This window comes from Bradyrhizobium sp. Y36 (genome assembly GCF_002531575.1).
In the GTDB taxonomy this organism is placed as follows: Bacteria; Pseudomonadota; Alphaproteobacteria; order Rhizobiales; family Xanthobacteraceae; genus Bradyrhizobium.
The window spans coordinates 55,689-111,494 of record NZ_NWTI01000006.1 but is presented as its reverse complement, the minus strand read 5'-3'; the positions used below and the strand labels follow the sequence as shown (position 1 = coordinate 111,494).

The 55,806-nt window shown below is 65.0% G+C and carries 58 protein-coding genes and 1 tRNA gene (2 of these 59 running past the window's edge); 21 read left to right on the top strand and 38 right to left on the bottom strand.

Annotation, left to right across the window (positions count from 1 at the left end):
* On the top strand, positions 1–1,207 hold the 3' portion of the coding sequence (locus CO669_RS12995; protein ID WP_097660199.1) for a helicase HerA domain-containing protein. It extends 305 nt beyond the left edge of the window; 1,207 of the gene's 1,512 nt are visible here — the last part of the coding sequence; its start codon lies beyond the left edge, outside the window; it ends in the stop codon at positions 1,205–1,207.
* A gap of 3 nt (positions 1,208–1,210) precedes the next feature.
* On the opposite strand, the gene CO669_RS12990 is transcribed toward CO669_RS12995, so the two are convergent.
* From CO669_RS12990 to CO669_RS12955, 8 genes are all read right to left on the bottom strand, one after another.
* The gene (locus tag CO669_RS12990; protein ID WP_097660198.1) at positions 1,211–1,951 is read right to left on the bottom strand and encodes an ABC transporter ATP-binding protein; all 741 of its coding nucleotides are present in this window, start codon (positions 1,949–1,951) and stop codon (positions 1,211–1,213) included.
* The gene (locus tag CO669_RS12985; RefSeq protein WP_198963986.1) at positions 1,948–2,793 is read right to left on the bottom strand and encodes an ABC transporter ATP-binding protein; all 846 of its coding nucleotides are present in this window, start codon (positions 2,791–2,793) and stop codon (positions 1,948–1,950) included. The genes CO669_RS12990 and CO669_RS12985 overlap by 4 nt, the downstream gene beginning before the upstream one ends.
* The gene (locus tag CO669_RS12980; RefSeq protein ID WP_097660196.1) at positions 2,793–4,616 is read right to left on the bottom strand and encodes an ABC transporter permease; all 1,824 of its coding nucleotides are present in this window, start codon (positions 4,614–4,616) and stop codon (positions 2,793–2,795) included. The genes CO669_RS12985 and CO669_RS12980 overlap by 1 nt, the downstream gene beginning before the upstream one ends.
* Positions 4,617–4,671: 55 nt before the next feature.
* Positions 4,672–5,829: an ABC transporter substrate-binding protein gene (locus CO669_RS12975; RefSeq protein WP_097660195.1), complete on the bottom strand. Its 1,158-nt coding sequence runs from the start codon at positions 5,827–5,829 to the stop codon at positions 4,672–4,674.
* 56 nt (positions 5,830–5,885) lie between these two features.
* Entirely contained in the window at positions 5,886–6,464 is a 579-nt protein-coding gene (locus tag CO669_RS12970; protein WP_097660194.1) for an alkylhydroperoxidase domain protein, read from the bottom strand.
* A 14-nt stretch (positions 6,465–6,478) separates the two neighbouring features.
* The gene (locus tag CO669_RS12965; protein ID WP_097660193.1) at positions 6,479–7,078 is read right to left on the bottom strand and encodes a CMD domain protein; all 600 of its coding nucleotides are present in this window, start codon (positions 7,076–7,078) and stop codon (positions 6,479–6,481) included.
* 28 nt (positions 7,079–7,106) lie between these two features.
* Positions 7,107–8,141 carry a putative FMN-dependent luciferase-like monooxygenase gene (locus CO669_RS12960; RefSeq protein WP_097660192.1) on the bottom strand — a complete coding sequence of 345 codons (1,035 nt, stop codon included), beginning with the start codon at positions 8,139–8,141 and terminating at the stop codon, positions 7,107–7,109.
* Between the two features lie 150 nt (positions 8,142–8,291).
* The gene (locus tag CO669_RS12955; RefSeq protein WP_097660420.1) at positions 8,292–9,086 is read right to left on the bottom strand and encodes a MetQ/NlpA family ABC transporter substrate-binding protein; all 795 of its coding nucleotides are present in this window, start codon (positions 9,084–9,086) and stop codon (positions 8,292–8,294) included.
* A 233-nt stretch (positions 9,087–9,319) separates the two neighbouring features.
* Between CO669_RS12955 and CO669_RS12950 the strand changes: the two genes are divergently transcribed.
* Both CO669_RS12950 and CO669_RS12945 read left to right on the top strand, forming a co-directional pair.
* Positions 9,320–9,706: a hypothetical protein gene (locus tag CO669_RS12950; RefSeq protein ID WP_097660419.1), complete on the top strand. Its 387-nt coding sequence runs from the start codon at positions 9,320–9,322 to the stop codon at positions 9,704–9,706.
* 336 nt (positions 9,707–10,042) lie between these two features.
* Positions 10,043–11,833: a peptide ABC transporter substrate-binding protein gene (locus tag CO669_RS12945; RefSeq protein ID WP_097660418.1), complete on the top strand. Its 1,791-nt coding sequence runs from the start codon at positions 10,043–10,045 to the stop codon at positions 11,831–11,833.
* Positions 11,834–11,893: 60 nt separating this feature from the next.
* On the opposite strand, the gene CO669_RS12940 is transcribed toward CO669_RS12945, so the two are convergent.
* The 14 genes from CO669_RS12940 to mnmA all read right to left on the bottom strand — a co-directional run bounded on the left by CO669_RS12940 (position 11,894) and on the right by mnmA (position 25,860).
* Positions 11,894–12,457 (bottom strand): hypothetical protein, encoded by a 564-nt coding sequence (locus tag CO669_RS12940; RefSeq protein ID WP_097660191.1) that lies wholly within the window; start codon positions 12,455–12,457, stop codon positions 11,894–11,896.
* Between the two features lie 1,146 nt (positions 12,458–13,603).
* Positions 13,604–15,661 carry a patatin-like phospholipase family protein gene (locus CO669_RS12935; protein ID WP_097660190.1) on the bottom strand — a complete coding sequence of 686 codons (2,058 nt, stop codon included), beginning with the start codon at positions 15,659–15,661 and terminating at the stop codon, positions 13,604–13,606.
* Positions 15,662–16,481: 820 nt separating this feature from the next.
* A complete protein-coding gene (locus CO669_RS12930) occupies positions 16,482–18,509 on the bottom strand; it encodes a S8 family serine peptidase (RefSeq protein WP_158228767.1) in 2,028 nt (675 codons plus the stop codon).
* A gap of 46 nt (positions 18,510–18,555) precedes the next feature.
* Positions 18,556–18,786, bottom strand: a complete 231-nt coding sequence (locus CO669_RS12925; RefSeq protein WP_097660188.1) for a hypothetical protein — start codon at positions 18,784–18,786, stop codon at positions 18,556–18,558.
* A gap of 60 nt (positions 18,787–18,846) precedes the next feature.
* Positions 18,847–19,803 (bottom strand): hypothetical protein, encoded by a 957-nt coding sequence (locus CO669_RS12920; RefSeq protein WP_097660187.1) that lies wholly within the window; start codon positions 19,801–19,803, stop codon positions 18,847–18,849.
* A 39-nt stretch (positions 19,804–19,842) separates the two neighbouring features.
* Complete coding sequence (locus CO669_RS12915) at positions 19,843–20,157, bottom strand: hypothetical protein (RefSeq protein WP_143278664.1); 315 nt, start codon at positions 20,155–20,157, stop codon at positions 19,843–19,845.
* A gap of 86 nt (positions 20,158–20,243) precedes the next feature.
* Positions 20,244–21,068 carry an AfsR/SARP family transcriptional regulator gene (locus tag CO669_RS12910; protein WP_097660185.1) on the bottom strand — a complete coding sequence of 275 codons (825 nt, stop codon included), beginning with the start codon at positions 21,066–21,068 and terminating at the stop codon, positions 20,244–20,246.
* A gap of 826 nt (positions 21,069–21,894) precedes the next feature.
* A complete protein-coding gene (locus CO669_RS12905) occupies positions 21,895–22,182 on the bottom strand; it encodes a DUF2934 domain-containing protein (RefSeq protein ID WP_097660184.1) in 288 nt (95 codons plus the stop codon).
* A 314-nt stretch (positions 22,183–22,496) separates the two neighbouring features.
* Positions 22,497–22,682, bottom strand: a complete 186-nt coding sequence (locus tag CO669_RS12900; protein WP_097660183.1) for a hypothetical protein — start codon at positions 22,680–22,682, stop codon at positions 22,497–22,499.
* Entirely contained in the window at positions 22,679–22,840 is a 162-nt protein-coding gene (locus CO669_RS12895) for a DUF2934 domain-containing protein (RefSeq protein WP_097660182.1), read from the bottom strand. Before CO669_RS12895 ends, CO669_RS12900 begins: the two co-directional genes overlap by 4 nt.
* 473 nt (positions 22,841–23,313) lie before the next feature.
* A tRNA-Met gene (locus tag CO669_RS12890) sits at positions 23,314–23,390 on the bottom strand.
* A gap of 226 nt (positions 23,391–23,616) precedes the next feature.
* Complete coding sequence (locus CO669_RS12885; protein WP_097660181.1) at positions 23,617–23,970, bottom strand: hypothetical protein; 354 nt, start codon at positions 23,968–23,970, stop codon at positions 23,617–23,619.
* 46 nt (positions 23,971–24,016) lie between these two features.
* Positions 24,017–24,655 carry a class I SAM-dependent methyltransferase gene (locus tag CO669_RS12880; RefSeq protein ID WP_097660180.1) on the bottom strand — a complete coding sequence of 213 codons (639 nt, stop codon included), beginning with the start codon at positions 24,653–24,655 and terminating at the stop codon, positions 24,017–24,019.
* A gap of 23 nt (positions 24,656–24,678) precedes the next feature.
* Complete coding sequence (mnmA, locus tag CO669_RS12875) at positions 24,679–25,860, bottom strand: tRNA 2-thiouridine(34) synthase MnmA (protein WP_097660179.1); 1,182 nt, start codon at positions 25,858–25,860, stop codon at positions 24,679–24,681.
* A gap of 348 nt (positions 25,861–26,208) precedes the next feature.
* Here mnmA and CO669_RS12870 point away from each other — a divergent pair, with 348 nt between their 5' ends.
* From CO669_RS12870 to CO669_RS12830, 9 genes are all read left to right on the top strand, one after another.
* A complete protein-coding gene (locus tag CO669_RS12870) occupies positions 26,209–27,828 on the top strand; it encodes a flagellar hook-length control protein FliK (protein ID WP_097660178.1) in 1,620 nt (539 codons plus the stop codon).
* Between the two features lie 13 nt (positions 27,829–27,841).
* Positions 27,842–28,546, top strand: coding sequence for a flagellar hook assembly protein FlgD (locus CO669_RS12865; RefSeq protein WP_097660177.1), 705 nt, complete (start codon positions 27,842–27,844; stop codon positions 28,544–28,546).
* 380 nt (positions 28,547–28,926) lie between these two features.
* A complete protein-coding gene (sciP, locus tag CO669_RS12860; protein ID WP_002714638.1) occupies positions 28,927–29,202 on the top strand; it encodes a CtrA inhibitor SciP in 276 nt (91 codons plus the stop codon).
* A 183-nt stretch (positions 29,203–29,385) separates the two neighbouring features.
* Entirely contained in the window at positions 29,386–30,999 is a 1,614-nt protein-coding gene (gene fliF / locus CO669_RS12855; RefSeq protein ID WP_097660176.1) for a flagellar basal-body MS-ring/collar protein FliF, read from the top strand.
* An 18-nt stretch (positions 31,000–31,017) separates the two neighbouring features.
* The gene (gene fliG, locus CO669_RS12850) at positions 31,018–32,115 is read left to right on the top strand and encodes a flagellar motor switch protein FliG (RefSeq protein WP_097660175.1); all 1,098 of its coding nucleotides are present in this window, start codon (positions 31,018–31,020) and stop codon (positions 32,113–32,115) included.
* On the top strand, positions 32,115–32,738 hold the full coding sequence (locus tag CO669_RS12845; RefSeq protein WP_097660174.1) for a FliH/SctL family protein: 624 nt from the start codon (positions 32,115–32,117) through the stop codon (positions 32,736–32,738). Before fliG ends, CO669_RS12845 begins: the two co-directional genes overlap by 1 nt.
* Positions 32,739–32,741: 3 nt before the next feature.
* Positions 32,742–33,092 (top strand): flagellar motor switch protein FliN, encoded by a 351-nt coding sequence (gene fliN, locus CO669_RS12840; RefSeq protein WP_097660173.1) that lies wholly within the window; start codon positions 32,742–32,744, stop codon positions 33,090–33,092.
* A 53-nt stretch (positions 33,093–33,145) separates the two neighbouring features.
* On the top strand, positions 33,146–34,531 hold the full coding sequence (gene flbD / locus CO669_RS12835; protein WP_097660172.1) for a sigma-54-dependent transcriptional regulator FlbD: 1,386 nt from the start codon (positions 33,146–33,148) through the stop codon (positions 34,529–34,531).
* 308 nt (positions 34,532–34,839) lie between these two features.
* Positions 34,840–35,988, top strand: a complete 1,149-nt coding sequence (locus CO669_RS12830) for a M20 family metallopeptidase (protein ID WP_097660171.1) — start codon at positions 34,840–34,842, stop codon at positions 35,986–35,988.
* A 123-nt stretch (positions 35,989–36,111) separates the two neighbouring features.
* Here the strand turns inward: CO669_RS12830 and CO669_RS35955 are convergent, their stop codons facing one another.
* The 8 genes from CO669_RS35955 to CO669_RS12795 all read right to left on the bottom strand — a co-directional run bounded on the left by CO669_RS35955 (position 36,112) and on the right by CO669_RS12795 (position 43,464).
* Complete coding sequence (locus tag CO669_RS35955; protein WP_198963985.1) at positions 36,112–36,267, bottom strand: hypothetical protein; 156 nt, start codon at positions 36,265–36,267, stop codon at positions 36,112–36,114.
* Positions 36,268–36,364: 97 nt separating this feature from the next.
* On the bottom strand, positions 36,365–36,946 hold the full coding sequence (locus tag CO669_RS12825) for a flavin reductase family protein (protein WP_097660170.1): 582 nt from the start codon (positions 36,944–36,946) through the stop codon (positions 36,365–36,367).
* Between the two features lie 33 nt (positions 36,947–36,979).
* Positions 36,980–37,813, bottom strand: a complete 834-nt coding sequence (locus CO669_RS12820) for an ATP-binding cassette domain-containing protein (RefSeq protein WP_097660169.1) — start codon at positions 37,811–37,813, stop codon at positions 36,980–36,982.
* A gap of 21 nt (positions 37,814–37,834) precedes the next feature.
* Complete coding sequence (ssuC, locus tag CO669_RS12815) at positions 37,835–38,641, bottom strand: aliphatic sulfonate ABC transporter permease SsuC (protein WP_097660168.1); 807 nt, start codon at positions 38,639–38,641, stop codon at positions 37,835–37,837.
* A complete protein-coding gene (gene ssuD, locus CO669_RS12810) occupies positions 38,638–39,804 on the bottom strand; it encodes an FMNH2-dependent alkanesulfonate monooxygenase (protein WP_097660167.1) in 1,167 nt (388 codons plus the stop codon). The genes ssuC and ssuD overlap by 4 nt, the downstream gene beginning before the upstream one ends.
* Before the next feature lie 20 nt (positions 39,805–39,824).
* Positions 39,825–40,778, bottom strand: a complete 954-nt coding sequence (locus tag CO669_RS12805; RefSeq protein WP_097660166.1) for a sulfonate ABC transporter substrate-binding protein — start codon at positions 40,776–40,778, stop codon at positions 39,825–39,827.
* Positions 40,779–40,816: 38 nt separating this feature from the next.
* Entirely contained in the window at positions 40,817–41,767 is a 951-nt protein-coding gene (locus CO669_RS12800) for a sulfonate ABC transporter substrate-binding protein (protein ID WP_097660165.1), read from the bottom strand.
* 533 nt (positions 41,768–42,300) lie between these two features.
* Positions 42,301–43,464, bottom strand: a complete 1,164-nt coding sequence (locus tag CO669_RS12795; RefSeq protein WP_097660164.1) for a cytochrome P450 — start codon at positions 43,462–43,464, stop codon at positions 42,301–42,303.
* A gap of 261 nt (positions 43,465–43,725) precedes the next feature.
* Here CO669_RS12795 and CO669_RS12790 point away from each other — a divergent pair, with 261 nt between their 5' ends.
* Positions 43,726–44,319: a Rossmann-fold NAD(P)-binding domain-containing protein gene (locus CO669_RS12790; protein WP_198963984.1), complete on the top strand. Its 594-nt coding sequence runs from the start codon at positions 43,726–43,728 to the stop codon at positions 44,317–44,319.
* Between the two features lie 92 nt (positions 44,320–44,411).
* Here CO669_RS12790 and CO669_RS12785 read toward each other — a convergent pair whose 3' ends face one another.
* The gene (locus CO669_RS12785; protein WP_097660163.1) at positions 44,412–45,293 is read right to left on the bottom strand and encodes a L,D-transpeptidase; all 882 of its coding nucleotides are present in this window, start codon (positions 45,291–45,293) and stop codon (positions 44,412–44,414) included.
* Between the two features lie 181 nt (positions 45,294–45,474).
* Here CO669_RS12785 and CO669_RS12780 point away from each other — a divergent pair, with 181 nt between their 5' ends.
* From CO669_RS12780 to CO669_RS12770, 3 genes are all read left to right on the top strand, one after another.
* On the top strand, positions 45,475–45,822 hold the full coding sequence (locus tag CO669_RS12780) for a response regulator (protein WP_158228766.1): 348 nt from the start codon (positions 45,475–45,477) through the stop codon (positions 45,820–45,822).
* A gap of 101 nt (positions 45,823–45,923) precedes the next feature.
* Entirely contained in the window at positions 45,924–46,139 is a 216-nt protein-coding gene (locus CO669_RS12775) for a hypothetical protein (protein WP_245444298.1), read from the top strand.
* A 17-nt stretch (positions 46,140–46,156) separates the two neighbouring features.
* On the top strand, positions 46,157–46,405 hold the full coding sequence (locus CO669_RS12770) for a hypothetical protein (RefSeq protein ID WP_143278663.1): 249 nt from the start codon (positions 46,157–46,159) through the stop codon (positions 46,403–46,405).
* A 189-nt stretch (positions 46,406–46,594) separates the two neighbouring features.
* Here the strand turns inward: CO669_RS12770 and CO669_RS12765 are convergent, their stop codons facing one another.
* The 3 genes from CO669_RS12765 to CO669_RS12755 all read right to left on the bottom strand — a co-directional run bounded on the left by CO669_RS12765 (position 46,595) and on the right by CO669_RS12755 (position 49,058).
* Positions 46,595–47,371, bottom strand: a complete 777-nt coding sequence (locus tag CO669_RS12765) for a helix-turn-helix transcriptional regulator (RefSeq protein WP_097660417.1) — start codon at positions 47,369–47,371, stop codon at positions 46,595–46,597.
* A gap of 121 nt (positions 47,372–47,492) precedes the next feature.
* Positions 47,493–47,846, bottom strand: coding sequence for a DUF2200 domain-containing protein (locus CO669_RS12760; protein ID WP_097660159.1), 354 nt, complete (start codon positions 47,844–47,846; stop codon positions 47,493–47,495).
* A gap of 9 nt (positions 47,847–47,855) precedes the next feature.
* Entirely contained in the window at positions 47,856–49,058 is a 1,203-nt protein-coding gene (locus CO669_RS12755) for an LLM class flavin-dependent oxidoreductase (RefSeq protein WP_097660158.1), read from the bottom strand.
* 263 nt (positions 49,059–49,321) lie between these two features.
* On the opposite strand from CO669_RS12755, the gene napE reads away from it, so the two are divergent.
* The 5 genes from napE to CO669_RS12730 are packed head-to-tail and all read left to right on the top strand — an operon-like array spanning position 49,322 to position 53,472.
* Positions 49,322–49,510, top strand: a complete 189-nt coding sequence (gene napE / locus CO669_RS12750) for a periplasmic nitrate reductase, NapE protein (protein ID WP_097660157.1) — start codon at positions 49,322–49,324, stop codon at positions 49,508–49,510.
* Between the two features lie 19 nt (positions 49,511–49,529).
* Positions 49,530–49,841 carry a chaperone NapD gene (locus tag CO669_RS12745; protein ID WP_097660156.1) on the top strand — a complete coding sequence of 104 codons (312 nt, stop codon included), beginning with the start codon at positions 49,530–49,532 and terminating at the stop codon, positions 49,839–49,841.
* Positions 49,842–49,855: 14 nt separating this feature from the next.
* On the top strand, positions 49,856–52,360 hold the full coding sequence (gene napA, locus CO669_RS12740; protein ID WP_097660155.1) for a nitrate reductase catalytic subunit NapA: 2,505 nt from the start codon (positions 49,856–49,858) through the stop codon (positions 52,358–52,360).
* Positions 52,361–52,363: 3 nt separating this feature from the next.
* Positions 52,364–52,834: a nitrate reductase cytochrome c-type subunit gene (locus tag CO669_RS12735; RefSeq protein ID WP_097660154.1), complete on the top strand. Its 471-nt coding sequence runs from the start codon at positions 52,364–52,366 to the stop codon at positions 52,832–52,834.
* On the top strand, positions 52,831–53,472 hold the full coding sequence (locus CO669_RS12730; protein WP_097660153.1) for a NapC/NirT family cytochrome c: 642 nt from the start codon (positions 52,831–52,833) through the stop codon (positions 53,470–53,472). The genes CO669_RS12735 and CO669_RS12730 overlap by 4 nt, the downstream gene beginning before the upstream one ends.
* Positions 53,473–53,519: 47 nt before the next feature.
* Here CO669_RS12730 and CO669_RS12725 read toward each other — a convergent pair whose 3' ends face one another.
* The 4 genes in view from CO669_RS12725 to napH are tightly spaced (at most 7 nt apart) and all read right to left on the bottom strand, a layout consistent with a single transcriptional unit that may run on beyond the window.
* Entirely contained in the window at positions 53,520–54,116 is a 597-nt protein-coding gene (locus CO669_RS12725; RefSeq protein ID WP_158228765.1) for a DUF2478 domain-containing protein, read from the bottom strand.
* Between the two features lie 5 nt (positions 54,117–54,121).
* A complete protein-coding gene (locus CO669_RS12720; protein WP_097660151.1) occupies positions 54,122–54,838 on the bottom strand; it encodes a NapC/NirT family cytochrome c in 717 nt (238 codons plus the stop codon).
* A 7-nt stretch (positions 54,839–54,845) separates the two neighbouring features.
* Positions 54,846–55,313: a nitrate reductase cytochrome c-type subunit gene (locus CO669_RS12715; RefSeq protein ID WP_097660150.1), complete on the bottom strand. Its 468-nt coding sequence runs from the start codon at positions 55,311–55,313 to the stop codon at positions 54,846–54,848.
* Positions 55,310–55,806: the 3' portion of a quinol dehydrogenase ferredoxin subunit NapH gene (gene napH, locus CO669_RS12710; protein ID WP_097660149.1), read on the bottom strand. 448 nt of this gene lie beyond the right edge of the window; 497 of the gene's 945 nt are visible here — the last part of the coding sequence; its start codon lies beyond the right edge, outside the window; the stop codon is at positions 55,310–55,312. Before napH ends, CO669_RS12715 begins: the two co-directional genes overlap by 4 nt.

Genomic DNA, 55,806 nt, shown 5'->3' with positions numbered 1-55,806 from the left:
CAATCTCGAGGGTCTCGACGCCGAGAATCAGATGCGCCGCGCGGCCGCGTTTCTCGGCGGAATGTTCGATGTCGACCGCGACCATTGGTATCCGATGCTCGTAGTCGTCGACGAGGCGCAGCTGTTCGCGCCGGCGGTGGCCGGCGAGGTCTCGGACGAAGCGCGCAAGCTGTCGCTCGGCGCCATGACCAATCTGATGTGCCGCGGCCGCAAGCGCGGCCTCGCCGGCATCATCGCGACCCAGCGCCTCGCCAAGCTCGCCAAGAACGTCGCGGCGGAAGCTTCCAACTTCCTGATGGGCCGCACCTTCCTCGACATCGACATGGCGCGCGCCGCCGATTTGCTCGGCATGGAACGGCGTCAGGCCGAAGCCTTTCGCGACCTCGAGCGCGGCCAGTTCATGGCACTGGGGCCCGCGCTGTCGCGCCGTCCGCTGCGCCTCAACATCGGCCCGACCGATACCTCGCCGCGCAACTCGACACCGCGGCTGATGCCGCTGCCGGAGGCGGCCACGGAAGACATGCGCGCCATGATCCTGGCCGCGCCGCCGCCCGACGCCAGCCGGCCGCAGCGGCGGCCTGCGCCGGATTTGCTCGAGCAGCTCCGCGCTGCGAAGGCAGCCGCGCCGGTGATCCAGCCTGAAGTGGTCGAGGTGCCGGTCAGCGCCGAGGAGCTGGCGGAGCGGCGCGAGCGCGTTAATCGCACGCTGCGGGCCGTGCTCGCCGAGCCCGACGCCGGCTTCCGCGCCATCGGCGTGCTCTATCAGGAGTTCGTGGTCCGCTGCCGAATCGAGGGGCTCGGCGCGGCCGTGCCCGATCTCAATGAATTCCGCCGCATGCTGACGCGCGCGCGCGCGGGGCTCGGCGCCGAACATGCCGAAGACGACACCTGGCAGGACGTGTCGCTGCGCGCCTCGATCTTGCCTGACGACATGCAGGGCGTGTTCATGATGATCGCGCGGGCGGCGAAGGAAGGCTGGCCCTGTCCGGGCGATGCCGCGATCGCGCGCGCCTATGGCTCGCATTCGCTGCGCCGGGCACAGCGGCTGCTCGGCTACATGGAGGAGCAGGGCCTGATCGTCGTCCAGCTCGACGGCGGCGGCCGCCGGATCGTGACGCTGGTGGAGCTGGCCTGGGCCACGGCCCCCGGCGATCCCAACGGCGACGACCTGCCGGCGGAGCAGGTCGCGAGTGCGGCCTCGGCCTGAACGTCAGGCCGCCTCGGAGCCGCCGAGATAGGCGTCGCGGATGCGCGGATCGTCCTTGAGCGCGCGCGCCGGGCCCGACAGCACGATCTTGCCGGTCTGCAGCACATAGGCTTCGTGCGCGATCTCGAGCGCGAGGCTGGCGTTCTGCTCGACCATGAACACCGAGACGCCCTCCCGGTTGATGGTGCGGATCAGCTCCAGCACGCGGTCGACATAGAGCGGCGACAGGCCCATGGTCGGCTCGTCCATCACGATCATCCTGGGACGGCTCATCAGCGCACGCGCCATCGCCACCATCTGCTGCTCGCCGCCGGAGAGCGAGCCGGCGCGCTGGGCCAGCCGCTGTCCGAGCTTTGGAAACAGGGTCAGCATCTTGTCGAGATCCTGCGCGATCGCCTCGCGGTCGTTGCGCACGAAGGCACCCATCAGGATGTTTTCGCGCACGCTCATGTCCGCGAACAGCCGCCGCGCCTCGGGCACCGAGGCAATGCCGCGGCGGACGATCTGCGGCGTGGTCAATCCGATCAGCGAGGCGCCATCGAAGCTCACCTCGCCCGAGCGCGGCTTCACGAGTCCCAAAATGATCTTCATCGTGGTCGATTTGCCGCTGGCATTGCCGCCGAGCAGGCAGACGATGTGGCCGCGCGCGACCGTGATCGACAGATCGAAATGCACCTGCGCCTGGCCGTAGAACGTATTGACGTTCGACAGCGCCAGCAGCGGTTCGGGAGCAGGGTTCGTCATGCCGCGCTGTCCTGCTCCGACGTTCCTGACAGGCCGTGGCCGAGATAGGCCTCGATCACCTTGGAATCAACTCGCACCTGTTCGCCCGGTCCTTCGGCGATCTTCCTGCCCTCATCCATGACGATGACGCGATCAGAGAGGCGCATCACCATCTCCAGCTTGTGCTCGATCAGGAGAATGGTGAGGCCCTCCGCCTTCAGCTCGGCGACCAGCGCCTGCATTTCCGCGGTCTCGGTCGGGTTCATGCCCGCGGTCGGCTCGTCGAGCAGCAGCAGGCGCGGCTTCAGCGCCAGCGCGCGCGCGATCTCGACGCGGCGACGGTTGGCATAGGAGAGGCTGTAGGCGGGCTGGTCGATCCGCGGCAGCAGCCGCTCGCCGAACCGGGCGAGGATCGCCCTCACCTCCTCCCGCAATCGCTCCTCTTCCGCCTTGACGCTGGCTGGGCGCAGCAGGGCGAGGCCGAGTTCCAGCAGCGGACCGATCACCGGCACGGCCGGCTTCACCGCACGCAGCCGGGTGTGGGCGCCGATCAGGACGTTGTCCATGACGCTGAGATTGCCGAAGACACGGCCGAGCTGGAACGTGCGCGCGATGCCGCCGGCTGCAAGCCGCTCCGGCGACAGGCCGGTGATGTCCTGACCCTCGAAGTGAATCGTGCCGGCGTCGGGCCGGTCGAGGCCGGTCACCAGATTGAACAGCGTGGTCTTGCCGGCGCCATTGGGCCCGATGATGCTGACGAGCTCACCCTTGGCGAGATCGAGATCGATGGCATCGACGGCGGTGAGCCCGCCGAAGCGGCGTGTCAGCCCGCGCAGGGACAGCATGGGAGACTGCTCCGCCATCACATCGTCCCCAACAGGCCTTGCGGCCTGAACCGCACCAGCAGCAAGAGCACGATGCCGTAGATCAGGATGCGGTACTCCGCCGCGACCCGGAACACTTCCGGCAGCCCGACCAGCGCCACCGCTCCGAGCATTGCGCCGACGACGTTGCCGAGGCCGCCGAGGATGACGACGGTCAGCGCAAGGATCGATTGCTGTGTGTTGAAGGTCTCGTGGTTGATGTAGGAATAGAGGTGCGCCGCGATACCGCCGCTGACGCCCGCGGCGAAGCCGCCGAAGATGAAGGCGAGCGACTTGTAGCGGTTCAGGCTGAGCCCATAGGCGCGCGCGGCGATGTCGTCGTCGCGAATGGCGCGGAAGCTGCGGCCGAGATGTGAGCCGAGCAGCCGTCCCTGCAGCAGCGCCAGCACCACCATCACGGCAAAGCTGAACCAGTAGATCGAGGTCGGGCTGATCAAATCGTAACCGAACAGCGACAGCGGCGGGATGCCGGAAATGCCGATCGGCCCGCGCGTCACGCTCTCCCAGTTCAGGATCACCAGCGACACGATTTCGCCGATGGCGAGGGTGGCGATCGACACGTAATGCCCGCGCAAACGGAACGACGGCGAGATCAACAGCGTGCCGAGCGCGGCGCTCATCAGGCCGCCGCCGATCACGGCAAGGCCGACCGGGACATTGAGTGTCAGCGACAACAGCGCGGAGGTGTAGGCGCCGATCGCAAGCAGCGCGGCGTGACCGAGCGAGACCTGCCCCATCGTGCCCGCAACCAGCGTCAGGCTCAGCGCAAGCATGCCAAGCAGCCAGGCATTGATCAGGGTTTGAAGCACGTAGAACGACACCGGGAACAACGGCAGGAGCGCAAAGCCGGCGGCGGCGACAGCCAGAGCCCAGTGCGGAATACGCACCGGGCGGCTCGGCGCGATGAACGTGCCGGTGAGCGGCTCGGGCGGCGCCTGCCGCGCGCTGGCGAACAGACCGTTCGGCCGCAGCACCAGCACGACGACAAGGAGCAGGAACGCGAACAGATTGCGGTAGCTGGTGCCGAACACCGCGACGCCGTAGCTCTCCACCAGCCCCAGCAAGAGGCTGCCGATCACCGCGCCCGGCACATTGCCGGCGCCGCCGACGACCTCGGCAACCACGCCCTTCAGCGTCGCCTGCAGGCTCATCGCGGTGTCGATCTGGTTGTAGTACATGCCGACCAGCATGCCGGAGACGCCGCCGAGCGCGGCGGCGATGCCGAACACCGCCTGATTGACGCGGTTGACGTCGACGCCCATCTGCATCGCGGCGTCGCGGTCCTGTGACGCTGCGCGCACCGCCCAGCCGAGCTTGCTGTAGCGCAGGAACACGAACAGCAGGAACGCGCTGGTAAGGCCGACTCCGGCGATGAGCAGGTCAAGGGGGCCGATCGTGCCGCCGCCGACCTGGAAGCGGACATCCGGCAGTTGGCTCGGCAGCGCCCGCGGATTGGGCGAGAAGGTCAGCATCACCAGCTGATCGAGCACGAAGCTGATGCCGATGGTCGCGAGCAGCGGTGCAATTCGCACAGAGTTCTGCAGCGGGCGCAGGCCGAACCGTTCGATGATCAGCCCGACGATCGCGGCGGCCACGGCCACCACGATGATGGTGAGCGGCAGCGGCGTATGCAGCTGCACCACCGCAACCCAGCCGATATAGGCGCCGACCAGGTAGATCGATCCCTGCGCGAAGTTGATCAGCCGACTGACGCCGAAGATCAGCGCGAGCCCGACCGCAACGAGGGCGTACACATTGCCGACGATCAGCCCGTTGATCGTGTAGTCGAGCCAGGAAGACAAAAATCGGTCCCCGTGTGGAGAGAAGGCGGCCGAAGCGGTTGCTCCGACCGTTGGATCAGGTCGGCTTGCCGTCCCAGAGCGCGAACTGGCCCTTGCGCACGACGAGCTCGGCGTTCATGGCGCCCTTGACGCGACGGGTGGCAACGTCGAACGTCGCCGTGCCGAAGATGACGCTGGGGACATCCTTGACCTTGGTGAAGGCGTCCCGGATCGCCTTGCGATCGGTGCCGCCGATCTTCACGACGGCGGCGGCCATATTCATCGCGTCATAGGCATAGGCGTTGAAGGCATCCGGCTCCTGGCCGTTGTATTTCTTCTTGAAGCCCGCGATGAACTTCTGCACCTCTGGCCGCGTGTCCTCGGGGAAGTAGCGCGTGCCGACGTGAACGTCCTCGACCGCCTCGCCGCCAAGCTCGATGAATTTCGGCGAGTAGACCGAGCTCGCCGCGCACATCACCTGCTTCAACCCGACCTGACGCGCCTGACGGGCGATCAGCGCGCCGTCGGAATAATAGGAGATCAGGATCAGCCCGTCCGGATTGGCGTCGCGCACGCGCACCAGCGTCGAGCGGAAGTCGCGCTCCTCCGCGATGTAGCCCTCGGTCACCACGATCTCCGCGCCGTACTCCTTCGCCGCATTGACGAAATAGTCGCGGCTGGTGCGGCCCCAATCGGTGTTGAGGTGCAGCACCGCGAGCTTCTTCAGGCCGAGGCGCTTCACCGCGTAGGCCGCCAGCAGCGGCTGCTCGTCGGCCTGGCTGACCGAGGTGCTCCACATGAAGTCGCCGCCCTTGGTGAAATCAGGGTGCGAATTGGTGAAGCCGAACTGCACGAGGCCGCCGCGCTGGTAGATCGGGGATGCCGCCATCGAGGCGGGGCTGGAGAAATCGCCGAGCTCCAGCACGATGGCGGGATTTGACACGAACTTCTGGGCGATCGCCACCGATTGGCGCGGATCGCTCTGGCTGTCCTCGAACTGGTAGGCGAGCTTGCGGCCGTTGATGCCGCCGGCCGCCATGATCTCGTCGAGCGCGAGATCGAAGCCCTGCTTCCATTGCGTGCCGTATTGCGCGTTCGGTCCCGTCAGGGGACCGCTGACGCCGAGCAGGATCGGCTCGGAGGTATCAGCCAAGGCACCGCGCGAGACGGCCGCGCCCGCCATCATGGCGGCAAGCGAGCCCTTCACCAGGGTACGACGATCGATGTTGCTCATGCACGGCTCCATCCACTTCAGTTGAAACAAGCAGCAATTCTCGTGCCGGAGATTGCCTATTTCGAGGGCTCGCCAAGTGACAGCATCAGCCGGTTCGCCCAGTTGAAGAACGAGGCGCCGTTGATGACGTCGACGATCTCGGCGTCGTCGAGGCCGGCGCGGCGCAGTTCCGCAATATTGTCGGGACCAAATGCGATCGGCGTTGCGGCCAGCGCCACCGACGCCTTGACCACGGCATTCCAGCGCTCGCCGAGATCAGCCTTGACGCCCTCGTCGAGCAGGCGCTGCACGTCGTCGCGGCGCTTGGAATAGGTGCTGGCGAAACGCGCATGCACCGAAGCGCAATAGATGCAGCCATTGTAGCGCGAGGTCGCCGCCGCCGCGAGCTCACGCTCGGCGCGGGGCAGGCCGTCGGCGACGTTGTAGAAGATGTCCTTGTCGGTCTTGGTGCGGGCCTCCAGCACCTCGGGGTCGCGCACCAGCAGGCGGAAATATTCCGACTTGGCGCGGGCGCGGTCGACCAGGCCTGCGTAATGCCGGTCCGTCAGTTCCGCTTCAGGCAGCGGATCGATCCAGGAGACCCAGCCGAGCTCGTCCTGAGTGAAGACGACGGGAGGATTGACGGTGCCGCTCATGATGCAACCTCCTCTTATGCGCTTGCCGCGGCGAGCGTGCGCAGGCCGCTGACGACGCGCACCTGGAAGGACAGGAACGCGACGAGTTGGGAGAAGGTGACGATTCCGGTGTTCGACCAGCCGGCGTCGAGCAGCGCCTTCATGTCGGCGGCCGCGGCGTCGCGTGGCCGGAACACCAGCAGATGCGCATGCTCGAGCGCGGCTGCGAGTCTCGCGCCGAGCGCCGTCTTGCTCGCCGCACTGACGCGATAGATCAGCCCGGCCGTGTTTTCGACCGACAGCGGACCGGCAGGATACGAGCCGTAGGGACCCGAAGTCCTGCCGCGCGCGATTTCGGCATCGATCGCCGCGAGCAGGCGCGCACCATCCGCGTTCGCGGCAAGCTTCTTGCGATAGAAGGCCGCAACGGGGGACTCGCCATGCAGCCCGGTGACGAAGGTCGCGACTGCGGCGCGCTCGACAAGCGAGACATCGCCGGGGTCGATCGGCTCGAACAGTGACAGATAGCTCTTCTGCGCATTCTCGCGCGCCTGCAGGCGACGGGCGCGGATCGCGTCCAGCGCCGAGCCGGGTACGATCCCGGCGAGCGTGTCGATGATATCCTGCGTACTCATCTTTCAGCCTCGCACACATTCATTCCGGTCAGCCCGCCAGCGCCACGTCGGGCGCGGTCCGGATCCAGCCCAGCGCCGGTGCCACCTTCTCCGCGACCAGATCGATCGAGCGCAGGACGTGAGGGTGCGGCGCATCGACCGAATGCACCTGGAAGACGAGATCGGTCACCCGCTCCAGCGTCGCGTCCGCCCGCAGCGAGGCGATGACGTGGTCGGCATCGCCGACATGGGTGTCGAACGCCGTGATCATCTCCGCCAGCGTCTCGCCCGGCGGAAGGTGGCCGCCCTTCATGAATTGCGGCAGTGCGCGGCGCAGCCCGATATCGGCAAGGCGCAGGGCCTCGGCGTGGTCGTCGGCGACGAAGACGCTGCGCGAGGCCATGATGCGCGGCTCGGCCCCTTTGGGCAGCGCGTCCAGATAGGCGTCGATCACCGGGTTCTGGATCTCGGCGAGCGTCGCCTTCGGCGCCTCCTTCGTGCGCGGCTGGGTGCGCGACAGCAGCAGGCCATCGCCCGCCTTGCCGGCGCGGGCACCGCCCGCGACCGAGAACGTCGCCTGCCAGATCCGCTTGTCCAGTTGCGGACGCTGCGGATAGATGGTGTCGCCGCCGTCGAGCGGCCTTCCGACCAGCGCGGTGCGGACGACCGCCAGATTGCGCGCAAAGATGTCGTTGCGCTGGGCGCTGTCGAGGCCGAAGGCGGCGAAGGCCGACGGATTGCCGCCGGTGCCGACGCCGAGCTCGAAGCGGCCGTTGCAGAGGAGATCGAGGACGGCAGCGTCCTCCGCCACCCGCACCGCATTCTCCAGCGGCAGCGTGACGATGCCGGTGCCGAGGCGGATGCGCGAGGTTTGCGCTGCGACATAGCCGAGGAAGGTGAAAGGCGACGGCAGGCCTCCCTCGCGCTCGTGGAAATGATGCTGGGCGATCCACGCGGAATCGAGGCCCGCCTTCTCGGCGCGGACGATCTGCTCGGCCGCGAAGCGATAGCGCTCGGCGGGCGGGGCCTCGTCCAGCAGCCGCGTGAAAAATCCCAGGCGTTTCAGGTTTGCAAAGCGTTTCATACGACCCCTGTCGGGCAAGGATGGCCAGGCGCTCGATGATGTCGGGTCGTGCGGCTCCAGACAAGCGGGCATTGCGCAGGGCTCATCCGCGACTTTCATGCGCAAGCCCGCCCGCCGCGATCATCCCTGCGCTGGAGCTGGGCAGATTGCCTACCAGCTCGGCAGCACCGCGCCCTTGAACTTGGTCAGGACGAACTCCTTGACCTCCGGCGTGTGGTAGCTGTCGACGAGGATCTTGACCCAGGGTTTGTCCTTGTCGGCGGTGCGCACGGCGATCAGATTGACATAGGGACCCTTGGGGTCCTCGCGCAGGATCGGATCCTTGACCGGATCGAGGCCCGCCTGAGTTGCATAATTGGTGTTGATCGCGGCGGCGTCGACGTCATCGAGCGCGCGCGGCGCCTGCGCCGCGTCGACCTCGATGAATTTCAGCTTCTTCGGGTTCTCGGTGATGTCGAGCACCGTCGGCTTGAAGCCGGTGCCGTCCTTCAGCTTGATCACGCCCTTGTCGCGCAGCAGCAGCAGGACGCGGCCGCCGTTGGTCGGATCGTTCGGGATCGAGACCTTGCCGCCTTCGGGAATGTCGGCAAAGGCCTTGTGCTTCTTCGAGTAGACGCCGATCGGGAAATTCACGGTCAGCGCGACCGCCTCGATCTTGTAGCCGCGGTCGGCCTTCTGGTTGTCGAGGTAAGGCTGGTTCTGGAACGAATTGGCCTGGATCTCGCCGGCGTCGAGCGCGGCGTTCGGCACGACGTAGTCGGAGAATTCGAGCAGCTGGATGTCGAGGCCATTCTTCGCCGCGATCGGCTTCACGGCTTCCAGGATCTGTGCATGCGGTCCCGGCGTCACCCCGATCTTGATGGTCTCGGCGGAGCTTGCTGCCGACCACGCGGCGAGCACGGTGGCGAGGATCAGGGGGAAGCGAAACGACATCTTGGTCTCCATGGCACGGCACGAATGATTGGAACCGTATTCGCTGCTCCGCAAGGGGAAATCAATGAAATGGAAATCCAAATTGAGCGCCCGGCGCGGGTGCGCCTTCTCCATTCCGCGGCAAACGCGAAACGAATTCGCAGTGGCCGGGTCGCCCTTCGCCAAGCGTGAGCCGCATCACGGCAGCGCAGCACGCGGCGCGCGAGATTGGCGGCACCACACCGGAACTCAGGGAGGACCCGACCATGACCGCACTCGCCGCACCAAAGCTCACCGGCCGAAAATGGCTCGAATGCTTTGCGCTCTATTTCGTGCTTCAGGGCGTGCCGATCTCTTCCGGGGTCGCGCTGGCGATCAAGCTGATCGACGCGGCCGAATTCGTCGGCGAGCCGTTCGGCGCCGTCATCTTCGTGGCGATGATGTCGACGTTCCACGCCCTGCTGACCTCCGGGTTCGGTGCCAGATTCCCGCACTTCTTCCGGCATAGCTTTCAGCCGCTGTTCGCCGATACGGCGCTGTCCTTCTCCGAGCGGGTCACGCGCTGGCTGGCACAGCCGAACACGGCGCTGCAGCTTCTGAGTCAGGCCCTGCTGCTGTCGGCGCTCGCGATCGGCGTGCTCGGCATCAGGTAGATGCCGGCTCGTCACGGGTTCACGCGCCGACGGCCCATGTGTGGCGATGTCGTGGCGGCTGCAATGAATCTCCGGCCGCGGCAACATCACGAAACTTGATGCGCCGGGAGTGAACGGGTTAGCGTTCCCCCGCGGCCTTAGAACTTCCCCAAGTTCAGCCAAGCTCGCACCGGATCGCCACCTGGGTCTCTCAGGCGGCGATCCGGGTCCGGGTGTGCCAAGGCCCTCCCCATCGTCATTTCGTCGCATGGCCCGACGGCCACGCCGGCATTGCCGCCTCGTGCATGATGCAACATGATGCCGGCGACTGATGTCTTCGAGGTGGAGGGTGATCCGATGAACGAGCACGAGATCCGGGGCCTGGTCGGACAGGTGAAGCAAGGCACGCTGTCGCGGCGCTCGTTCATCCAAAGGGTGGCCGCGGTCGGGATCGCGGCCCCGATCGCAAGCCAGATCCTGGTCTGGCACGACGTGGCGATGGCGGACGCCACGCTGCCCTACAAGCCGACCAAGGCCGGCGGCGGCGGCACGCTCAAGATGCTGCTGTGGCAGGCGCCCACTTTGCTCAATCCGCATTTCGCGCTCGGCACCAAGGACCAGATCGCCTCGCGCGTCTTCTTCGAGCCGCTCGCCGGGTGGGATAAGGACGGCAATCTCGTCCCCTGCCTTGCCGCCGAGGTCCCCACCAAGGCCAATGGCGGCCTCTCGGCCGACGGCATGAGCGTGATCTGGAAGCTGAAGCGGGGCGTGACATGGCATGACGGCAAGCCCTTCACCGCGGACGACGTCGTCTTCACCTGGCAGTACGCCGCAGATCTCGCCACCGCGGCCTTCACCACGGGCTCCTACAAGGACATCAAGGTCGAGAAGATCGACGACTTCGCCGTCAAGGTGATCTTCAAGGCCCCGACACCGTTCTGGGCCGACCCGTTCGTCGGCGGCCAGGTCGGCCAGATCCTGCCAAAACATCATTTCGGCGACTATGTCGGCGCCAAGTCGCGCGAAGCGCCGGCCAACCTGAAGCCGGTCGGCACCGGCCCGTACAAATTCGTCGAGTTCAAGCCCGGCGATCTGATCCGCGCCGAACGCAATCCCGACTATCACGTCAAGAACCAGCCGCATTTCGACACGCTCGAGATCAAGGGCGGCGGCGATGCGGTGTCTGCGGCCCGCGCCGTGCTGCAGACCGGCGAATACGACTTCGCCTGGAACATGCAGGTGGAGGAGGAGGTCCTCAAGCGCATGGAGGCGAGCGGCAAGGGCAAGCTCGACATCACGCCCTCAGGCAATGTCGAGTTCGTCATCCTCAACACCACCGACCCCTGGACCGAGGTTGACGGCGAACGCTCCAGCCTCAAGACCAAGCACCCGACGCTGTCCGACCCCGCCGTTCGCCGCGCGATCAACCTTTTGATCGACCGCGATTCGATCCAGAAATTCATCTACGGCCGCGGCGGCATCGCCACCGCGAGCTTCGTCAACGCGCCCAAGCAGTTCAAGTCGCCCAAGCTCAAATACGAGTTCAGTATCGACAAGGCCAACAAGATCCTCGACGAAGCCGGCTGGAAGAAGGGCGCGGACGGCGTCCGCGAGAAGGACGGCAAGAAGCTCAAATACGTATTCCAGACCTCGATCAACGCCCCGCGCCAGAAGACCCAGGCCATCATCAAGCAGGCCTGCGAGAAGGCCGGCATCGACATCGAGATCAAGGCGGTCACCGCCTCGGTGTTCTTCTCCTCCGACGTCGGCAACCCCGACACCTACTCCAAATTCTATGCCGACATGGAGATGTACAACACCACGCAGCCGCAGCCCGATCCGGAGCGCTTCCTGAACCAGTGCGTCTCCTGGGAGATCGCGACCAAGGACAACAAATGGCTCGGCCGCAACAATTCGCGCTATTCCGATCCCGAGGCCGACAAGGCCTACAAGGCCGCGCAGAGCGAGCTCGATCCCGTCAAGCGCGCCGCGCTGCTGATGAAGGTGGACGAGATCTTCTGCGAGGCCAACGTGTTCCTGCCGCTGCTCTCGCGCCCCATCGTCAACGCCGGCGCCAATAATCTGATGATCGACATCTCCGGTTGGGACACCATCACGTGGAATCTGGCGGCGTGGTATCGCGTCTGAGAGAGGCCCGGGGAGCGCGGCGAATGCCGGCATGACATCGTCACGCTCCGCGCAGGCGCATCAGCTGCGGGCGTCGAGCCCGCGGCTCCGGCCGGACGCGGCGGCCTGCTGCGCGGCGTAGGCGGACGCCGCACTCGATGCCGGCGAATAATGCCCGAGCGATTCGGCGAGCTCTTCGGCGGCGTCGGTGAGCTGCTTCATGATTGCGGCACTGTCGGTGGACGTCTTGCCTGCGGAATGCAGGATCTCGAACGAGATTCCGTTCGGAAGATCGACATGGATCTTGTCGATCCCGACCGCACCCGGCGTTTCGTCATGGCCGGCCTGATCGGCGCTCGCTGCCGGCTGCCCGAGCGTCTTCTCGTCCGCGAGCCTCCGCACGAAATCCTCGATGGACTTGAGCGCCTCGCTGTCGAAGCCTCCGCCGCCGAAATGCACGATGCCGACCGACATGCCGTTCGGCAGATCGACCTTGATCTCGTCGTAAGGCGTGCCGTCCTGCAGCATGGACGAGAAGGCCGAGACGTCGTTCTGCGCGCCATCGGCGGATTTCGATGGGCCGGCTGAGAATGGCGATCCCGCCGCGCCGCCGCCACCGATGCTGCTCATGCTGCCGACACTCATACCCGAACTCCACTGTTCATTTGCGAACGCAGCTCTCGCGTGCAACGCGCATGCCAGCTCGCGGATACATGTTCATCAAGGACTTATCGCGAATTGCGGATAGCAGCTCCGTCGCAGCGGCAAATCCGTCCCGGCAGATTCTGCCGATCTGCGATGGACGAGACCGTGCCACGCAGATCGCAAGTGTCGTAGTGTCGTAGGGTGGGCAAAGGCGCGCTTGCGCCATGCCCACGATCTCCCTCCGTCAGCAACAAAGACGTGGGCACGCTTGCGCTTTGCCCACCCTACGAGATCGAGCTTGTGGCACGCAGCTCGGCCCGCAGACATGGCTTCGCAGCCTCGCGGCGCGTTTCGCCCGAGGTTGCTTGCTCTCTCACCCTCTAAATCCAAGAGGGTGCAGGGAAGGCCGGGTGCTGACAGCGCACCCGCGGTCCGCTGCGCGAATGATGCGCAAAGGAGACCGCACAGCAGCATACAGGTGGTGCCGATCACTCGGCCTTCCCTGCGCAGTGGCTGGACGGCTTATGCCGTGATCTCCCGGGAGCCGACCATTCCTTCTGGCCTCCCTCGCCGTTCGAATTGGATGATGCCGTCTGCCCGGTTGGGCTCGCGCACATCTTCGATCCGGCTTGACCGTAGCAACGACGGCCAGGACCACACGGTTTTGCCGTACGCACGGCCCGCTCCTCGCCGCAGTATTCCCGGCCCTGTCGACGAAGCCGGAAACTTACGAGCGAGACGAAGCCTAGCAGCGCCGTCGTCCGCACGCGGTTACGGGCTCACAGGGACTACCCGCCCTGCCCGCACCTCTCATGCCGACGCTGCCGCGTCCACCGCAAGCCCGGCTCGCGAACAAGACGACCACAAGTCGCCCCTCTTGGTGAGCCGGGATGACCGATGGATACGACAAAACCGAATTTCGGTAAAGTGGAATATTTTTGCGAGGAGGGGTTGACGGAGGCCGACACAGGGGCGGAAGTCCACCCGGCGCAGCCCTCGCTGAGGGGCTTACATTGACTGCAAGGTCATTCGGCAAGCCATCTCAAATCATGACACTACGCAGCTTCAGAGACGAGTTCGAACATCGACGCGCTTCAACCCACCCATCGCGCAGTCAACCTGCAGGCCCCCGACGGTTTCTCATCGCTATTTTTCAAGCCAAATCTTGGCCTTGTCTCCCAGCACTCGCACAATATTGTCGTACGGATCGCTACGATTCTTCCGCCCCCCTAGGAAAATCTGTCGCCAAAATTTCGGATCCGCATTTACACCTTCGGTGAAAACCGATTCGGCCGTGCGATTCTCCGACTGAGATGGCTGCGCGAGCAAAATAGCGCTTTCCAATATACGCGCCTGACCTTTCGCCCCCTCTTCGCTGTAGGAAGTTGAAACCTGCACGATGAGTCTCTTAGCCTCGACGTAATCCTTCTCGTAAAAACTGGCCTTGGCGAGCTTATAGAGAATTCGCTGACTGGAAAGCTGAGCACTCGTCTCCGATTGGAGATTCCTGTAGAATTGAATCGCTTCCCTGCGCGCCCGACTTTCTTCCGTTCCTGCCGCAAGACCCGCGGATTCCATCAGCGACTCTGCTAAATTGGCAGCAAAATATGGACTTGGAAGCAGATCATATGCACTTCGGAATAGGGGAACCGCATCCTTGTACTTCCCCTGCAGGAACGCCACGCTTCCCAGCGTATTGAACGGATCTGGATCGTTCCGACTACATTCCTGTACACTGGCAGCTGTTTTGGAGGCCTCTTCGTAATCTCCGAGCTGCACTTTGGTCCACGCTTCATCCTTAAGGGCAGCGGCTGACACACCATGACAAGCGTAGTCGAGCTTTGCTCGCATTACCTTGTCTTCTTTTAGTCGCCGATCCTGGTCCGCAATAATGAAACGCAAATGACCAATAGTGATTGGAACAAGACAAAAAGCAAATAAGATTGCACCAACGAGAATTCCGAGACCAATGCTTGGCATCGGATCCGACCAATCGAAAAATCCGAGCTTTCGCTTCGCAGATTTCCGAAGCTCGCTCACCAAATTCTGCAATCGACTTCCATCCTGTTCGCCCAGAATCGTCTGGGCACAGATATTCGGAAGAGAGTCTTTGCCATTCTGCAGAAAGCCCCTGAGTGACAGCTCGTGGCTGCAGACGCCATAACCATGAGCTATCAGCGAGTCGATTTCCCTGGGCGAAAAGATATCTAGGTCGGTCCTGACGAATGGTAGCTGCTCTTGAGCGGCGGAGGATAGATATTCGAAGCGCCCACCCGTAATCGATGTGATTGAACAAACGACAGGATTATTTACCCGCGCTAGTGCAAGAGTGGACTTAGCCATCTCCGACATCATGATGTCGGTTGATCGGACGGCGCGCTGAAATATCCAACGGAAGCGCTGTTTCAATCTCCAATCGAATTTTGCGCCGGCATCGCTAACGACTATCATATTGGAATCATTGTCGGCCAGTGACTTTACCAAACCGAGATTGTCAAACACTCCTCCGTCCGAAAGGAGCTCTTTTGGGGGATGAAAGGTTGCTTCGTCCGGATACGAAAAGCTCTCCTTGGTCACCAGAACGGGAGGGAAAAGAGGAGGAAAGGCCGAGGAGATGGCGACGGCCTTCTTGAGAGTGATGAGGTCCCTTCCCGGAAGGCTTGGAGTCGCTGTCGATGGGAAGCCGCGATGAAAGCCTCGCCTTGAGAGCGAACACAGCTGGCCGGTCGTGAAGCTTGTTGCAAGCGTTTCGAGATCTGGGGCAGCCGGCGTCTTCAAGTAGACATCTCGGAACCTCGTGTCTCCAAACAGCCGGTTATATTCTCGCTCCAGAAACGCGGCACGACCGCCCATGACTTTTCTCGGCAGCAGAAAGACCCAGGCTAAGATCCAGCGCCTTATCAACCGCCCTCGCACTCCAGCCCCCCCAAATTCTTTGAGGGCGCGAATGGTTCGTTGAAACTCCTCATCTGAGCCATGGAGCTCGTTCCAGCGGCTCAAAATGAACGCCGCTGTTATGCTTCCGCCTGACACCGAGTAGATTTTTCGCAGAAGAGACAAACCTGACTGTCCATTCAGCGACCAATCTCTGAGCGCCGCCACGACACCAAGATGGAAGAAAGTTGCTCGTAGACCTCCACCCGACAAGGACAAGGCGATACCGGCAATATCGCCGGATGCTTCTGATTTATCGACGTTTTCCAAGCCCGCACCCCTTACTTGGCGGCGCTCTTGACACCGCTTACCCTAATAGCCATCTCGACTAATGGGAGGATCAATCGATGAAAATTCGGATTATCGTCTTCGTTGCCTTGGCTGGTATGCTTTGTGCTGCAGTGATGACGAGCAGCTACCAGAATAGCGCGGTAGCGAGCACATGTTGCGACCGTCCGCCTACTTAGAGATTATGGAAATGATGCATGGAGCGTCACCAGCGCAGCGTTGACGCTCCGCACAATAACCAAGTTGATCAGTAACAACCCCGACTGCTTAAAACGTCCGCCTCTAAGTAAATTGAACTTGAGCTGCGTTGCAACCGTCATGTTCTGATGCAGCACTTTCCTCTTTTCCTTCATCCTGCCACTGTGTGCTTCAAGTCACAGCAGGATCGCGCGCCTGCCCCTACAGTCGCCCTGCACGGCCGCGAACAAGGTAGCGGCGGTACGCGTGAGGCTGCAGCGACGGTCGACAGCTCCGGACTTTTGAGGCCGCCTGGGTGAAGAGCCCGGCGGCTTTGTTCTTTGTTGCTTAGTAGACCGTAGGGTAGCGGTGGCATTGTTGCCGCAGCTGTTGCCCTGAGTGATGTGGATGGTGCCGCTGGCATTGGTGCCGGCGGGGCCCACAAGGGCTCACCTCATCCTCATCCAGCGGCCTTGGCCCTTCCAAACGCCCCGTCATCCTTCCGGTGTGTGCTCGGATCTCAGCGAAAGCACGCTCTCGCGGAGTTTGCTACGACGCGGCAAAACGCTCAGGGCACAGCGGCTCCTGCCGCTGTGCCCCTTTTCGCAAACCGCCTTGCCGCGCGTTACAGCAATCCGACCTTGTGCATGATCTCCCGGATCTGGGCGGGATCGGGATCCATCATCGTGGGGACGAATGTAGCGCTCGCCGTCTGTGCGGGACCGCGGGCGACGTAGCTCGAGCCGCTTTGCATGGGATCGACGGACTGCAGCGCCATCGCGCCTGCCGTCTGGGCCGGACCGCGCGCCACGTTGCTTGCGCCGGCCTGCACGGGAGCTGCGGACTGCGGCGCCGGAGCGCCCGCCGGCACCATGCTGGGTGCTTCGGCCGGCGGCAATCCGAGCAGGCGGCGCAACGTCGCCAGCGACGGATCGGTCGCGGACGCCGCGGCGGCAACCGGCGCGACGCCGGTTTCGAGGCCGAGCGCCCGCATCGCGTTCGGCAGTCCCGCGCCGGTACGGTTGGGGTCGCCGAATTGCAGCGGCGTCGCGGTTTCCTTCAGGATCTGGAACAGCCGCTCGACACGGCGTGCATCGCGATTCTGGAAGTTGCCTTTGGTGAAGTCCGGATGGTGCGCCAGCACGAGCGCGGCCAGGCCCGTGACATGCGGCGTCGCCATCGAGGTCCCGTCCCATGCGCCGAAACCGTCGGCGGGCAGCGACGAGACGATCCCGACACCGGGCGCGCAAACGTCGACTTCCGGTCCGAAGCAGGAGAACTTGGCCGGGAAGTATCCGTCGCGGCTCTGGAAGCCGTCGAGGGCTTGCTGCGAATGATAGCTGTCGTCGGGGAATTCGCCCCACTTGCCGAGCGCGGCGACCGCCAGGCAATGCGGCGTCGAGGCGGGAAACTGCACCGGCCCCGACGAATTGCCGGCGGCGATGATGCAGGCCATGCCCATCTGCTTGGCGCGGATGATGCGATCCTCGATGATCTGCGATGGGTCGCCGCCGCCGAGACTCATGTTGGCGACGTCGATGCCGTGCTCCATGCAGTAATCGAGCGCGGAGACGAGATCGCTGAACCGGCCGCCCGGGAAGATGCGGCAGATATGGATTTCCGCCGCGGGCGCGAAGCCGCGGATTCCGCCGCCGGCGCCGACCGGACCGCCGGCGATGATCCCGGCGCAATGCGAGCCATGGCCGATCGTGTCGACGGTCCACGCCGCCTTGTCGTTGCCGACGATGCTGGTGCCTTCCGTGATGCCGTGCAGATTGCGATGGGTCGGCGCCAGGCCGGAATCGATGATCGCAATCTTGATGCCGGCACCGTCAAAGGACGGCGGCAGACGATCGAGCCCCATCGCGCGCTCACCCCACCCCATCAATTGCTGGCCGGGGAAGTTGCGCAAGACGGCGCCGAGCGCCCTCACGGCGATCCGGTTGACGCTGTTGGGAACGAGCTGCGGACGATCGAGCCAGAAGGTCCAGTAGTCGATCTTCGGTTTGACGAGGATCGAGCGGATGGTCTCCGGCGTTTCGCCCTGCAGGGTCACGGTGGCACGGCCGCTGGCGTCGGTGATGCCCTGTGCCGGCCACATGCTGCCGAACACATAGACTTCGGCTTCGGGCAGCGGGCCGTCCTGGCCCAAGACTTCGATCGTCGCAGTGAAGCCGTCGGCCAGCGGCGTGAGCACGCCCGGATTGGGAAGCTGCGGCGTGGAGGGGTCGAGCATGTAGGCCAGCCGGTCGTCGCGCTCCACCGCGCAACGTCCCTGGGCCTGGGTCTTCAGCAACTTGGCCTTGTCGGGATCCATCTTGGCGAGGACCAGCGGACTGAGCGGCACCTGTCCGAGCTCCGCGCTCTGAAATCCGAACAGGCGCGGCGGGGAGATCGTCTTCACCACTTCGATGTCGGGACTGTTGGTGAGCTGCTGGGTGAGAAAGTCGACGCTGAAGGTCGCAAGCCCGGGCTGCTGCTGCGGCGCGATCATGAATTGCGATCGGCGCGATACGATCGTCGCGGGCCCCTGCCCCGATGCCGGTGACTGGCCGGCTCCTTGTCCCGGATCCACGCCGTTGCCGGTTGCCGCCGCTTCGGTCGCATCGTGCTCGCGTTGCCCGGACGTTCCCGGTTTGCCTCTCGTGGCCATTGCAGCCTCCTTGATGTTTTTCATGTCCAATGTTTGCCCACCGAAATCAGTCGGCATCGAACGGCTTCAGCGCTGAGTTCGGTTCGACCACGAGCGTGGCAAACGTCGACTTCAGGCGATCGGCCTGTGTCTTCGTCATCGAAAGGATGACGACGTCGGGAGCGACCTGGGCTATTCGCGTCACGCCGGTTTCAAGCCGCAGGTGTTCGTTGAGCTGACCGGATCGGACCGGGTCTCCCTGCACGATGAATTGCTGCGACGTGTTTGAATCCGCCATCTGGCTTCCATCCATTCTGAGCGCAGAGGCGGGCTTGCGCCCGCCTTCTGCGTGTGGGGTCTAGTGCATCGTGCCACCGGGCTGACCGGCGTTGAAGACGCCGAGCTGGCGGCCGATGTCGAGGCCGGTCTGGGCGCCCTGGCCGATCTTCTTCAGCACGCTCCAGAAGCTCTGCAGCTCCATGTCGGTCGGCTGTGCGCTTGCCGCCGGCTGCAGGCCGGGCTGGCCGGCGCTGAACACGCCGAGCTGGTGGCCGATGTTCACACCGGTCTGCACACCCTGCCCGATCTTCTTCAGCACGCTCCAGAAGCTCTGCAGCTCCATGTCGGTCGGCTGTGCGCTTGCCGCCGGCTGCAGGCCGGGCTGGCCGGCGCTGAACACGCCGAGCTGATGGCCGATATCCAGGCCGGTCTGGGCACCCCGACCGATCTTCTTCAGCACGCTCCAGAAGCTCTGCAGCTCCATGTCGGTCGGCTGTGCGGCCGCGGCGGGCTCCAGGCCGGGCTGGGCACTGAACACGCCGAGCTGGTGACCGATGTTCACGCCGGTCTGCACGCCCTGGCCGATCTTCTTCAGAACGCTCCAGAAGCTCTGCAGCTCCATCTCGGACGGCGGCGCAGCCGCAGCAGGCTCGAGGCCGGGCTGGGCACTGAACACGCCGAGCTGGTGACCGATGTTCACACCGGTCTGCACGCCCTGGCCGATCTTCTTCAGCACGCTCCAGAAGCTCTGCAGCTCCATGTCGGTCGGCGGCGCGCTTGCTGCCGGCTGCAGGCCGGGCTGGGCACTGAACACGCCGAGCTGGTGACCGATGTTCACGCCGGTCTGCACGCCCTGGCCGATCTTCTTCAGCACGCTCCAGAAGCTCTGCAGCTCCATGTCGGTCGGCGGCGCGCTTGCTGCCGGCTGCAGGCCGGGCTGGGCACTGAACACGCCGAGCTGGTGACCGATGTTCACGCCGGTCTGCACGCCCTGGCCGATCTTCTTCAGCACGCTCCAGAAGCTCTGCAGCTCCATGTCGGTCGGCGGCGCGCTGGCTGCCGGCTGCAGACCGGGCTAGGCACTGAACACGCCGAGCTGGTGACGGATGTTCACGCCGGTCTGCACGCCCTGGCCGATCTTCTTCAGAACGCTCCAGAAGCTCTGCAGCTCCATCTCGGAGACCTGCGCCGGACCTTGCGTGTCCGGACCGGCCGAAAACGGCAGGAAACCTCCGCCGATGTTTCCGACGATACCGCCGATGTTCTTTCCCTTCTTGCCGCCGAGCAGATTACCGATAACGCGTCCGGCCGCACCGCCGAGGATGGAGCCGAAAATCCCCTGCGGGTCCAGTTGGCCGTAATCCTCGTACTGCTGCTGTGTTCCAGTCATGATCAACGTCTCCTGATGAAGTGCCTGACCTGCGAGCGACACGCGCTTCCCGAAGGGAGACGGCATCACTGTGCGGGCAGCTAGAGCTACGACAGGGATCGTGATGCAGGCGTCACGTCGAGCGTGAAAGTTGCGTCAAAGTTCTTGGCGAGCGGCAATTTGAGCGAGGCAGATTGCGGGGGCGTGCAGAACATGCGGCGAATGTCGCGCTGCAATTGTTCGGTCTCCTGCTCCGGCACCGCGCGAACGTCCCGCCACAGCACGGCGCGGCAAAGATCATACTGACGCAAGGCGTCGGCACGGCGACCACGCTGTGCATAACAGCGCATCAAGATGCGATGGACTCCCTCCTGAAGCGGGTCGATGGCGAGAATACGCAGCGCGAGCGCGATCGCGATATCCATGTGCTCGCGCCCGTCGGCGTCCAGCAGGCCCGCGAGCGCCTGCATCGCCTGTGTTCTCAACCGCTGGCGCTCGGCGGACAGCCAGGCCTCGAATTGGCAGGACGTCGAGCCGATGCCCTCGAGAAGGTCGCCTCGATAGAGCACCGCCGCACGGGCCAGCCGTTCGGGATGGCCCTCCCTCAGCAGGCGCTCGAATTCCCAGACATCGGTGCTGATCGTGGTCGGGCAGATACGGATGTCGTCGCGATCGGCCGAGATCAAATCGGGATATTGCGGCAGCGCACGCCGCAACGTGAGCAGCGCTTGTCGCAGGCTGGCGCGCGCGCGATCGCTGAAGTGACCGTCCCACAACAGGGTGGCGAGCTTGCCGCGTGAAATGGCCCGTGGGGAACTGAGCGCGACATAGCCCAGAAGAGTTGCAGCCTTGCGGCTGGGAATCGATATCGACTCACCGGAAGCAGAAATAACCTCGACACCGCCGAAGAGATTGATGTGGAGCAGCGACATTGTCCTTATCCTCGGTCATTGTCTTCCGTCCCTCATTTCATCACGGGCGAACACTCTTCTTCTGATCAAGACCACCAACGATGTGGACAGCGCCCATCGCCCACACGTCTTCGACCAAGTCGAAATGCTCGCGGCCACCATACAACCTGAACTGGACAAAGCAACGTAAGTCGCCTGGCATCGCGTCAGCAAATTGTGAGACCGCTAGTTTTCAAAGTGTGAGGTAGCCCATAGGCAGAATGCGAATGGCGGTCGCGGCGATCGCTCGCATTTGATGCATTCGTCGTCGACGACGACGGAACAGCGCGCGAGCTTGCATGTTATCTCGCGCTGAACGCTACGCAAATCTCGTTACATCGCTGAGGTGGTTGCGCGAACTGCTCGACGCACGCGAGTCAAGTGCACTTGCCTTGCCGGGGCTCGAACGGCGAAAACGGAACCGCGCACAGAGAACGTGCGTCAGAAAGCCGCTGCGCGTGCGTCAGTCACCGTCACCGATTCTTCTGGATGAAAACCTGGACGACGGCGGAGAGAGACGAGTTCCACCTTCCAGCGCACAGTCGCGAACCGTCTCGCCGCAAGCAGCGCCGGTCTCGCGCGGCACCTGACCTCGCCATCAATTGTGCGCTGTGTGGTTCAGATCACAGCAGAATCGCGCACCCTCGCCTACAAACATCCTGCATGGCCGCAAACAAGGTAACGGCGGTACGCGTGAGGCTGCGGCGACGATCGACAGCTCCGGACTTGTCGAGGCCGCCTGGGTGAAGAGCCCGGCGGCTTTCTTCTTGCGAAGGTCCGGAGCCGACCTCCTCCATCGCGCCGCCGGCTATCGCTTCGTGGGCACATCGGCCCCCTTGCGCTGCTCCCACTCTTGCTCCAGTTGCCGCTCCGCCTCCAGCCAGAACTCCAGCTCGCGATCCGCAGGCCGGCCGGCTTGCTCCCAGAGCTCATAGGCGCGGTCGCGGACCTGGCCGCGGCGCATCATGCGGCGGAGCTTTCGTTTCAGCTCCTCGGCAAAGCTGCGGAAGCGATGGCCGGTGGGTTCGTCCTGGACGAGCGCGGCCGCCCGCGTGGCGAGTTCGATCTGGTGCTCGATCTTCTTCTGTTCGTCCACCGCTGATGCTGCCGTGGGAAAGTGTTGTTGTCAGAGCCCGTCTTGGTCAGACAGTGAATGCCTTGCCCGGATGGTCTGTTCCTCGGCAACGGCGCGCGCCGCGCGTCGGATGGGTAGAGCGAAGCGAAACCCATCGAGTCTGGACGACGCAGGCGCATCATGGGTTTCGCAAGGGCTTAACCCATCCGACGCACCACCACATCGAGCCGACGTCGCCAAAGCATGATCCGGACACGTGCGAAGCGGTTTTCCGGAGAGATCATGCGCAAGCAACAAGCTAAGGCGCGATGACGGTTCATCCAGATCGCATCGCTTTAGTGCCAGGTCGTATCGGCCTCGACGATCACCGCTCTGACCTCCGGATCCTCTGTCGTGTTGCAGGTGCAGGGCATGCCCTCGCCGCAGCGGCAGCCGCCGCGCTTTTCGCGCCAGGCCTGGTGCGGATGGTTCTCGCAGACCCATCCGAGACCCCGGCAGAATGGGCAGGCCTTGTCGGTCACAGCGTGTCCGGCGTGCGCAGCGTGTCCGACTTGTCCTCGTTGCGCAGCTCCTGCTCGGCGGCGTGCCAGAATTCGTCCTCGCGGCCGGCGGGCTTGCCCGCCTGTGCCCACAGATGATGCGCGCGCTCTCTGATGTCCTGATCGGTCGGGTCGGGCAATTGCGTCTCCTCTTGAAAAGCACGGCCCACCCTGGGGGGGCATGGGGGCTTGGAGGCGGGCCGTGCAGGCCAGCAATCGGCGGCGACTCTGGCCCGCGGATTCAAGCGTCGATCATGCCTGGGAGTTCCTAGTCGCGCGTGCACCCGGCGACGAGACTCCATCAATTGCTGGAGACCGGGAAGACCATGGTGTCGAGAACGGGACAGCGCCGACGCCCTGAACGGGGACGAGCGCGAGCATGAGAGTCATGCACTGACGATCGGATGCGTGGAATTCCCGCGAGAGCTCGCTTGCCGACGGACGCCTGAGCGTCGGCAGGCCGTGCCACTCCGGCACCGCTCCGGCTCTGGCCAATGCCAATCGTGCCGCCATCACCGGGATCACAACGCCGCATCCCATGTCGCGAAAGACAGGGCACGAAGCAGGTCGTGCAACACCGCGTGGAGACCGGACATGCGAGGCGCGGGAAAATTGGTAGCGGGAGAGGGACTCGAACCCCCGACCCCAGGATTATGATTCCCGTGCTCTAACCAGCTGAGCTACCCCGCCACAGGGTCGCGAACGGCGAACGGCCGATCTCGCGAACGCGCGGCATATAAAGAAGGGGGCGGCGGGAAGTCAAGCTAAGGAGGCCGCGATCAGCCGGGTGAATTCAGACCGGAATCGCTCGGTTTCGCGCCCCAGATTCGCAGAAAGTCCCCCTCACCCGAAAGCCGCCTTCATCTAGGCGGCGGCGGGACAAGGGCCGGGAGCGGCGACGAAGGCGAAAAAGTCGCTACTTCGGCCTCACATTGGGGTCGCCGCCGGGGCTGCCGGGCGGCGGGATCACCGGGGTGTTGCCGCCGGCGTCGGGGGCCGGGGCGTGCATCTCGGGGTCGACGCCGGTCGGCGGGCAGAGCACGCCGTCGGATTTCGCCAGCTTGTCACCGAGCGGTTCCCGGGACTGGCCGGTGGTGGTGCCGTCGGCCTGCCGGTTGGGCCGGTCCTGCGGCATGCAATTCGCGGCATGTTGCGGGGATGGCGGCGCGGTCGCTTGCGGCGGCGTCGCCGGGGCGGGCGGGGCCTGCGCGATCGCGCTGCCTGAAGCGGCGATCAGGAGGCCCGCAAGAATGAGGTTTGTCGTGCGCATGGAAGGGGAACGCGCGCGCGGCGCCCCCTGTTCCCGCGTCACATCATCACGATTTGCGGTAGCGGATCAGCGAAAAGTGCCCCATCGGCGGCATCGGGCGGCGCTCGGTGAGCGTGATGCCGCCGTGTTTGGCCGCCCAGTTGACGAGGCGGGCCCAGGGGAATTCCGGGCGCCAGCCGAGGCGGCGGGCGATCGGTGCGAAGCCGAGCTCGAACAGTTTTCGCGGACCGCTCTCGGCGCCGATGTGGTTGACCAGGATCAGCTCGCCGCCGGGCTTGAGCACGCGCACGAACTCGTCGAGCGTGCCTTCGGGATCGGGCACGGCGGTGATGACGTATTGCGCCACCACCGCGTCGAAGAAGTTTTCGGGGAAGGCGAGGTTCTTCGCGTCCATCACCGAGAGCACCTCGACGTTGGAGAGGCGAAGCGCGCGCACGCGCTGTTGCGCCTTGCGCAGCATCGGCTCGGAAATGTCGACGCCGCAGATCTTCGTGGTGCGCGAATAATCGGAGAGCGACAGGCCGGTGCCGACGCCGACGTCGAGAATGCGCCCGCCGATGCGGTCGGCCTCCGCGATGGTCGATTGCCGGCCGGCGTCGAACACCTTGCCGAACACGAGATCGTAGACCGGTGCCCAGCGGCCATAGGCCTTCTCGACCCCGGCCCGCGAGATGTCTGCTGCCATGCCCCCTGCCCCAGCTTTTTTTCTTAGCCGCGCACCGCTTCCACCAGCGGCCTCGCTGCGTTGCTCGCGACCTTGGCCGCGGCGCTCTGGATGAAACCACCGCCGAGCACGCGCGCCTGCCCCGAAGGCGCATCGTAGAACACGCAGGCCTGGCCGGGCGAGACGCCCTCCTCGCCGGCGACCAGCTCGACCTCGTAATGGCCGTCGCTGCCGCGCAGCCACGCCGGCTGCGGCGCGCGTGTCGAACGCACGCGCACGAACAGTTCGAGGCCGGCGCCGATGGCGCGGTCGATGTCGCCGTCGCCGATCCAGTTGACGTCGCGAAGTGCGATGCGGTGCATCTTCAGGGCGTCGCGCGGGCCGACGACGACGCGGCGGGTCGCTGCCTCCAGCCGCACCACGAACAGCGGCGCGTGAGCTGCGATGCCGAGGCCGCGGCGCTGGCCGACGGTGAAATTGGCAATGCCGTTGTGCCGGCCGAGCACGCGCCCCTCGAGATCGACGATGTCGCCGGGGTCCATCGCGTTCGGACGCAGGCGGGTGATGATGTCGGTGTAGCGGCCGGTCGGCACGAAGCAGATGTCCTGGCTGTCGTGCTTGTCGGCGACGGACAGGCCAAAGCGGCGCGCGAGCTCGCGCGTCTCGGGCTTGGTCATGTCGCCGAGCGGAAAGCGCAGGAAGTCGAGCTGCTCCTGCGTGGTGGCGAACAGGAAATAGCTCTGGTCGCGATCGGCGTCGGCCGCGCAGACCAGCGCGCGCGAGCCGTCCTCGCGGCGGCGCGAGGCGACGTAATGGCCGGTGGCGAGCGCCTGCGCCCCGAGCTCGCGCGCGGTCTTCAGGAGGTCGCGGAATTTTACCGAGCGGTTGCACTCGATGCAGGGCACCGGCGTTTCACCAAGCGCATAAGAGTCGGCGAAATTGTCGATGACGGATTCGCGGAAGCGATCCTCGTAGTCGAGCACGTAATGGGGAATGCCGAGCTTGGCGGCAACGTCGCGGGCGTCGTGGATGTCCTGGCCGGCGCAGCAGGCGCCCTTGCGATGGGTCGCCGCGCCGTGGTCGTAGAGCTGCAGCGTGATGCCGACGACGTCGTAGCCTTCCGCCTTCAGAAGCGCAGCCGTCGTCGAGGAATCGACGCCGCCCGACATGGCGACGACGACCCTGGTGTCCTCAGGACGGCCTTCGAGATCCAGACTGTTGAGCATGGGCCTTAAGGGGTTGTGACGACGGCGTGCGGCGATCCGCGATTTCATGCTTCTGGCGGGACGTCGTCGGTCCCCGGGAACTTTAGTTCCCGCAAGGCACGACTGCCCGGTCGAAAGCGGCTGAGAGTAACCTCTTTAATATAGGCGGCATTCCGGTGAAGCAATCACGGGGCGGCCAGCTTAGGGCAATTCTTGCCGGGGAGGCAGAAATGGCGGGGTTGCGGCGGGCCCCTCGGGGTCGACCACGAATCATCAACATATTGATTTTACTATAAAAAATGACAAAGAGCGGCACTGGCCCGCTCCTTGCTCCCCTTGATGCCGAAGTTTGTTTCCAAGGGGTCGCCTGTGGTCAGTCGTACGTCAGATGTCGTGGCCAGCGTGCAAGTCGCGAGCACGCAGCAAAAGCCTGCCCGGTCGCAGAGCAGCAAGGACGCGCAGCAAGCGCCCGACTCCTTCGGATCGCTGGTCGACAGCAACACCCAGGCCATCAGCAGCACCAATGCCGCCGCCCAGGACGGCGCGCCGCGGCGGAGCGATTCGTCCTCTGCCGACAAGGGCCCGCGCGACACCTCATCCACGGATCAACCCCCGCAGAGCAAGGCAAGCGACGACACCGACACGTCCGCCCCCGCCAGGGACGACAAGGCGAGCGACACCGCCACCGATCCGGCCAAGGATACCGGCAAGGACAAGCTCAAGGCCAAGGACAAGTCCGAGACGCCGGACGCCAAATCGGCTGACGCGTCCGACGAAACCAAGGGCGACAAGGCCGAGGCCACCGATGGGCTTGCCGCCGCCGTCGATACCGCGGCAACCGTGCCGGCCGATGCGGCGCAGGCCGCCGTGCCCGATCCGAACGCCATCGTCGTTGCCGCACCGGTCGTCCCGACCGATGCGAACGCCGCGACGAACCAGGCCGCCACCACCTCACCGCTGACGATTGCTGCCGCCGGCATCGCCGCCAGCGCCTCGACCGCGGCGCAGATCGCGGGCCCCAAGACCGACACCGCCACGCCGGGCGACAAGAGCGCCAAGACCGCCGGCGCCAAGGTCGACGCCGACACTTCGACGACGCTGGGCGATGCCGCCACCGGCGCGGCCGATGCGACCGACACCAAGCCGAATGCCGGACTGATCCCCGCCAGCCAGGGTACGCCGAAGACCTCGTTCCAGGCCGTCGCCACCGCGCAAGGCCAGTCCGACGTCTCCAATATCGGCCAGGACACCGGCAAGACGAACGCCGCCACCGCGCAGGCGCCGGGCGCTGCGACCGCCAATCCCGCCGCGCATCCGCAAGTCGCCAAGCCGCAGGCAGACGGCGCGGCGACCGAGACCAAGCCAGGTGCGGCCGACCGCACCGCCGATGCGACCCAGGGCGCGCCCGCCACGCCCGCTCATGCAGGCACGCAAGGTCTGGTCGCCCCGAGCGACACCAGCGCCCAGGCCGCTTCGGCCGTGCAGGCGCCGCTGACCAACACCACCTCGACCGCGTCCGCATCGACCGCGACGCTGACCGCGACCGCGGCCGCCAACACCGCCGTGCCTGTCGCCGGCATCCCGATCGAGATCGCGGCTGCGATCCGCTCCGGCAAGTCCCGCTTCGACATCAGCCTCGATCCGGCCGAGCTCGGCCGCATCGACGTGCGCATCAACGTCGACCGCGCCGGCAACGTCACCTCGCATCTCACCGTGGAGAAGCCGGAGACGCTGCAGATGCTGCGCCAGGACGCGCCGCAATTGCAGCGCGCGCTCGACGACGCCGGCCTCAAGACCGGCAGCAACGGATTGTCGTTCAGCCTGCGCGACCAGAATTCGTCGGGCCAGAATTCAGGCCAGAACAACGACAATGGCGGCAATGCCCGCCGGCTGATCATCAGCGAGGACGACAGCGTTCCCGCCGCGCCCGCGGGACGCAGCTACGGCCGCATGCTCGGTTCGAGCAGCGGCGTCGACATCAGAGTGTGAGGAGTATTCGACCATGACCACCACGAATGCCGCCACCGCGCCCTCCGTCGTCTCCGGGACGACCGACCTGCCGAAATCCTCTTCGTCGAACTCGCTGAGCTCGACCACGGGATCGACGCTCGCCGGCAACTTCCAGACCTTCCTGACGCTGCTGACCACGCAGCTGCAGAACCAGAACCCGCTGGATCCGCTCGACACCAACCAGTTCACCCAGCAGCTGGTGCAGTTCGCCGGCGTCGAGCAGCAGCTCAAGACCAACGATGCGCTGTCCCAGCTCGTCACCCTGCAGCAGACCACGCAGGCGACCCAGGCGCTGGGCTTCGTCGGCAAGACCGCCCTGGTCGACGGCTCGACCGCGACCATGAAGAACTCCTCGGCCACCTGGCATCTCAACGTGCCCTCGGATGCCACCGTCGACATCACCGTCGCCAATGCCAGCGGCCAGACCGTGTTCACCGGCAAATACACCGCCGGCGCGGGTACCGACGTTCCCTTCACCTGGAACGGCCAGGGCAATGACGGCACGCAATGGCCCGACGGCAAGTACACGATCTCGGCAACGGGCAAGGACGTCGCCAACAACAATGTCGGCATCGCCGCGCAGGTGCAGGGCACCGTGTCGTCCGTCGACCTGACCCAGTCGCCGCCGCTGCTCACCATCGACGGCGCCAGCTATACGCTCAGCCAGGTCAAGAGCATCATCGCGACCAGCAATTAAGGGCGGGCCGCACTCGCCACGCATTCAGTGTCATCCCCGCGAAGGCGGGGATCCATAACCACAGAAAGAAATTTGGCGAAGACTCGTCGTTAAGAAATCCTGGTACTGCGACCCGCGTCTCATCGAGAGATCACCCGGTATGGGTCCCTGCCTTCGCAGGGACGACTGCTGAGAGAGCCCTTCAGGGCTCCATTCGTTAGTAAAGTATTTAAGAAGACCCGCTCGACCGGCCCGAACACCCCGTTCCGCCGGCCGAGACGGCAGCGCTTGAGTCATTTTCAACGAGAATTGTATTGAAGCCTTAGGCTTAGCGGATTTTTAAGCCGCCGGGCGTAGGGTTACGGGCGTGAGTTCAGTGGTTGAGAGTTTGTGAGTACGCCATGACAGAACCCCATCGCCCGAGGGTAAAATACGTCATCGGGCCGGACGGCAGTCCGTTGACGATCGCGGACCTGCCAGCACCCGGCACCAAACGCTGGGTCATCCGCCGCAAGGCCGAAGTCGTCGCCGCTGTCCGTGGTGGACTTCTCTCGCTTGAGGAGGCCTGCAGCCGTTATACCCTGACGGTCGACGAATTCCTCTCCTGGCAGTTTTCCATCGACCAGCATGGTCTGGCGGGTCTTCGCACCACCCGCATTCAGCAATATCGCCAGTAAGCGATCCGGAAATCTGCGGCTTTTGACGAAAATCGGCCTCGCCCCGCGAGGCCGATTTTTTTCATGCTGGCTACTTTTGTACGACCTCTTAACCTTCGTTAACCATATCGAAACCATCACCTAGGCAATAATTGCCCAGTCGGCCTTTCCGGTGAAAGCGGCCGAATCTGTTGGGGCGGTTGCTTGCAAGGTCTTGCGGACTTTTTGAAGAGTATCGGAGCCGCCCGGTTCGGGGCGATGATCGCGGTCACCGCCGCGCTCATCGGCTTTTTCGCGTTCGTCATCATGCGCGTCACCACGCCGCAGATGACGACGCTGTTCACCGACCTTAGCGTCGAAGATTCCTCAAGTATTATCAAGGACCTGGAGCGCCAGGGCATCCAGTTCGAGATCCGCAATGAGGGCAGCATCATCATGGTGCCCAAGGACAAGGTCACGCGCCTGCGGATGAAGCTCGCCGAGGGTGGCCTGCCCAAGGGCGGCGGCGTCGGCTACGAGGTGTTCGACAAGTCGGATGCGCTCGGCACCACCTCTTTCGTCCAGAACATCAATCACCTGCGCGCCCTCGAGGGTGAGCTCGCCCGCACCATCCGGGCCATCGACCGGATCCAGGCCGCCCGCGTCCATCTGGTGCTGCCCGAGCGCCCGCTGTTTGCGCGTGAGGCGCCCGAGCCCTCGGCCTCGATCGTGGTCCGCGTCCGCGGCTCGCTGGAAGCCCAGCAGATCCGCGCCATTCGCCATCTCGTCGCCTCCGCCGTCAACGGCCTGAAGCCGCAGCGGGTCTCGATCGTCGACGAGGCCGGTTCGCTGCTCGCCGACGGCGCTGCGACCGATCCGGAGCAGGCGGTCGGCGACGAGCGCCGTATCTCCTTCGAGAAGCGGATGCGCAAGCAGGTCGAGGACATCGTCTCCTCCGTGGTCGGATCGGGGCGCGCCCGCGTCCAGCTCTCCGCCGATTTCGACTTCAACAAGGTCACCCAGACCTCGGACAAGTTCGATCCCGAAGGCCGCGTGCTGCGCTCGAGCCAGACCCGCGAAGAGCAGAGCATGACCGCCGACAACAACGGCCAGGTCACGGTCAACAACGAGCTGCCCGGCAACCAGCAGAACAACGGCGTCGCGGCCAAGGACCAGAGCAAGAAGAGCGAGGAGACCAACAATTACGAGATCTCCCGCACCACCAAGACCGAGGTGACCGAGGCCGGCCGGGTCAACCGCATCTCGGTCGCGGTGCTGGTCGACGGCATCTACACCAAGAACGACAAGGGTGAGCTGGCCTACACCGACCGCACCAAGGAGCAGCTCGACCGCATCGCCACCCTGGTGCGCTCGGCCATCGGCTTCGACCAGAAGCGCGGCGACCAGGTCGAGGTCGTCAATCTGCGCTTTGCCGATGCCCCCTCCACCACCCCGATCGCGGAGCCCTCGGGCTTCCTCGGCATGCTCCAGTTCACCAAGGACGACGTCATGTACTTCGTCGAGCTCGGCGTGATGATGCTGCTGGGCCTCGTCGTGCTGTTCCTGGTGATCCGCCCGCTGGTCAAGCGCATCCTGGCCTCCGACGAGGTTGCCGCCGCCATCTCCGGCGTCCTCGCCGGTCCCGCCGCCTCGGACGAGGCGGCGCCGGCCAGCGGCCAGCCGCTGCTGCCGAGCGGCGCGGCGAGCGCGATCGACGTCGCCACCATCCAGGGCCAGGTCCACGCCCAATCCGTTCATCGCGTCGGCGAGCTCGCCGAGCGCAATCCCAACGAAACCGTCGCCATCGTCCGCCAATGGCTGAGCGAATCCGCAAAGTAATACGAGAAGTGAACTGACATGGCCGCCGCATTGCAAAACGCCAACAGCAACGACATCACCAGCGTGATCTCCACGCTCGGTCAGCGTGCCAACACAAGGGCAAAGGACGGCAAGCCGGCCGAACAATTGTCCGGACCGAAGCGCGCCGCGATCCTGATGCTCGCGCTCGGCGAGCAATATGGCGGCAAGATCTGGGGCCTGCTCGACGACGAAGAAGTGCGCCAGCTCTCGCTGGAGATGTCGACGCTCGGCACCGTCGAGGTCGACACGGTCGAGGACATGCTGCTCGAATTCGTCTCGCGCATGTCGGCCTCCGGCGCGCTGATGGGCAATTTCGACGCCACCGAGCGCCTGCTGCAGCAATACCTGCCGCCGGAGCGCGTCAACGGCATCATGGACGAGATCCGCGGCCCTGCCGGCCGCAACATGTGGGAGAAGCTCTCCAACGTGCAGGAAGAGGTCCTCGCGAACTACCTCAAGAACGAATATCCGCAAACCATCGCGGTGGTGCTGTCGAAGCTGAAGCCGGAGCATGCCGCGCGCGTGCTCGGCATCTTCCCCGAGGACCTCGCGCTCGACGTCGTCAACCGCATGCTGAAGATGGAAGCGGTTCAGAAGGAGGTGATCGAGAGCGTGGAGAAGACGCTGCGCACCGAATTCATGTCCAATCTGTCCCAGACCCGCCGCCGCGACGCCCACGAGGTAATGGCTGAAATCTTCAACAATTTCGACCGCCAGACCGAAACCCGCTTCATCACCTCGCTGGAAGAGGACAATCGTGAATCCGCCGAGCGCATCAAGGCGCTGATGTTCACCTTCGACGACCTCGTCAAGCTCGATTCCGGATCGGCTCAGACCCTGATGCGCAACGTCGACAAGGACAAGCTCGGCGTCGCGCTCAAGAGCGCCAACGAGGACGTCCGCAACTTCTTCTTCGGCAACATGTCCTCGCGCGCGGCCAAGATGCTGCAGGACGACATGGCGGCGATGGGCCCGGTGCGGCTGCGCGACGTCGACGAGGCCCAGGCACTGCTGGTCAACCTCGCAAAAGACCTCGCCGCCAAGGGCGAGATCATGCTGACCAAGAACCGCGCCGACGACGAGCTGGTGTATTGATGGGCGCTCCCGCCAAATTCCTGTTCGACACCGACTTCGCGGCACCCGAGCGGTCGCCGCGCGAGAAGGCTGCGACGGCCGCCGAGATCGCGCAGAAGGTCGCGGAAGCCGAGGCGCGCGCCTATCAGGAGGGCTTTGCTGCCGGCCAGCACGAGGCCAAGGCCGAGAGCGACCGCCGCGTCGCGCTCGCCATGGAGGAGATCAACATCGGCATCCGCGGTGTCGCAGGCGGCATCGGCAACATCGAGACCCGGATGGAGACCGAAGCGGTCGAGGTCGCGATCGCGGTGGCGCGCAAATTGTGCGCCGATCTGGTCGCCGCCGAGCCGCTCGGCGAGATCATGGCGCTGGTGAAGGACTGCTTCTCGCACCTGGTCGCGACGCCGCATCTCGTCGTCCGCATCAACGATGCGCTCTACGACAGCGCGCGCGAGAAGATCGAGCGGCTCGCGAAGCAGAGCGGCTTCGAGGGCCGGCTGGTGATCCTCGCCGAGCCTGAAATTGTCACCGGCGACTGCCGGATCGAATGGGCCGATGGCGGGGTCGTGCTGGAGCGCGGCGCCATCGCGGCCAAGATCGACGAAATGGTCGGACGCTACATCGCGTCCCGGAGGGGGAGCTAAGCCATGAGCGACACCGACGGACAGGTCCCGTTGCCCGATCTCAACGGCCCGTTGCCGCCCACCGGCACCGACGTCGGCTACAACGAGGACGAATACGCGGCGCGTGCCGCCGCCGACCTCGAGGCGGTGTTCGACGTGCCGGTGCAGGTCTCGGCGGTGCTCGGCCGCTCCAAGATGGACGTCAGCGAGTTGTTGAAGCTCGGACCCGGCACCGTGCTCGAGCTCGACCGGCGCGTCGGCGAGGCCATCGACATCTACGTCAACAACAAGCTGGTCGCCCGCGGCGAAGTCGTCCTGGTCGAGGACAAGCTCGGCGTGACCATGACCGAAATCATCAAGGCCGAACGCAGCTAGCGACATTGCAGGGATAACGCGCGGCAGCGCGACCAGACGGACAGGAGACTGACATGCGGCTTCTCATCGTTGGCACATTGAAGGGCCAGCTCACCACCGCCACCAAGATCGCGATGGACAACGGCGCGACCGTGACTCATGCCGAGGATCACGAGCAGGCGATGCGCGTCCTGCGCGGCGGCAAGGGCGCCGACCTCCTGCTGGTCGACGTCGCCCTCGACATCCGCGACCTCGTGATGCGGCTCGAAGCCGAACACATCCACGCCCCGATCGTCGCCTGCGGCATCACCAACGACGCCCGCGCCGCGGTTGCGGCGATCCATGCCGGCGCCAAGGAATACATCCCGCTGCCGCCCGATCCCGAGCTGATCGCCGCGGTCCTGGCGGCTGTCGCCAACGATTCCCGCGAGCTGGTCTATCGCGACGAAGCCATGGCCAGGGTGATCAAGCTGGCGCAGCAGATCGCGGGCTCCGACGCCTCGGTGATGATCACCGGCGAATCCGGCACCGGCAAGGAAGTGCTGGCGCGCTACGTCCACACCCGCTCGGGCCGCGCCAAGCGACCCTTCATCTCGATCAACTGCGCCGCGATCCCCGAGCATCTCCTGGAGTCCGAGCTGTTCGGCCACGAGAAGGGCGCCTTCACCGGCGCGATCGCGCGCCGCATCGGCAAGTTCGAGGAGGCCACCGGCGGCACGCTGCTGCTCGACGAAATCTCGGAGATGGACGTCCGCCTGCAATCGAAATTGCTGCGCGCCATCCAGGAGCGCGTGATCGACCGCGTCGGCGGCACCAAGCCGGTGCCGGTGGATATCCGCATCATCGCGACCTCGAACCGCAACCTGGCCGAAGCCGTGCGCGAAGGCACGTTCCGCGAGGACCTGCTGTTCCGCCTCAACGTGGTCAACCTCAAGATCCCGCCGCTGCGCGAGCGTCCCCTCGACATCCTCGAGCTCGCCCAGCACTTCGTGAAGAAGTACGCCGAAGCCAACGGCGTGCCGGTGCGCCCGATCTCGGCGGAAGCGCGCCGCGTGCTGTCGGTCAACCGCTGGCAGGGCAACGTCCGCGAGCTCGAAAACACCATGCACCGCTCCGTGCTGATGGCGCAGGGCGACGAGATCGGACCCGACGCGATCCTGACCCCGGACGGCGACCGCCTCGACCTCGCCAAGACCCCGCCGGCCGTGGCGCACGCCACCATGGCCGCCGAGCAGGTGACACGCGCGCTGGTGGGACGCACCGTCGCGGACGTCGAACGCGACCTGATCCTGGAAACGCTGAAGCACTGCCTCGGCAACCGGACCCATGCCGCCAACATCCTGGGGATCTCGATCCGCACGCTGCGCAACAAGCTCAACGAATATTCCGACGGCGGCATCCCGATCACCCCGGCGGGCACGCCGGGCGAATATCCGCGGATGCCGATGATGGGGGCGTAAGACCGCGCTTACGTGATTGAGAATGCGAATGCCCGGGCTGGTCCCGGGCATTTTTCTTTGAGCAAGACAACATCGACGCCACACCCTGGGTGTCGTCCCCGCGAACGCGGGGACCCATAACCACAGGGAGTAGTTTGGCGAAGACTCGTCGTTCGGTACTCCTATCACCTTCAGTCGATAGATTCCGCGGTATGGGTCCCCGCGTTCGCGGGGACGACAGCGGCGGACATGGCCGCACCGCATCCGGCGACTAGGTCCCGTCGGCACGACGCCCTATAACCCCGCATGAAAACCACGCGAGGAACCACATGTCTGAAGCTCAAATCACGGACTGGCTGGCGACGCAGCGGCAGGCGATGATCGATCTGCTCCGCGACGTCGTGAACATCGATTCCGGCTCCTACGACAAGGCAGGCGTCGATGCGGTCGGTGCGCGGTTCGAGCGGCATTTTGCCGAGCACGGCATTCCGTGCCGCCGCGAGGCCAACGCCACCTTCGGCGATGCGATCCATGCCGACGTGGCAAAGCCCGGCAGCAATGAAAAGCCGGTGCTGTTGATGGGGCATCGCGACACCGTGTTCGGCAAGGGCGAAGCCGGGCGTCGTCCCTTCACCATCAAGGACGGGCGCGCTTACGGGCCTGGCGTCGCGGACATGAAGTCCGGCGTCGTGATGAACATCTTCGTCGCGACCGCCTTCCACAAATTCGGCGGCAACCCGCATCCGATCAAGCTCTTGATCACCTCGGACGAGGAGATCGGCTCGCCCTCCTCCCGGCCCGTGATCGAGCGCGAAGGCCGATCCGCCCGCGCCGTGTTCAACTCCGAGCCGGGCCGCCCGACCGGCAACGTCGTGACCGGACGCAAGGGCGGCATCTTCATGCACATGACCATCACCGGCAAGGCCGCGCATTCCGGCGCGAATTTCGCCGCGGGCGTCAGCGCGATCGGCGAGCTCGCGCACAAGATCGTGCAGATCCACGCGCTGACCGATCTCGACAAGGGTATCACGCTCAATGTCGGCCTGGTCTCGGGCGGCCAGTCCGTCAACACCACGGCGCCCTCGGCCGAGGGGCAGATCGACCTGCGCTATGTCGATCCGGCGGATCGCGCGCGGGTGATGGACGCGATCGAGACGATCGTCGCAACGTCTTACGTGCCGGGCACGAGTGCGACGCTGACGATCAAGGGCGAGTTCGTGCCGGTGGTGCAGAGCGCGGAATCCAAGGCACTGTTCGAGGGCTATCAGGCGGCCGCACGGCAGGTCGGCCTCACCACGCTGCAGGGCGAGTTCTCCGGCGGCTGCGCCGATTCGGGCTTCACCGCCGCGGTCGGCACGCCGACCATCTGTGGCCTCGGCCCGGTCGGCGGCCTCGCGCACACGCCGGAGGAATATCTCGAGATCGACAGCATCGTGCCGCGCGCGCAGGCGCTGGCGTTGGCGATTTTAAGGGGGTAGCGCCACGCGCCCGGTGCCGTAGGGTGGGCAAAGGCGCACTTGCGCCGTGCCCACGATTTGCCTGCGTTGGATGGCAGTCGTGGGCACGCTTCGCTTTGCCCACCCTAAGAGATCTCGCGAGTTCTAAGAATAACTCGGCGCGTCGGGCTTGCGGAAAATGTGAATGGGGTCGCCCGGCACGATCGGCTCGCCGCGGAAGGTCGCATAGGCAAACAGCGCCAGATACGCGATCGCCAGCGCGCCGATGGCATAGAAGGCCCAGGTCGCGACGCGCTTCATTGGTCCGCTCCATGGCTGCCCCGGATGGGAAGCTCTGGGCGCTTCTAGAGCGGAGCCCGAGAAAAGGCCAGCCCGGGCGGCCCGCGACCTGCGGCGATCAAACGCCGCGGCGGACGCGCGTGGGAACGCTGACGTCGGCGAGCGTGGCGGCGTCTTCGTCCCGGTCGACCGCCACATACTGGCCGTGCCAATAGGCCAGCGCGGCATTACGGGCCGAATTCCTGACGGACCTGACACGGCCGATGACGATGCCATGCGAATGGCGCTCGACGATCTCCTCGACCTCGCAATCGACCGCGGACAACGCGCCGACCAGCAGCGGAACGCCCGAGACCGCCGTCACCCACTGGCTGCCCGGAAAACGATCGGCGCCCTTCAGCCCGCCCTTGCCGGCGAAGCGTTCGGCGACGTCGAGCTGGTCGGCCGTGAGCATGTTCACCCCGAAGGCGCCATAGCGCCGGATCAAGGGGAAGGACGAGGCATCGCGATTGATGCTGACCAGCAGCGTCGGCGGCTCGACCGACAGCGAGGTCACCGAGGTGACCGTCATGCCGGTGATGTCCTTGCCCCGCCCGGCGGTGATGATGCTGACGCCGCCGGTGAGATGACGCATGGCGCCGCGAAAATCGGCGGACGAGACGGGGATTTCAGTCATGAGATCGCGGGGCACTACATTCATGGCACGGCTCCCCGAAGCGGGGTCCCCCTCTATTTAGGTACGATCTTCCGCCGACAAAAGGTGGCTCAAAATTGAGGCTTCGAGGCTTGCCAATTCGGCAGAGCCGCGTTCGCGGGGACGGCCGGCGTTAACCACGACGTCATGGGCGATCCGGCCCTCGTCGATCACCAGCACTCGATCGGCCAGCGCGACGGCTTCAGTGACGTCGTGGGTCACCAGGATCGCGGTAAAGCCCTGATCGCGCCAGACCCGCTCCAGCAGGCGTTGCATCGAGATGCGGGTCAGCGCATCCAGCGCGCCGAGCGGCTCGTCGAAGGCGAGCACGCGCGGACGCGAGACCAGCGCGCGGGCAAGCGCGACGCGCTGCTTCTGGCCGCCCGACAGCACCGACGGCCATTGGTGGCGCTTGTCGGTCAGGCCGACCTCGGTCAGCGCTTTCGCCGCGCGCGTATCGGCATCGGCGGATGCGCGATCGCGGCCGAGGCCGACCTCGACGTTCGAGAGCACGCGAGCCCAAGGCAGCAGGCGCGGCTCCTGGAACATCACGCGGATATCCTCGGGCTGGGTGTCCTGGCCGAAACTGATGCTGCCGGCGTCGATCTTGTCGAGGCCCGCAATCAGGCGCAGCAGCGTGCTCTTGCCGCAGCCGCTCTTGCCGACGATGGCGACGAACTGGCCGGCGGGGATGTGCAGGTCGATGCCGCGCAGCACCTCGTTGTCGCCGAAGGATTTGCGCAGGCCGCGGATGCTGAGCGGCAGGCCCGCCTCGACGGGCCGTTGCTCCCGCACCACGCGGGCGTGGGGCGCGAAATTGGCACGGCTGGCAAGCTCGGTTTCGGGAAGGGAGGTACGAAGCGCTGTCTGCATGTGATTCCCAGTATGTCCTGCTTAACGTTTCTGGAAGGCGGGGTGCCAGGAGAGCGTCAAGCGCTCCAGCACGCGGGAGGCGCTGTCGGCGAGCTTGCCGAGCAGGGCGTAGATCAGGATCGAGAGCACGACGACGTCGATCAGCATGAACTCGCGCGCCTGCATCGCCATGTAGCCAAGGCCGGAGGACGCCGCGATGGTCTCGGCGACGATCAGGGTCAGCCACATGATGCCGAGCGCGAAGCGGATGCCGACGAAGATCGAGGGCAGCGCGCCCGGGAAGATCACCCGGCGGAACAATTCGCCGTCTGTCATGCCGTAGATGCGGCCCATCTCGATCAGCTGTGGATCGACGGTGCGGATGCCGTGCAGCGTGTTGAGATAGATCGGGAAGAACACGCCGAGCGCAACCAGGAACAGCTTGGCGCTCTCGTCGATGCCGAACCAGAGGATGACGAGCGGGATCAGCGCCAGATGCGGCACGTTGCGCACCATCTGCAGCGTGGTGTCGGTGAGCTTCGCCGAGAGTTGCGACAGGCCGTTGGCCAGCCCGAACGCGAAGCCGATGCTGCCGCCGATCAGAAAGCCGATCGAGGCGCGCCAGAACGAGACCCAGATGTTGCGGACGAGCTCGCCCGAGAGCAGCAGCTTCCATCCCGCGAGCACGACGTCGCTCGGGGCCGGCAGCACCCGCGTCGGCACGAAGCCGGTGACGCTCGCGACCTGCCAGATCGCGATGATGGCGAGCGGCACGATCCACTGGATCAGGCCGTCAATGCGCGGCAGGCGGACGCCGCGCGGAAGTGAGATGCTGTCGATCAGGCTCATGACTGCGACACCCGGTGCTGCGGACGGAAATCGCTGCCGACCGTCTCGCCGAAGGGACCGCCGTTGAAGTGCAGCCGGGTCACGTTGGAAGGCTGCTCCAGCGAGAGCAGCGGGAACACCAGCTCGGCGAAGCGATAGGCTTCCTCCAGATGCGGATAGCCCGACATGATGAAGGTATCGATGCCGATGTCCTGATACTCCCTGATGCGGGCCGCCACCGTCTGGGCGTCGCCGACCAGCGCCGTGCCGGCGCCGCCGCGCACGAGGCCGACCCCGGCCCACAGGTTCGGGGCGATCTCGAGCTTGTCGCGCTTGCCGCCATGGAGCTGCGCCATGCGCTGCTGGCCGACCGAGTCCATCCGCGCAAAATTCTTCTGCGCCTTGGCGATGGTGTCGTCGTCGACATGCCTGATCAGATCATCGGCAGCGCGCCATGCTTCTTCGTTGGTCTCGCGAACGATGACATGGAGGCGGATGCCGAAGGAGAGCTTGCGGCCGCGGGCACTGGCGACCTCCCTCACCTTCGCGATCTTCTCGGCGACCAGCGCCGGCGGCTCGCCCCAGGTCAGGTACTTGTCGACGGTGTCGACCGCGACGTCGATGCCGGCGTCCGACGAGCCGCCGAAATAGAGCGGCGGGCGCGGTGCCTGCACCGGCGGAAACAGCAGCTTGCCGTCCTCGATGTGGATGTGCTTGCCCTCGACATTGACGGTCTTGCCGGCGAGCAGGTCGCTATAGACGTTGAGGAACTCGCGGGTGACCTCGTAGCGCTCGTCGTGACCGAGGAAGATGCCGTCGCCCTTGTTCTCGACGGGATCGCCGCCGGTGACGACATTGACGAGCAGCCGGCCATTGCTGACGCGGTCGAGCGTCGCAGTCATGCGCGCGGCAACGCTTGGCGATTGCAGGCCGGGGCGAACGGCGACGAGATAGCGCAGACGCTCGGTGAAGGGCGCGACGCTGGAGGCGACGATCCAGGAATCCTCGCAGGACCGCCCCGTCGGCAGCAGCACACCGAAATAGCCGAGCTGATCGGCGGCCTGCGCGATCTGGCGAAGATAGTTGAAGTTGACCTCGCGGCCGCCGATGCCGGTGCCGAGATAGCGGCCGTCGCCGTGGGTCGGCAGGAACCAGAGAATGTTGGCGTTGGGTTGCTTGCTCATGATTGTGCTCACGATCCTGATCAGCTGCCGGATTTCCGAGCGACGTCGGAGATCCTGATGGATTTGGGAATCAGGCCCAGCGCGAAGAACGCATCGGCCACTTGCTGCTGGTCGGCGATCACGGCATCGGTGATCGGCTTGATGCCGTAGGACTGCCGCTTCAGGGCGACCTCGACGACCGGGACGGACAGGCCGATCGCGGGCGCGAGCTGCTCGGCGACGGCGTGGATGTCGCCCTTGGCCCAGTCGTCGACCGCGCTGAGCTCGGCGAGCACGGCGTCGACGATCTTCGGATCGGTTTCGAGGAATTTTTTCGAAGCGAAGTAGAACTGGTAGTTGGCGACAATGCCGGTGCCGTCGGCGAGGGTGCGCGCGCCGGTGGCGGCTTCCGCGGCGGCCTGGAACGGATCCCAGATCACCCAGGCATCGACCGCGCCGCGCTCGAAGGCGGCGCGGGCATCGGCCGGCGCGAGAAAGACCGGCTCGATCTCGGAATACTTGACCCCCGCCTTCTCCAGCGCCTTCACCAGGAGATAGTGGACGTTGGAGCCCTTGTTGAGCGCGACCTTCTTGCCCTTGAGGTCAGTGACGGATTTCAGCGGGCTATTCTTCGGCACCAGGATCGCCTCGCCCTTCGGCGCCGGCGGCTCGTAGGCAACGTACTGGATCGGCGCACCGGCGGCCTGCGCGAAGATCGGCGGGGCTTCGCCGGTGTTGCCGAAATCGATCGCGCCGACATTGAGCGCTTCGAGCAGCGGCGGGCCGGAGGGGAATTCGGTCCACGCCACCTTGTAGCCGAGGGCCGCAAGCTTCGGCTCCAGCGTGCCCTTGCTCTTGAGCAGCACCAGCTTGCCGTATTTCTGGTAGCCGATGCGGACCACCTTGTCCTGGCCGTAGGAGGTGCCGACCGCGGCGGCGACGATGCCGATCGACAGCATGACGGCCGCGATCAGACGCTGGATAATACGTCTCATGTTCGAACCCTTGTGCGTGGGGTGAGAGGTCGGCACGGTCAGGCTGCCGGGTTGCGCCAGACGATGTCGCGGATCTGGATCGGCTTCGGGATCAGGCCGAGCTTGTAGAAGCGATCGGCGACGCCCTGCTGGGTCGTGACGATCTCATCGGTGACGGGGCCGACGACGAAGTTGGCGCGGTTGGCCGCGACGGTCTGGATGTCGAGCGGGACGCCGGTGATCGCGGCGAGCGATCTGGCGACCTCGTCGCGATGCTGCTCGGCCCATTGGCCCGCCGCCGTCGTGACGTCGACGATCTGCTGCAGGATCGCCCCATGGCTCTTCGCGAACTCGCGATTGGCGATGTAGAAGGAATTGGTCTTGGTGACCTCGCGCGCATTGATCAGGATCCGGCCGTTCTGCCTGGTCTCGCCGATCGCGAAGTAAGGGTCCCAGATCGCCCAGGCCTCGATGCTGCCATTGGCAAAGGCCGGGCCCGCATCCGGCGGCGTCAGATAGACCGGGGTGATGTCGGCGTAGGTGAGGCCCGCCTTCTCCAGCGTCTGCACCACGATGTTGTGGGCGCTGGACCCCTTGGTGAAGCCGATGCGCTTGCCCTTGAGGCCGGCGATGTCGCGGATCGGCGAGTCCTTGGGCACCAGGATGCCCTGGCCGTTGGTGATGGGCTGGCCGGCGGCATAGACGATCGCAGCTCCCGCAGCTTGCGCGAACACCGGCGGGGAATCGCCAACCGCGCCGAAATCGACGCTGCCGACGTTCATCGCCTCCATCATCGGAGGCCCCGAGGAGAACTCGATCCATTTCACGTCGATGCCCTGCGACGTGAAATGTTTTTCCAACACGGCCTGCTGGCGCGCGATCACCAGCACGCCGGTCTTCTGGTAGCCGATACGAATTTCCTTCACCGCGCCTTGCGCGAGCGCGGGCGCAGCAATCGCTGCAGCAGCCGCAGTTCCGATCGACAGCTTGAGAAAATCACGACGCTGCATTCCACACTCCCGACCGCGTGCGGCCGTTGCTCATTCACATGGGGTGAATGATGGTGCGGGTTGTCGGAGGTGTCGAGACGTCCGGAAAAATAGCGATGACGGCACTGCGCGCGCGGCCGTGCGCATGATTAATCTTTCAATTGCGCACGATGATGCAGACGGATTCTTTTCGCACGCGAATGTGAGGGCCGCACGTCTCCCGCGGCGCATCAAGACGCCGGACCTCAAAATGTCGAAAACAACCCCATGCACAGTAGCCGGCGATAACGGGATCAATGACTTAGGCGGCAGGCGATTTGCGCCGCAGGCAAGATCATTTGCAGCGTCGGGCAAAACAGGAGCATGTTGGCATGATCGCGGAACGAGGTTGTGATGTGAAGGTCCGCTCCATGCCCTCCGCTGTCATTCCCTGCGCAGGCGGGGAATCCGGTATTCCAGAGACGCCAGTCCGTCACACGGCGGCCGCGGCGTACTGGATCGCCCGCCTTCGCGGGCGATGACACCGATCTTGTGGCTAGCATGCGTGCCACAAGCTAATGCCACCGCACCGGCAGATTCTGCAGGCCGCGAAACGCCCAGCCGCCGATCCGCACCTGCTCGTCCTCGGCGATCTCCAGCCGCTTGGCGCGCGCGAACACGGTCGGCAGCGCCACGTCGGCGATCATGGCGCGAGAGGCGAAGGCGCCGGCGCAGAAATGCGGGCCGGCACCGAACGCGACGCTCTTGGTGACGTCGCGGCGCACGTCGAATTCGTCGGCGCGATCGAAATGCTTCTCGTCGCGATTGGCGGAGCCGAACATCAGGAACACACGCTCGTCGGTTTCGAACGAGACGTCGCGGATGCTCCAGGGCTTTGCGATGCGTCGCGGCGACATCCCGATCGGCGAGATCCAGCGGGCGTATTCCTCGAAGGCCTGCAGCCAGGACACCTCCCCGCGCCTGACGAGGTCGAGTTGCTCGGGATGGGTCAGGAGCGCCCACACCGTGCCGGCGATCGCCTTGCGCGGCTCGTTCTGGCCGCCGGAGATCGCGAGCTTGACGTTGGCGCGCACGCTCTCCATCGCCATGCCGGAGGCGAGCAGCACGCCCAAAATGCTCTGGTCGGGATTCCTGCGCATCACCGGTAGGATGTCGTCGATCGCGGCATCGATGCCCGATGTCGCAGCGTGGCAGCGCGCCTCGACAGCGGGATCGCCGGCGTAATTGGCGATGCCTTCGATCATGCCTTGCGACCATGCGTCCATGTCCTCGAAGCCGATATTGGTGAGGCCGGTGATCGACTTCAGGCACTCGCCGGAAAACGGCAGCGCGAAGTCGCGCATGAAGTCGATGCGCCCCGGCTCAACGGCATCGATGAGGCGATCCGCGTGGGCCTGGAACTGCGCGGTCCAATGCGCCTTCACCGTCTTCGGCGACACCGTCGGGAACATCGCGCGACGCTCGACCTGGTGCGCCTCGCCGTCCTTGCGCATCATGTTGTGGCCCATCAGCCGGTTCATCAGGCCCGCGGGCTGGTGCGAGGAGAACACGTCGATCTGCTTCTCGGAGATCGAGATGTCGTCGCGGCTGGTCAGCAGCGTCGAGCCGAGCTGCGGCACGAAGGCGATCGGCGCCTCCCTCCGCATCCTGGCGAGCATCGGATAGGGATCGGCCCAGAACGCGGCCGGGTCGATGTCGATGCGCGGCGCGGTGCTCAAGACGGTCTCCCTGTTTTCGTATGCTTCAGGGCAGACTAGCGAACTCCGCAGGCCGCGTCTGTCCCCAGCGATAGGGACAAGACGGCAGGCAAGCCTCCGCGCTCGCGACCTCGATACGTGCCAGCGTGGAGATCGTCGCCCCGCAGGCTTCAAATTTGCCGTGACGACCGGTTCCTATACAATCGGCCTCGCAAATCCAACACAGGATGGTCATGACCACATTGCTCATCATAGGCGCGACGGGGCTGGTTGGCGGCCGCGATGACGTTCGCTCTCAGCGACCCTCGCGTCACGCGCATCGTCGCGCCGACACGACGCGCGATGCCGCCCGTGGAGCGGGTCACCAATCCCCGGCTTGATGAACTGATCGCCGGTGCCGGCGGTGAGGAATGGCGAGCCGATGGCGCAATCTGCGCGCTCGGAACGACGCGGGCGGCGGCAGGATCGGCGGCGGCCTTTCGCGCGGTCGACTACGAGCTGGTGCTGCTGATCGCGCGGCGTCTGCGCGAAGCCGGGGTCGGTCGGTTCGCGCTGGTGTCGTCCCTGGGCGCCGACCCGCGATCGCTGTTTCTCTACACACGCACGAAGGGCGAGGTCGAGGAGGCGATCGCGGCGCTCGCCTTCCCGTCCCTGACGATCCTGCGGCCGGGCTTCCTGGATGGCGAGCGGGCCGAAAGCAGGCCGGTGCAGCGAACCGTGCGGAACGTCCTGGGCTTCGTATCTCCCCTGTTGCCGCCAGTTGCGCGTATCAGCTCGGTGACAAACGTGGCTCGACAGCTGATCGAGGCGGCTGTTGCCGGCGAACCAGGAACGCACGTCATTGGAGCCGGGCGACTGGCTGGGGGCGGCAGCTGACACAGCCGGTCCCGGCTCTCCTGGCAGCGCGTGCTGGACGATGCGGCGTGGGCGCTCTGCTGCCCCTGCCTCCTGGAGCCCAATCCTTGGAGCTATCGGGCTTCGGCGACCTTCGGTCCGGGTGACAGCATCTGCGCGTTGGCGGCCGAGGCCCGGCTCGACGACGATGCCGGGTCCGGCGAACGCGATGCGGCGTCGGGCGCGCCCTGGGACGGTCGGCGGGACGCGGGGGCCGGAAGCACGATCACCTTCGCGCCGACCTTCACGCGTTCATAGAGGTCCGTGACGTCGTCATTGGTCAGCCGGATGCAGCCGGACGAAACCTTCTTCCCGATCGTCGCGGGGTTGTTGGTGCCGTGAATGCGATATTCGGTCTCGCCGAGATACATCGCGCGGGCGCCGAGCGGGTTGCCGGGGCCGCCCGCCATGAAGCGCGGCAGATAAGGCTGACGCCCGATCATCTCCGTCGGCGGATGCCAATCCGGCCATTCGGCCTTGCGGGCCACGGTCTGCTCGCCGGACCATGTGAAACCTTCGCGGCCGACACCGATGCCGTAGCGCATCGCCTGCCTGTCGTTCAGGACGAAATAGAGGAACGTGTTTCCGGTATCGATGATGACCGTGCCCGGCGCCTGGCGGCTGGCATAATCGACCACCTGCCGAACGAGGGCGCCGGGCGCATCAGCGTCGGCTTTCGGCGGTTCGGCGAGAGGCGCCGGGGCCGGCGCCGGAATCGGGGCTGCAGCCGGGGCCGGAGCCACCATCGCGGCATGAACCGGAGGCGCCACGTAGACCGGCGTCGACGATGCCTTGGCCTCCTGCGCGGGCTTCCGGACCGGTTGCACGCTCGCCGGGCGAGACAGCACTCCGTATCCCAGGGCGGCGACGGCCACGGCGCCAATCGCAACCCTCGCGGCCATCGGGATTGCGAGCGTCTCCGCCTTCCCACGTTTGGCCTTGGCGCGCTTAGCCATATCTTTCTCCGGAGGTCACTGTGCCTGAAGAGGTACTCAGCAAAATTTAAGAAACATCGAAGCAATGCCGCCCGGATTGGAACCGCCAGTGATGGTTAACGCTTTTGATCCTGATGCTTCACAATGTGCTCGACAGCGAGGCAGGCCCGGAGAAACAGGGCGGGCCAGCCGGGAGAACGATTTGCAAATTCTGGTCGTCGAAGACGAAGACCTGATCCGCGATGTGGTCGTGGACATATTGGAGGGCCACGGGCACGACGTTCTTCAGGCCGAGAGCGGAGAGCAGGCGCTGCAGCTTTGCGCCGAAGTCACTCCGGACCTCATCTTCACGGACGTCAAGCTGCCGGGACCGATTTCCGGGTGGGACGTCGCAATCAGATGCAGGCAGAATCATCCCGCCATTCCCGTCATCTACGCCACTGGATACACCCAAGCGGATCCGCGCCCGGTTTCAGGGAGCATCATGCTGCACAAGCCCTACCGCCTCGAGCGGCTCCTGGAATCCATCCGCACCTTGACGCGCCAGTGACGCGGCATCCGCCCGGCGAGCCTGGCCACAGGGACAGGCTCGCACGCCGCCGCCATGGCGCGCAGGTAAGGTTGACCGGTGAGGTTAATTCGAGCCGGCGTTTGTCCACCGAAGCTGCCCTCGCTAGCCTTGAGCCAGGCAAGGATGAGATGCTCGAGAGGACCGACCAGCACACGCTGTCGAAAGCGAAGCGCCGCGAGGCCAACGACTACGCCGTCGGGCTCGCGTTCCTCGGCGTTATCGGCATCGCCATGATCGCATGGATCGCCGCGATCGCATGGGTCGGTTGGCATTTGATCGAGTGGCTTTTTTTCTAGGTAGAGTGCAGCTTACCATGAGCGAATTCGCGGGACTTTCCGATCATTTCATCATGCGAATGCACGAGTTCATTCGTAACGAAGTGCAAGCCGACGCCTTGGCCGGCACGAGGTTGATCGGGCTACCCGCCAAACACCGCGCTGATCGTCTGTTCAGGGAAATCGAGCGTCGCGGGCTTGTCTGCAGGCCAATCGAATGGCCGGAGCATTTGGCTGATCCGTCACGCGAAGTGGCCGATTGGCCGCTTCGGACGACTGCAAATTGATTGCGTTCGGCAGCATTCACCAAGTGTAAAGCATCGAACAGAACAAGGTCGCACGAACGTTCAGATGTGAACATCCTGCGACGTGGAACCACGCCTACCCTCGTCCGGCCTCGGCTGGATTCGCCTCCGTGCCCCAGGCGTCAGCGGCCTCAGCTTATCATCCTTCCCAGGCTGAGGCCGCTTGCCGCCTCAGTTCAGGCTCCGCGACAGCAAACCCAGCACGATTCCGAACAATTCGTTCTGCGCGGAAATGCCGAGGCGCTCATAGGCGCGCTTGCGGTAGGTCAGGGTCGAATGCAGGCTGATGCCGAGTGATTGCGAGATTGCTTCGGAGCTGAGCCCGAGCAGGATATGGCGGCAGACCTCCTGCTCGCGCGGCGTGAGTGCGGAGAGCGGCGCGCGCGTGGCAAATAGCGCGGCGAGGTTCCGGTCGGGCGTCGCGGCCTGCTGGAAATGACGGGCGACGCTGGCGCCGATCGCGGGCGCGATGGTCTGCAACCGCGCGCGCTCGGCATCGCCGAAGCGGCCCTGGGACGTGACGCGGTAGAAATTGACGTAGAAGCAGGTATCGCCGGTCCAGATCGCGGTGGCGCATTTGTCGACGATGTCGGAATCGTTGAAGAAGATCTTGCGGTAGCGCGCGCCATACATGCGCGGCGCAAACGACGGCAGCACGATCGGCGCGCCGGTCTGCCCTTCGAACAGCGCCTCGCGATTGGGATCGGATTCGTGGAACTGGCCGGCATAGGCCGCGCCGAGATCGCTGCCGGTCGGGATGTTGCCGGCATCGAGCAGACAGCGCGCCGCACCGGCGCGCGTCAGGGCGAACACCATGCAATGGCCGACGCCGGCCTGGCGGCGCAGCGTGTCGATCAGGACGTTCGGGAAGTCGGGCCGGCCGATGGCGAGCACCGCGGGCGTGACATCGCCTCCGGCCGAAGTTGCGGACGTCCCGCGAGGGCGCATCGTCTCCTCCCTATCGCTGTTGACGTGGTCTACCAGCAATGGCGGCGCGCCGGAAGACAGCTCTGCATGCAGATTGCGCGATGGTTCGCTGAGCCGAATGGACCGATGCAGCCGCCCGAAATCACGTTCTTCGCAAGATCTGGTCCATTGCCTTTCCCCGGGCCAGTTCGTCGATCAGCTTATCCAAATAGCGGATCTCCCGCATCGTCGTCTCTTTGATGTCCTCGACCCGAACGCCACAGACCACGCCTGTGATGAGAGCGCGCGCGGGGTTGATCGCAGGGGCCTCCGCAAAGAAGGTTTCAAAGTCCGTCTGTCTGTCCAGTTGGACCTGCAGCTCCTTCGGACCGTAACCCGTCAACCAGGACAGGATCTGATCGACCTCGGCCTTCGAGCGCCCCTTCTTCTCCGCCTTCGCAACGTAGAGCGGGTAAACGCTGGCAAAGCTGGTCGTGTAGATCCGGTGTTTTGGCAACAGAGCCCCCTACCCGGCAGCTTTCGCCGGCGCCACGTTGATCGCGAGCTTGCCGTAGCGGTCCGTAAAGGCCTCGGTGTCGATCTCCTCCAGTTCGATCTCGCCGCTCATCACGCCCTGCTTCCATTCGGCCTGCGCCGGATCGTTCTGGAATTCCGGCATCACCTCGCGGCCGAACAGCTCCAGCGATTCGCAGATGTGCTCGTGGCTGTTCTTGCCGGCTTGATTGAGCAGGATGACCTGGTCGATATGCGAGGACTGGAAGCGCTTCAGCTTCTTGCGGATCGTCTCGGGCGAGCCGATCAGGCCGCCGCGCAAGGCCGCCTCCTGCGCCTCCGGATTGTCGCGCTTCCACTTGTTGTACTCGTCCCACATGTTGACGGTGTAGGGCGCGGGCCGCTGGCGGTTCTGCGAGGCGCCGTAGAAGCGCAGCGCGAACTGGAAGAAGGTGGCGCCGTCGGCGCGCGCACGGGCCTCCTCGTCGGTCTTGGCACACATGAAGAACGACACCAGCGCCATGTTCGGGTTGATCTGATAGTCGGCAAGCTTGTGCAGCCGCTTGGTCATGGCGTTGTAATAGGCGTGCACCCAGGCATGCGCGGCATCGGCGCTGACGAACTGGAAGCCGAGCGCACCAAAGCCGTGGCGACCGGCGCGCTCGATGGTCGGAAGCTGCGAGCAGGCCATCCACAGCGGCGGATGCGGCTTCTGCACGGGCTTGGGCACGACGTTGCGCAGGGGAATGTCGAAATACTTGCCGTGATGCTCGGAGCCGGCATCCTTGAACATCGGGAAGATCGCCTGCACGGCCTCTTCGAAGACTTCCTTCTTGGTCTCCATGTCGCGGCCGAACGGCGTCAGCTCGGTGATGGAGGCGCTCTCGCCCATGCCGAACTCGCAGCGGCCGTTCGAGAGCAGGTCGAGCACCGCAACGCGCTCGGCGACGCGCGCCGGATGATTGGTGGTGAGCTGGAGGATGCCGTGGCCGAGGCGGATGTTCCTGGTGCGCTGGCTGGCGGCGGCGAGGAAGGATTCCGGCGAGGGCGAGTGCGAATACTCTTCGAGAAAATGATGCTCGACCACCCAGGCGTGGTCGTAGCCGAGCTTGTCGGCGAGCTCCATCTGCGTGAGCGCGTTCTGGTAGAGAGCGAGCTCGTCGCCCGCCACCCAGGGCCGCGGCAGCTGCAGCTCGTAGAAGATGCCGAACTTCATGACGCCTCTCCCAAATCTCTCGGATTGTTCTTGTTGCTTTTATCTTAATGGACGAGGCCGCGCTGTCCATCGCAGTGCAATTTCCGCGTCACGAGACAAGCCGGATTTACGCAACGCCAACTTGAGCTTACGATACGAATCAGTGCGACAAAATGTGTCGTGGCAGGCATTGATTCATATCAAGCGAGCCATGATGGGGCTCGTTCACGTATGCTGCCCGCAAGGCAGCGTTTCGAACCTAACGAGATTCAGCGAGACCGAACATGTCGGCCCCTGGCGACGATACGACTAGCCATACGCGCCGACGGCGCATGGAAATCTTCGCATTCCTGTTCCTGACGGCGGTGGTGATGCCCGCCCTCGCGATCGGGACCGTCGGCAGCTACGGGCTCGCCGTGTGGATCTACCAGATGTTCGCGGGCCCGCCCGGCCCGCCTCCGACCCCGCATTGATACCTGGAAAGGCAGGCATATGGCCCAAGCCAAACTCAACCGCCGTGCATTGATCACCGGACGGGTGCTCACTGACGACCGCATCGTGCCTCCCCCCGGGGGCGAAATCGCCAGCATCCTGGTGCAGGCGCGCCCCGAGCGTCTCGCCGACGTCGAAGCCGAGATCACCGCGCTTGCCGGCTGCGAGATCTACGGCCGCGACGCGCGCGGCAAGCTTGTCGTCGTGGTCGACGCGCCCGACGCCGGCTCGCTCGGCTCCACGCTCAACGCTATCCAGTGCCTGCCGCATGTCTATTCGGCGGCGCTCGTGTTTCACGCCATCGAAGCCTAGGCGGGAGAATCAAGATGACTTCACCGAAGATCGACCGCCGCCAGATGCTGAAGCTGGAAGCCGCCGCGATCGCCGCGGCTGCCGCCGGCATGCCCGCCCCTGCGCTCGCCGCCAATCTCGCCGCCGAGCGGGAGGTGAGCGAACTGAAATGGGACAAGGCCGCCTGCCGCTTCTGCGGCACCGGCTGCTCCGTCATGGTCGCCACCAAGGACAACCGGGTGGTCGCGACCCACGGCGACATCAAGGCCGAGGTCAATCGCGGCCTCAACTGCGTGAAGGGCTACTTCCTCTCCAAGATCATGTACGGCCATGACCGGCTGACGCAGCCGATGCTGCGCAAGACGAACGGCAAGTACGACAAGAACGGCGAGTTCACGCCCGTCAGCTGGAATGAAGCCTTCGACATCATGGAGGTGAAGTGGAAGGAGGCGATCAAGAAGCGCGGGCCCAACGGCGTCGCCATGTTCGGCTCCGGCCAGTGGACGATCTGGGAAGGCTATGCGGCCTCGAAGCTGTTCAAGGCCGGCTTCCGCACCAACAACATCGACCCCAATGCGCGCCACTGCATGGCCTCCGCCGTCGCCGGCATGATGCGCACCTTCGGCATCGACGAGCCGGCCGGCTGCTATGACGACATCGAGGCGGCCGATGCCTTCGTGCTGTGGGGCTCGAACATGGCGGAGATGCATCCGATCCTGTGGACGCGCCTCGCCGACCGCAGGCTTTCGGCGCCGCATGTGCGCGTCGCCGTGCTCTCGACCTTCGAGCACCGCTCGTTCGACCTCGCCGACATCGGCATGGTGTTCACGCCGCAGACCGACCTCTATATCCTGAACGCCATCGCCAACCACATCATCAGGACGGGTCGGGTCAACAAGGACTTCGTCGCCGCGCATACCGTGTTCAAGCGCGGCCAGACCGACATCGGCTACGGCCTGCGGCCCGAGCATCCCTTGCAGAAGAAGGCAACCGGCGCCGCCAAGGCCAACGACTCCACCGACATGAGCTATGACGAGTTCGTCAAGTTCGTCTCGGAGTACACGCTGGAGAAGGCCGCGCAGATGTCCGGCGTGCCGCTCAACCGCCTCGAGGCGCTGGCCGAACTCTATGCCGATCCGAAAACGAAGGTGGTCTCGTTCTGGACCATGGGCTTCAACCAGCACACCCGCGGCGTCTGGTGCAACAACCTCGTCTACAACATCCATCTGTTGACCGGAAAGATCTCCTCGCCCGGCAACAGCCCGTTCTCCCTGACCGGCCAGCCCTCGGCCTGCGGCACCGCGCGCGAGGTCGGCACCTTCTCGCACCGCCTGCCGGCCGACATGGTCGTGACCAACAAGGAGCATCGCACCAAGACCGAACACATCTGGCAGCTGCCTGAAGGCACCATTCCCGACAAGAACGGCGCCCACGCCGTGCTGCAAAGCCGGATGCTCAAGGACGGGCTGATCAACGCCTATTGGGTGCAGGTGAACAACAACCTCCAGGCCGGTCCCAACGTCAACGAGGAGACCTATCCCGGCTTCCGCAACCCCGACAATTTCATCGTGGTCTCCGACGCCTATCCGACCGTAACGGCGCTCGCGGCCGACCTCATTCTGCCGACGGCGATGTGGGTGGAGAAGGAAGGCGCCTACGGCAATGCCGAGCGGCGCACGCAGTTCTGGCATCAGCTCGTCACCGCGCCAGGCGATGCCAAATCCGATCTCTGGCAGCTGATGGAGTTCTCCAAGCGCTTCAAGATCGAGGAGGTCTGGCCCGAGGAGCTGCTCGCCAAGAAGCCGGAGGTTCGCGGCAAGACGCTGTTCGACGTGCTCTACAAGAACGGCCAGGTCGACAAGTTTCCGACCTCGGAGATCGAGGACGGCTACGCCAACGAGGAATCCAAGGCGTTCGGCTTCTACGTGCAGAAGGGCCTGTTCGAGGAATATGCCCAGTTCGGACGCGGCCACGGCCACGACCTCGCGCCGTTCGAGACCTATCACCGCGAGCGCGGCCTGCGCTGGCCGGTGGTCAACGGCCAGGAGACCAAGTGGCGCTTCCGCGAGGGCAGCGACCCCTATGTGAAGCAGGGGACCGACGTGCAGTTCTACGGTTTCCCCGACGGCAAGGCGCGCATCTTCGCGCTGCCGTTCGAGCCGGCGGCGGAATCGCCCGACAACGAATATCCGTACTGGCTCTCGACCGGCCGCGTGCTGGAGCACTGGCACTCCGGCACCATGACGCGCCGCGTGCCCGAGCTCTACAAGGCCTTCCCCGAAGCCGTGTGCTTCATGCATCCGGACGACGCATCGGAGGCCAAGCTCCGTCGCGGAGACGAGGTGAAGGTGGTCTCGCGCCGCGGCTTCATCCGCGCCCGGGTCGAGACGCGCGGCCGCGACCGGCCGCCGAAGGGCCTCGTCTTCGTGCCGTGGTTCGACGAGTCCAAGCTGATCAACAAGGTGACGCTGGACGCGACCGATCCGATTTCGCTGCAGACCGACTTCAAGAAATGCGCCGTGCGCATCGAGCGGGTGTGAACCATGATGACGCGATTTGGCATTGCCATGCTGGCGCTCGCGATTGCCGCGGCGACCGGCTCGCTGACCGCGCAGACGGTGAATTCGGGCCTGCGCGGTCCGACCCCGCTCAACGACGAAGGGCCGGCGCCGCCGATGCTGCCGAACCGCAACACCTCCGAGCGGGAGGTGCGCAACTATCCGGAACAGCCGCCGGTGATTCCGCACACCATCGACGGCTACCAGATCGACCTCAACGGCAACAAGTGCCTGTCCTGCCACGCCCGCGCGCGCACGGCGGAATCGCAGGCGCCGATGGTCTCGATCACCCACTTCATGGACCGTGACGGCCAGTTCCTGGCCTCGATCTCGCCGCGGCGCTTCTTCTGCACGGAGTGCCACGTGCCGCAGAACACCGCCAATCCGCCCGTGAGCAACGACTTCGTCGACATCGACACGCTGCTCTCGCGTGCAAGCCCGGGTGGCCGCCGATGACCGCCACCACGGAGGAGTCCAAACCCAGGCGCGGCTTCATCGCGAGAACCTGGAGCTTTGTGCTCGAGCTCTGGGGCGTCTTGCGGCGCCCGAGCTCGGTCTTCGCGCTCGGCACGCTGGTGCTCGCGGGCTTCGTGGCGGGCGTCATCTTCTGGGGCGGCTTCAACACCGCGCTGGAATTGACCAACACCGAGAAGTTCTGCACCGGCTGTCACGAGATGAAGGACAACGTCTATGCGGAGCTGAAGTCGACCATCCACTTCTCCAACCGCTCCGGTGTCCGCGCCACTTGTCCGGATTGCCACGTCCCGCACAACTGGACCGACAAGATCGCGCGCAAGATGCAGGCCTCCAAGGAGGTCTGGGGCAAGCTCTTCGGCACCATCGACACGCGTGAGAAATTTCTGGATCACCGGCTCGAGCTGGCCGCGCATGAATGGGCGCGCTTCAAGGCCAACGATTCACTGGAATGCCGCAACTGCCACAGCGCCGATTCCATGGACATCACGAAGCAGTCGCCGCGGGCGTCAGTGGCGCACCAGCGCTATTTGTTCAACGGCGAGAAGACCTGCATCGACTGCCACAAGGGCATTGCCCACAAGCTGCCCGACATGCGCGGCGTTCCCGGCTGGCAATGAGGGCTTGTGCTCCCGCGTGACATCGCGGGAGCAGCCTGCGTCCAGCCTCAGACCACGTGCAGATGCTCGCTGACGACCTTGGGCTCACCGAGCAGAACCGCGAGAGCTGCGATCGCATCCTGGCCAGGCTCGGGCGTCGCCGCGACCGTCCGGAAATACTCGCCGCAGAACTCGGTCCAGGCCTTGAGGTTGCTGCTGGGAACGCCGATCACGAGGCTCTTGCCGGACTCGATGCCATGGGCGATCAGATCGCGCAGCCCGCCGCCTTCGGCCTCGGCCTTGCCGAACTTGTTGAGAAAGACGATCTCCGCGTCCGCGAGTTGGGCCTCGACCAATTGCGCGGCTTCAAGCAGGCGCGGCGTGGACAGACGACAGGAGGTCGCCCCCGCGCCGAGATCCTCGGAGATCGACATCGCCCGGCCGGTGGCGAGCTCGTGCAGAACCATGTCGCAGCGCGTGCGACCCGGCTGGGGCACGTCCTCCTGGATCAGGCCGGCGAGACGCTTGCCCGAGCGGCGAAGCTCGGCGACGAGACCGGCGAACCACCGATTCACCGCGGGACCTGAATCATAGACCAGGGCGACGCTGAGGGCGGCGGAAGGCCTTGCGGCATTCTCCGCCGCATCTCGGGATTGCTGAAGCATGTCCATCACCTCGCCGCCTTCGCCTTGGCGACGTCGGCATCCTGCAGGAAGTCGATCATGCGCTGCACGGGGCTGACCTCGTCGATATGGTCGAGCATGTCGCGATATCCCTCCTGTGCCTTGGGCGGCAGCTTGTGCGCGATGCCCTGATGGCAATCGATGCAGGTCTTGCCTTGCGCGAACGCGGTCTGGTGCAGCTTGGACGCGCGCGGCTCCTGCACCGCATATTCCATGTGGTCGAACTTGTGGCAGTTGCGGCACTCGCGCGAATCCGTCGTCTTCATGCCGCGCCACACGCTCTTGGCGAGCTCGATGCGGTGCGCGTTGAACTTCTCGGGCGTGCCGATGGTGCCGAGGATCTTGTGCAGCACCTCGTTCGAGGCCTGAATCTTGCGGACCACCTTGTGGCTCCACTCCTTCGGCACGTGGCAATCCGGGCAGCTGGCGCGGACGCCGGTGCGGTTCGAGTAGTGAACCGTATTACGGTACTCGAGATAGACGTTTTCCTTCATCTCGTGACAGGAGATGCAGAACTGCTCGTTGTTCGTCATCTCCATCGCCCAGTTGAAACCGCCCCAGAACAGGACGCCACCGGCGAATGCGACGATGACGATCAGCCCCCAGGCATAGCGCGCGGTCGGCGAGAAGAACCATCGCCACAGCCGCTTCAGGCGTCCCGGCCGTGCGGCGGCAACGGCGGCAGAAGTGCTGGTGTCCTGCATGTCAGCCTCACTTCGCCTGCGTCGCGTTCTGGAAGATGTTGCCGATCAGCGGCTTCGCGTCGGCCTGCGGCACGTGGCACTGCTGGCAGAAATAGCGGGTGCCGGCGACCTTATCGAGCCGCACGCCCTGGCGGTCGACGTAATGCGTCTCCGAGATCTTCGGCGCGTTGACCCGCGTGTTGCCGGGCCAGTCGTGGCAGCCCATGCACGCGTTGTTCTCCGTGGTGATCTGGTAGCCGTCGACCTTGTGAGGAATCAGCGGCGGCTGCTGGCGATAGGCGCGTTCGAAGCCGCTCGCCGGCACCGACTGCTTGGTCACGTCGGGCGGCGCCGACATCTCGGTCAGCGGGGCTTCACGCAGCGCCTTGGGCTGCTTGGCTTCCTGCGCGAGCGGCCCCGACGCCGCGAACGGAATGACAAGCGCGACGGTCACGGCCGCCGCCGCAATCAACGGAATCAGTCGAACAAACGTCATGGGAGGTCCCTTTCAAGGACGGCCGGCTGGGAAGAGACGACACGCGCCGCTGGCGACGGCGCGGTCATGGAGGGATCAGGACGCACCGCGTTGCGGCCGCGCAGACCGAGATGGAAGACCTGCTTGGAGCAGACGTCGATACAGGCCCCGCAGACCGTGCAATCGCCCGCGGTGATGACCGGCGTGGCGCCGCTGCGCTCGCCCCTGAGCGCGGGGCTGATGACGTGCGGTTCCGGACAGACGGCAAAGCAATCCATGCAGTCGTTGCAGGCGGCGCGGTTGTCGGCGGTGACCCGCAGCAGCGCGACCTTGCCGATCTGGCCGTAGAATGCGCCGACGGGGCAGAGATGGCCGCACCAGCCGTGCTTGGCGACGAGAAGGTCGAACACGAAGATCGCCGCCGTGCCGCCGGCCCCGAACCAGAGGCCGAACACCAGCGCGCGATGCAGCGCCGTCACCGGGTTGATCAGCTCCCAGGCGATCGATCCTGATA

Excerpts from the sequence above, each read along its gene's own strand:
- CO669_RS12990 (WP_097660198.1), bottom strand. The coding sequence starts at position 1,951 with ATGACGAACCCTGCTCCCGAACCGCTGCTGGCGCTGTCGAACGTCAAT.
- CO669_RS12985 (WP_198963986.1), bottom strand. The coding sequence starts at position 2,793 with ATGGCGGAGCAGTCTCCCATGCTGTCCCTGCGCGGGCTGACACGCCGC.
- CO669_RS12975 (WP_097660195.1), bottom strand. The coding sequence starts at position 5,829 with ATGAGCAACATCGATCGTCGTACCCTGGTGAAGGGCTCGCTTGCCGCC.
- CO669_RS12970 (WP_097660194.1), bottom strand. The coding sequence starts at position 6,464 with ATGAGCGGCACCGTCAATCCTCCCGTCGTCTTCACTCAGGACGAGCTC.
- CO669_RS12965 (WP_097660193.1), bottom strand. The coding sequence starts at position 7,078 with ATGAGTACGCAGGATATCATCGACACGCTCGCCGGGATCGTACCCGGC.
- CO669_RS12960 (WP_097660192.1), bottom strand. The coding sequence starts at position 8,141 with ATGAAACGCTTTGCAAACCTGAAACGCCTGGGATTTTTCACGCGGCTG.
- CO669_RS12955 (WP_097660420.1), bottom strand. The coding sequence starts at position 9,086 with ATGGAGACCAAGATGTCGTTTCGCTTCCCCCTGATCCTCGCCACCGTG.
- CO669_RS12950 (WP_097660419.1), top strand. The coding sequence starts at position 9,320 with ATGACCGCACTCGCCGCACCAAAGCTCACCGGCCGAAAATGGCTCGAA.
- CO669_RS12945 (WP_097660418.1), top strand. The coding sequence starts at position 10,043 with ATGAACGAGCACGAGATCCGGGGCCTGGTCGGACAGGTGAAGCAAGGC.
- CO669_RS12940 (WP_097660191.1), bottom strand. The coding sequence starts at position 12,457 with ATGAGTGTCGGCAGCATGAGCAGCATCGGTGGCGGCGGCGCGGCGGGA.
- CO669_RS12930 (WP_158228767.1), bottom strand. The coding sequence starts at position 18,509 with ATGGCCACGAGAGGCAAACCGGGAACGTCCGGGCAACGCGAGCACGAT.
- CO669_RS12925 (WP_097660188.1), bottom strand. The coding sequence starts at position 18,786 with ATGGCGGATTCAAACACGTCGCAGCAATTCATCGTGCAGGGAGACCCG.
- CO669_RS12920 (WP_097660187.1), bottom strand. The coding sequence starts at position 19,803 with ATGGAGCTGCAGAGCTTCTGGAGCGTGCTGAAGAAGATCGGCCAGGGC.
- CO669_RS12915 (WP_143278664.1), bottom strand. The coding sequence starts at position 20,157 with ATGACTGGAACACAGCAGCAGTACGAGGATTACGGCCAACTGGACCCG.
- CO669_RS12910 (WP_097660185.1), bottom strand. The coding sequence starts at position 21,068 with ATGTCGCTGCTCCACATCAATCTCTTCGGCGGTGTCGAGGTTATTTCT.
- CO669_RS12885 (WP_097660181.1), bottom strand. The coding sequence starts at position 23,970 with ATGCGCACGACAAACCTCATTCTTGCGGGCCTCCTGATCGCCGCTTCA.
- CO669_RS12880 (WP_097660180.1), bottom strand. The coding sequence starts at position 24,655 with ATGGCAGCAGACATCTCGCGGGCCGGGGTCGAGAAGGCCTATGGCCGC.
- mnmA (WP_097660179.1), bottom strand. The coding sequence starts at position 25,860 with ATGCTCAACAGTCTGGATCTCGAAGGCCGTCCTGAGGACACCAGGGTC.
- CO669_RS12865 (WP_097660177.1), top strand. The coding sequence starts at position 27,842 with ATGACCACCACGAATGCCGCCACCGCGCCCTCCGTCGTCTCCGGGACG.
- sciP (WP_002714638.1), top strand. The coding sequence starts at position 28,927 with ATGACAGAACCCCATCGCCCGAGGGTAAAATACGTCATCGGGCCGGAC.
- fliG (WP_097660175.1), top strand. The coding sequence starts at position 31,018 with ATGGCCGCCGCATTGCAAAACGCCAACAGCAACGACATCACCAGCGTG.
- CO669_RS12845 (WP_097660174.1), top strand. The coding sequence starts at position 32,115 with ATGGGCGCTCCCGCCAAATTCCTGTTCGACACCGACTTCGCGGCACCC.
- fliN (WP_097660173.1), top strand. The coding sequence starts at position 32,742 with ATGAGCGACACCGACGGACAGGTCCCGTTGCCCGATCTCAACGGCCCG.
- flbD (WP_097660172.1), top strand. The coding sequence starts at position 33,146 with ATGCGGCTTCTCATCGTTGGCACATTGAAGGGCCAGCTCACCACCGCC.
- CO669_RS12830 (WP_097660171.1), top strand. The coding sequence starts at position 34,840 with ATGTCTGAAGCTCAAATCACGGACTGGCTGGCGACGCAGCGGCAGGCG.
- CO669_RS35955 (WP_198963985.1), bottom strand. The coding sequence starts at position 36,267 with ATGAAGCGCGTCGCGACCTGGGCCTTCTATGCCATCGGCGCGCTGGCG.
- CO669_RS12825 (WP_097660170.1), bottom strand. The coding sequence starts at position 36,946 with ATGAATGTAGTGCCCCGCGATCTCATGACTGAAATCCCCGTCTCGTCC.
- CO669_RS12820 (WP_097660169.1), bottom strand. The coding sequence starts at position 37,813 with ATGCAGACAGCGCTTCGTACCTCCCTTCCCGAAACCGAGCTTGCCAGC.
- ssuC (WP_097660168.1), bottom strand. The coding sequence starts at position 38,641 with ATGAGCCTGATCGACAGCATCTCACTTCCGCGCGGCGTCCGCCTGCCG.
- ssuD (WP_097660167.1), bottom strand. The coding sequence starts at position 39,804 with ATGAGCAAGCAACCCAACGCCAACATTCTCTGGTTCCTGCCGACCCAC.
- CO669_RS12805 (WP_097660166.1), bottom strand. The coding sequence starts at position 40,778 with ATGAGACGTATTATCCAGCGTCTGATCGCGGCCGTCATGCTGTCGATC.
- CO669_RS12800 (WP_097660165.1), bottom strand. The coding sequence starts at position 41,767 with ATGCAGCGTCGTGATTTTCTCAAGCTGTCGATCGGAACTGCGGCTGCT.
- CO669_RS12790 (WP_198963984.1), top strand. The coding sequence starts at position 43,726 with ATGACGTTCGCTCTCAGCGACCCTCGCGTCACGCGCATCGTCGCGCCG.
- CO669_RS12785 (WP_097660163.1), bottom strand. The coding sequence starts at position 45,293 with ATGGCTAAGCGCGCCAAGGCCAAACGTGGGAAGGCGGAGACGCTCGCA.
- CO669_RS12770 (WP_143278663.1), top strand. The coding sequence starts at position 46,157 with ATGAGCGAATTCGCGGGACTTTCCGATCATTTCATCATGCGAATGCAC.
- CO669_RS12765 (WP_097660417.1), bottom strand. The coding sequence starts at position 47,371 with ATGCGCCCTCGCGGGACGTCCGCAACTTCGGCCGGAGGCGATGTCACG.
- CO669_RS12755 (WP_097660158.1), bottom strand. The coding sequence starts at position 49,058 with ATGAAGTTCGGCATCTTCTACGAGCTGCAGCTGCCGCGGCCCTGGGTG.
- napE (WP_097660157.1), top strand. The coding sequence starts at position 49,322 with ATGTCGGCCCCTGGCGACGATACGACTAGCCATACGCGCCGACGGCGC.
- CO669_RS12745 (WP_097660156.1), top strand. The coding sequence starts at position 49,530 with ATGGCCCAAGCCAAACTCAACCGCCGTGCATTGATCACCGGACGGGTG.
- napA (WP_097660155.1), top strand. The coding sequence starts at position 49,856 with ATGACTTCACCGAAGATCGACCGCCGCCAGATGCTGAAGCTGGAAGCC.
- CO669_RS12735 (WP_097660154.1), top strand. The coding sequence starts at position 52,364 with ATGATGACGCGATTTGGCATTGCCATGCTGGCGCTCGCGATTGCCGCG.
- CO669_RS12730 (WP_097660153.1), top strand. The coding sequence starts at position 52,831 with ATGACCGCCACCACGGAGGAGTCCAAACCCAGGCGCGGCTTCATCGCG.
- CO669_RS12725 (WP_158228765.1), bottom strand. The coding sequence starts at position 54,116 with ATGCTTCAGCAATCCCGAGATGCGGCGGAGAATGCCGCAAGGCCTTCC.
- CO669_RS12720 (WP_097660151.1), bottom strand. The coding sequence starts at position 54,838 with ATGCAGGACACCAGCACTTCTGCCGCCGTTGCCGCCGCACGGCCGGGA.
- CO669_RS12715 (WP_097660150.1), bottom strand. The coding sequence starts at position 55,313 with ATGACGTTTGTTCGACTGATTCCGTTGATTGCGGCGGCGGCCGTGACC.